This window comes from Aureitalea sp. L0-47 (assembly GCF_026126405.1).
Taxonomy (GTDB): Bacteria; Bacteroidota; Bacteroidia; order Flavobacteriales; family Flavobacteriaceae; genus Pukyongia.
This window is the reverse complement of the sequence record NZ_JAFMTQ010000007.1, coordinates 57,672-115,342: the sequence shown is the minus strand read 5'-3', so window position 1 is coordinate 115,342 and position 57,671 is coordinate 57,672. Positions and strand designations below refer to the sequence as shown.

The 57,671-nt window shown below is 42.8% G+C and carries 52 protein-coding genes and 1 tRNA gene (2 of these 53 cut by a window edge); 14 read left to right on the top strand and 39 right to left on the bottom strand.

Going from position 1 to position 57,671, the window contains the following annotated elements; translation table 11 throughout:
* The 16 genes from J1N09_RS08935 to J1N09_RS08860 form a co-directional block, all read right to left on the bottom strand.
* Nucleotides 1–301, bottom strand: the start of a protein-coding gene (locus J1N09_RS08935; RefSeq protein ID WP_265199808.1) for an O-antigen ligase family protein. It extends 923 nt beyond the left edge of the window; 301 of the gene's 1,224 nt are visible here — the first part of the coding sequence; it begins with the start codon at nt 299–301; the stop codon falls past the left edge of the window.
* A gap of 125 nt (nt 302–426) precedes the next feature.
* On the bottom strand, nt 427–1,650 hold the full coding sequence (locus tag J1N09_RS08930) for an O-antigen ligase family protein (RefSeq protein ID WP_265199807.1): 1,224 nt from the start codon (nt 1,648–1,650) through the stop codon (nt 427–429).
* Nucleotides 1,634–2,737, bottom strand: a complete 1,104-nt coding sequence (locus J1N09_RS08925) for a DUF1972 domain-containing protein (RefSeq protein ID WP_265199806.1) — start codon at nt 2,735–2,737, stop codon at nt 1,634–1,636. Before J1N09_RS08925 ends, J1N09_RS08930 begins: the two co-directional genes overlap by 17 nt.
* Entirely contained in the window at nt 2,697–3,962 is a 1,266-nt protein-coding gene (locus J1N09_RS08920; protein ID WP_265199805.1) for a hypothetical protein, read from the bottom strand. Before J1N09_RS08920 ends, J1N09_RS08925 begins: the two co-directional genes overlap by 41 nt.
* On the bottom strand, nt 3,962–5,140 hold the full coding sequence (locus J1N09_RS08915) for a glycosyltransferase family 4 protein (protein WP_265199804.1): 1,179 nt from the start codon (nt 5,138–5,140) through the stop codon (nt 3,962–3,964). Before J1N09_RS08915 ends, J1N09_RS08920 begins: the two co-directional genes overlap by 1 nt.
* Nucleotides 5,130–5,819 (bottom strand): sulfotransferase family protein, encoded by a 690-nt coding sequence (locus tag J1N09_RS08910; protein ID WP_265199803.1) that lies wholly within the window; start codon nt 5,817–5,819, stop codon nt 5,130–5,132. The genes J1N09_RS08915 and J1N09_RS08910 overlap by 11 nt, the downstream gene beginning before the upstream one ends.
* Nucleotides 5,816–6,730 (bottom strand): sulfotransferase family protein, encoded by a 915-nt coding sequence (locus J1N09_RS08905; protein ID WP_265199802.1) that lies wholly within the window; start codon nt 6,728–6,730, stop codon nt 5,816–5,818. The genes J1N09_RS08910 and J1N09_RS08905 overlap by 4 nt, the downstream gene beginning before the upstream one ends.
* On the bottom strand, nt 6,727–8,034 hold the full coding sequence (locus J1N09_RS08900) for a flippase (RefSeq protein WP_265199801.1): 1,308 nt from the start codon (nt 8,032–8,034) through the stop codon (nt 6,727–6,729). The genes J1N09_RS08905 and J1N09_RS08900 overlap by 4 nt, the downstream gene beginning before the upstream one ends.
* 106 nt (nt 8,035–8,140) lie before the next feature.
* Nucleotides 8,141–9,124: a hypothetical protein gene (locus J1N09_RS08895; RefSeq protein ID WP_265199800.1), complete on the bottom strand. Its 984-nt coding sequence runs from the start codon at nt 9,122–9,124 to the stop codon at nt 8,141–8,143.
* Between the two features lie 6 nt (nt 9,125–9,130).
* The gene (gene rfbD, locus J1N09_RS08890) at nt 9,131–9,994 is read right to left on the bottom strand and encodes a dTDP-4-dehydrorhamnose reductase (protein WP_265199799.1); all 864 of its coding nucleotides are present in this window, start codon (nt 9,992–9,994) and stop codon (nt 9,131–9,133) included.
* Nucleotides 9,991–10,536 (bottom strand): dTDP-4-dehydrorhamnose 3,5-epimerase, encoded by a 546-nt coding sequence (gene rfbC, locus J1N09_RS08885; RefSeq protein ID WP_265199798.1) that lies wholly within the window; start codon nt 10,534–10,536, stop codon nt 9,991–9,993. The genes rfbD and rfbC overlap by 4 nt, the downstream gene beginning before the upstream one ends.
* 1 nt (nt 10,537) lies before the next feature.
* Nucleotides 10,538–11,395 carry a glucose-1-phosphate thymidylyltransferase RfbA gene (gene rfbA, locus J1N09_RS08880; RefSeq protein ID WP_265199797.1) on the bottom strand — a complete coding sequence of 286 codons (858 nt, stop codon included), beginning with the start codon at nt 11,393–11,395 and terminating at the stop codon, nt 10,538–10,540.
* Nucleotide 11,396: 1 nt separating this feature from the next.
* Nucleotides 11,397–12,416 (bottom strand): dTDP-glucose 4,6-dehydratase, encoded by a 1,020-nt coding sequence (rfbB, locus tag J1N09_RS08875; RefSeq protein ID WP_265199796.1) that lies wholly within the window; start codon nt 12,414–12,416, stop codon nt 11,397–11,399.
* Between the two features lie 14 nt (nt 12,417–12,430).
* Nucleotides 12,431–14,101 carry a DUF6909 family protein gene (locus tag J1N09_RS08870; RefSeq protein WP_265199795.1) on the bottom strand — a complete coding sequence of 557 codons (1,671 nt, stop codon included), beginning with the start codon at nt 14,099–14,101 and terminating at the stop codon, nt 12,431–12,433.
* A 24-nt stretch (nt 14,102–14,125) separates the two neighbouring features.
* Nucleotides 14,126–15,622 (bottom strand): GH3 auxin-responsive promoter family protein, encoded by a 1,497-nt coding sequence (locus J1N09_RS08865; RefSeq protein ID WP_265199793.1) that lies wholly within the window; start codon nt 15,620–15,622, stop codon nt 14,126–14,128.
* A 2-nt stretch (nt 15,623–15,624) separates the two neighbouring features.
* Nucleotides 15,625–16,491: a M23 family metallopeptidase gene (locus tag J1N09_RS08860; protein WP_265199792.1), complete on the bottom strand. Its 867-nt coding sequence runs from the start codon at nt 16,489–16,491 to the stop codon at nt 15,625–15,627.
* A 118-nt stretch (nt 16,492–16,609) separates the two neighbouring features.
* Here J1N09_RS08860 and tatA point away from each other — a divergent pair, with 118 nt between their 5' ends.
* The gene (tatA, locus tag J1N09_RS08855; protein WP_265199789.1) at nt 16,610–16,792 is read left to right on the top strand and encodes a twin-arginine translocase TatA/TatE family subunit; all 183 of its coding nucleotides are present in this window, start codon (nt 16,610–16,612) and stop codon (nt 16,790–16,792) included.
* 53 nt (nt 16,793–16,845) lie between these two features.
* Here tatA and J1N09_RS08850 read toward each other — a convergent pair whose 3' ends face one another.
* From J1N09_RS08850 to J1N09_RS08840, 3 genes are all read right to left on the bottom strand, one after another.
* On the bottom strand, nt 16,846–17,820 hold the full coding sequence (locus J1N09_RS08850) for a DUF4837 family protein (protein WP_265199788.1): 975 nt from the start codon (nt 17,818–17,820) through the stop codon (nt 16,846–16,848).
* 19 nt (nt 17,821–17,839) lie between these two features.
* Nucleotides 17,840–19,414 carry a lytic transglycosylase domain-containing protein gene (locus J1N09_RS08845; protein ID WP_265199787.1) on the bottom strand — a complete coding sequence of 525 codons (1,575 nt, stop codon included), beginning with the start codon at nt 19,412–19,414 and terminating at the stop codon, nt 17,840–17,842.
* Nucleotides 19,415–19,523: 109 nt separating this feature from the next.
* Nucleotides 19,524–20,711, bottom strand: coding sequence for a phosphoglycerate kinase (locus J1N09_RS08840; protein WP_265199786.1), 1,188 nt, complete (start codon nt 20,709–20,711; stop codon nt 19,524–19,526).
* Nucleotides 20,712–20,785: 74 nt separating this feature from the next.
* On the opposite strand from J1N09_RS08840, the gene J1N09_RS08835 reads away from it, so the two are divergent.
* On the top strand, nt 20,786–21,940 hold the full coding sequence (locus tag J1N09_RS08835; RefSeq protein WP_265199784.1) for an ATP-binding protein: 1,155 nt from the start codon (nt 20,786–20,788) through the stop codon (nt 21,938–21,940).
* A 144-nt stretch (nt 21,941–22,084) separates the two neighbouring features.
* Here J1N09_RS08835 and J1N09_RS08830 read toward each other — a convergent pair whose 3' ends face one another.
* The 4 genes from J1N09_RS08830 to J1N09_RS08815 form a co-directional block, all read right to left on the bottom strand.
* Nucleotides 22,085–22,933, bottom strand: coding sequence for a class I SAM-dependent methyltransferase (locus tag J1N09_RS08830; protein WP_265199783.1), 849 nt, complete (start codon nt 22,931–22,933; stop codon nt 22,085–22,087).
* A gap of 35 nt (nt 22,934–22,968) precedes the next feature.
* The gene (mnmG, locus tag J1N09_RS08825; RefSeq protein WP_265199782.1) at nt 22,969–24,840 is read right to left on the bottom strand and encodes a tRNA uridine-5-carboxymethylaminomethyl(34) synthesis enzyme MnmG; all 1,872 of its coding nucleotides are present in this window, start codon (nt 24,838–24,840) and stop codon (nt 22,969–22,971) included.
* A 113-nt stretch (nt 24,841–24,953) separates the two neighbouring features.
* Nucleotides 24,954–25,370 (bottom strand): rRNA maturation RNase YbeY, encoded by a 417-nt coding sequence (gene ybeY / locus J1N09_RS08820; RefSeq protein WP_265199781.1) that lies wholly within the window; start codon nt 25,368–25,370, stop codon nt 24,954–24,956.
* Complete coding sequence (locus J1N09_RS08815; RefSeq protein ID WP_265199780.1) at nt 25,363–28,830, bottom strand: DUF4175 family protein; 3,468 nt, start codon at nt 28,828–28,830, stop codon at nt 25,363–25,365. The genes ybeY and J1N09_RS08815 overlap by 8 nt, the downstream gene beginning before the upstream one ends.
* Before the next feature lie 86 nt (nt 28,831–28,916).
* On the opposite strand from J1N09_RS08815, the gene J1N09_RS08810 reads away from it, so the two are divergent.
* Nucleotides 28,917–29,957 (top strand): alkane 1-monooxygenase, encoded by a 1,041-nt coding sequence (locus J1N09_RS08810; RefSeq protein ID WP_265199779.1) that lies wholly within the window; start codon nt 28,917–28,919, stop codon nt 29,955–29,957.
* Between the two features lie 33 nt (nt 29,958–29,990).
* Nucleotides 29,991–31,508 (top strand): glutamate--tRNA ligase, encoded by a 1,518-nt coding sequence (gene gltX / locus J1N09_RS08805; protein WP_265199778.1) that lies wholly within the window; start codon nt 29,991–29,993, stop codon nt 31,506–31,508.
* Here the strand turns inward: gltX and J1N09_RS08800 are convergent.
* Nucleotides 31,505–32,182, bottom strand: a complete 678-nt coding sequence (locus J1N09_RS08800; protein ID WP_265199777.1) for a hypothetical protein — start codon at nt 32,180–32,182, stop codon at nt 31,505–31,507. The genes gltX and J1N09_RS08800 overlap by 4 nt on opposite strands.
* 108 nt (nt 32,183–32,290) lie before the next feature.
* On the opposite strand from J1N09_RS08800, the gene J1N09_RS08795 reads away from it, so the two are divergent.
* Nucleotides 32,291–33,268 carry an SPFH domain-containing protein gene (locus J1N09_RS08795; protein WP_414826846.1) on the top strand — a complete coding sequence of 326 codons (978 nt, stop codon included), beginning with the start codon at nt 32,291–32,293 and terminating at the stop codon, nt 33,266–33,268.
* Between the two features lie 27 nt (nt 33,269–33,295).
* On the opposite strand, the gene J1N09_RS08790 is transcribed toward J1N09_RS08795, so the two are convergent.
* Together J1N09_RS08790 and J1N09_RS08785 are read right to left on the bottom strand one after the other, a co-directional pair.
* A complete protein-coding gene (locus J1N09_RS08790) occupies nt 33,296–34,780 on the bottom strand; it encodes a phosphoethanolamine transferase (RefSeq protein WP_265199775.1) in 1,485 nt (494 codons plus the stop codon).
* The gene (locus tag J1N09_RS08785; protein ID WP_265199774.1) at nt 34,758–35,825 is read right to left on the bottom strand and encodes an acyltransferase family protein; all 1,068 of its coding nucleotides are present in this window, start codon (nt 35,823–35,825) and stop codon (nt 34,758–34,760) included. The genes J1N09_RS08790 and J1N09_RS08785 overlap by 23 nt, the downstream gene beginning before the upstream one ends.
* Nucleotides 35,826–35,939: 114 nt before the next feature.
* On the opposite strand from J1N09_RS08785, the gene J1N09_RS08780 reads away from it, so the two are divergent.
* Nucleotides 35,940–36,419, top strand: a complete 480-nt coding sequence (locus tag J1N09_RS08780) for a hypothetical protein (RefSeq protein WP_265199772.1) — start codon at nt 35,940–35,942, stop codon at nt 36,417–36,419.
* Between the two features lie 21 nt (nt 36,420–36,440).
* Nucleotides 36,441–37,190, top strand: a complete 750-nt coding sequence (locus J1N09_RS08775; RefSeq protein WP_265199771.1) for a CPBP family intramembrane glutamic endopeptidase — start codon at nt 36,441–36,443, stop codon at nt 37,188–37,190.
* Here the strand turns inward: J1N09_RS08775 and J1N09_RS08770 are convergent.
* Nucleotides 37,173–38,864 carry a glutamine--tRNA ligase/YqeY domain fusion protein gene (locus J1N09_RS08770; protein WP_265199770.1) on the bottom strand — a complete coding sequence of 564 codons (1,692 nt, stop codon included), beginning with the start codon at nt 38,862–38,864 and terminating at the stop codon, nt 37,173–37,175. The genes J1N09_RS08775 and J1N09_RS08770 overlap by 18 nt on opposite strands.
* A gap of 127 nt (nt 38,865–38,991) precedes the next feature.
* Between J1N09_RS08770 and folB the strand changes: the two genes are divergently transcribed.
* Both folB and J1N09_RS08760 read left to right on the top strand, forming a co-directional pair.
* On the top strand, nt 38,992–39,348 hold the full coding sequence (folB, locus tag J1N09_RS08765; protein ID WP_265199769.1) for a dihydroneopterin aldolase: 357 nt from the start codon (nt 38,992–38,994) through the stop codon (nt 39,346–39,348).
* A gap of 56 nt (nt 39,349–39,404) precedes the next feature.
* A tRNA-Cys gene (locus J1N09_RS08760) sits at nt 39,405–39,475 on the top strand.
* A gap of 34 nt (nt 39,476–39,509) precedes the next feature.
* Here J1N09_RS08760 and J1N09_RS08755 read toward each other — a convergent pair.
* From J1N09_RS08755 to rnr, 3 genes are read right to left on the bottom strand one after another with little or no spacing between them, the layout of a single operon-like run.
* Nucleotides 39,510–40,202: a LysE family translocator gene (locus J1N09_RS08755; RefSeq protein ID WP_265199768.1), complete on the bottom strand. Its 693-nt coding sequence runs from the start codon at nt 40,200–40,202 to the stop codon at nt 39,510–39,512.
* Nucleotides 40,203–40,260: 58 nt separating this feature from the next.
* Nucleotides 40,261–40,935: a head GIN domain-containing protein gene (locus tag J1N09_RS08750; protein WP_265199767.1), complete on the bottom strand. Its 675-nt coding sequence runs from the start codon at nt 40,933–40,935 to the stop codon at nt 40,261–40,263.
* A gap of 51 nt (nt 40,936–40,986) precedes the next feature.
* Nucleotides 40,987–43,197: a ribonuclease R gene (gene rnr / locus J1N09_RS08745; protein ID WP_265199765.1), complete on the bottom strand. Its 2,211-nt coding sequence runs from the start codon at nt 43,195–43,197 to the stop codon at nt 40,987–40,989.
* A gap of 87 nt (nt 43,198–43,284) precedes the next feature.
* Here rnr and J1N09_RS08740 point away from each other — a divergent pair, with 87 nt between their 5' ends.
* The 5 genes from J1N09_RS08740 (at nt 43,285) to J1N09_RS08720 (ending at nt 47,269) form a co-directional block, all read left to right on the top strand.
* Nucleotides 43,285–43,524 carry a DUF2007 domain-containing protein gene (locus J1N09_RS08740; protein WP_265199764.1) on the top strand — a complete coding sequence of 80 codons (240 nt, stop codon included), beginning with the start codon at nt 43,285–43,287 and terminating at the stop codon, nt 43,522–43,524.
* Between the two features lie 515 nt (nt 43,525–44,039).
* On the top strand, nt 44,040–44,471 hold the full coding sequence (gene rpiB, locus J1N09_RS08735) for a ribose 5-phosphate isomerase B (protein ID WP_265199763.1): 432 nt from the start codon (nt 44,040–44,042) through the stop codon (nt 44,469–44,471).
* A gap of 8 nt (nt 44,472–44,479) precedes the next feature.
* Entirely contained in the window at nt 44,480–45,400 is a 921-nt protein-coding gene (locus tag J1N09_RS08730) for a cation diffusion facilitator family transporter (RefSeq protein WP_265199762.1), read from the top strand.
* A 3-nt stretch (nt 45,401–45,403) separates the two neighbouring features.
* Entirely contained in the window at nt 45,404–45,844 is a 441-nt protein-coding gene (locus J1N09_RS08725) for a GNAT family N-acetyltransferase (protein ID WP_265199761.1), read from the top strand.
* A 141-nt stretch (nt 45,845–45,985) separates the two neighbouring features.
* Nucleotides 45,986–47,269 (top strand): ammonium transporter, encoded by a 1,284-nt coding sequence (locus J1N09_RS08720; RefSeq protein ID WP_265199760.1) that lies wholly within the window; start codon nt 45,986–45,988, stop codon nt 47,267–47,269.
* Nucleotides 47,270–47,271: 2 nt separating this feature from the next.
* Here J1N09_RS08720 and J1N09_RS08715 read toward each other — a convergent pair whose 3' ends face one another.
* The 9 genes from J1N09_RS08715 to J1N09_RS08675 all read right to left on the bottom strand — a co-directional run.
* Entirely contained in the window at nt 47,272–47,643 is a 372-nt protein-coding gene (locus J1N09_RS08715) for a hypothetical protein (RefSeq protein WP_265199759.1), read from the bottom strand.
* A gap of 53 nt (nt 47,644–47,696) precedes the next feature.
* Nucleotides 47,697–48,518, bottom strand: coding sequence for a sterol desaturase family protein (locus J1N09_RS08710; protein WP_265199758.1), 822 nt, complete (start codon nt 48,516–48,518; stop codon nt 47,697–47,699).
* 4 nt (nt 48,519–48,522) lie between these two features.
* Nucleotides 48,523–50,145: a S41 family peptidase gene (locus J1N09_RS08705; protein ID WP_265199756.1), complete on the bottom strand. Its 1,623-nt coding sequence runs from the start codon at nt 50,143–50,145 to the stop codon at nt 48,523–48,525.
* A 43-nt stretch (nt 50,146–50,188) separates the two neighbouring features.
* A complete protein-coding gene (rnpA, locus tag J1N09_RS08700; protein ID WP_265199755.1) occupies nt 50,189–50,545 on the bottom strand; it encodes a ribonuclease P protein component in 357 nt (118 codons plus the stop codon).
* Nucleotides 50,546–50,638: 93 nt separating this feature from the next.
* Entirely contained in the window at nt 50,639–52,474 is a 1,836-nt protein-coding gene (locus J1N09_RS08695; RefSeq protein WP_265199754.1) for a M1 family metallopeptidase, read from the bottom strand.
* Nucleotides 52,471–54,150, bottom strand: a complete 1,680-nt coding sequence (locus J1N09_RS08690; RefSeq protein WP_265199753.1) for a S8 family peptidase — start codon at nt 54,148–54,150, stop codon at nt 52,471–52,473. The genes J1N09_RS08695 and J1N09_RS08690 overlap by 4 nt, the downstream gene beginning before the upstream one ends.
* A gap of 8 nt (nt 54,151–54,158) precedes the next feature.
* Nucleotides 54,159–55,019 carry an MBL fold metallo-hydrolase gene (locus tag J1N09_RS08685; protein WP_265199752.1) on the bottom strand — a complete coding sequence of 287 codons (861 nt, stop codon included), beginning with the start codon at nt 55,017–55,019 and terminating at the stop codon, nt 54,159–54,161.
* Nucleotides 55,020–55,085: 66 nt separating this feature from the next.
* Nucleotides 55,086–57,281 carry a SulP family inorganic anion transporter gene (locus J1N09_RS08680; RefSeq protein WP_265199751.1) on the bottom strand — a complete coding sequence of 732 codons (2,196 nt, stop codon included), beginning with the start codon at nt 57,279–57,281 and terminating at the stop codon, nt 55,086–55,088.
* Nucleotides 57,278–57,671, bottom strand: the end of a protein-coding gene (locus tag J1N09_RS08675) for a universal stress protein (RefSeq protein ID WP_265199750.1). Its footprint extends 455 nt past the window's final position; the window shows 394 of its 849 coding nt (coding positions 456–849); its start codon lies beyond the right edge, outside the window; it ends in the stop codon at nt 57,278–57,280. Before J1N09_RS08675 ends, J1N09_RS08680 begins: the two co-directional genes overlap by 4 nt.

The following is a 57,671-nucleotide window of genomic DNA, read 5'->3' as shown; positions in this document are numbered from 1 at the left end:
CAGGTATGTAGAGGATTGCCAGTCCGAATGCCAATGCGATCTTCTTTATTACTACTATGTCTTCTGCAATCCGCTCGAAAAAGAGTGAATTCAACAAGAGATATAATAGAAACAGGAGAAAAACAATGGCAGGTCCTTTGCGTATTTTAAATAGATCCTTTCTATTTAATACAAAGGGGAATAGTGCCAGTAGAGCAATCAATAATATGTTCGGAAGAGCTCTTACATAATTATCAAATGGTATTGTTAAAAACAATAGCATATAGATATAAGGGTAAATCGCTCGTAGTAGAACTCTCATTTCAGAATAAACACCAGATTAAAACCGCATAATTTGGTTGCAGTAAAGGTATCTCTTTTATTGTAAATGATGCTGATAAGAAGCTGAGGTTGCTCCAAAAAAGTTCTCATCTTTACAGAATGACTCTATTTTTTTTGGTTCTGAATTAGAGTGTCGGAATTAATTAACAAACAGTATAGAATTAAAAAATGATATAGTCCGCGCTGTCTCCAAATATACGTCTCTGTTAGAAAGATAACCGCCGCAATAAGAAAGAAACTCAATACGAGTATATCTCTTGTTTTGATGTATTCCTTGAGAAGCGCACCGAGTAATAAAATGACGAACAACAATCCGAAAATTCCTAATTCGGCGAATGCCTGGATATACTGGTTGTGAAAATTATACTCGTAATAGCCCTGCCATAGGTTATAGTATTTCTGTTTCTCAATGATCTTCTCCTTTGAATTGTTGATCCCGAATCCGGAAAGATAGGCGTCATGTTCGTCCATCATTTCCACAAAGATCCTGGCCTGGAAGAGACGGATGGTGGTCCCGGTCCAGTCGTACACCTTATTGAATCTTTCACATTCCATCACCTCCTTTACGTTGGAGACGCTGACCTCTCTTTCAAATCGATCCCGCACCGGGTTTGAAGTAGAGAACAACAACAATATTCCAACCACGAGAATTGAAAGCATTACAATGATTTTCTTTTTACTAAACGATCTTATGATCCCATAGGTAGTAATTAAGGCGGTGGTTACTATTATTATTTTCGAAGAAAGCAACACCAGGAATACTGCATGAACCAGTAATAGGCCTATCGTGATTAAGTTCTTGCGTTGGGTGAACAGCAGGAACAAACCGCTTAGCGACACCATAACCGAAACATAAATTGCATTCAGATCCATTGGCGACACCAGTGCGTGGTAGAAAAACCTGCTGAGGTTTCGGAATTGGAAGAAATGTATGGCCGCCAATGCAATGAGAAAAACGGCCATTACAGAAATTGCAACGGCGAATAAATATAGAATGCTGTTTCTCGACCTAGCAGTGATCGAAGGCATAAGCGCAAAAGCCAGGGGTATTAGCACCAGTGCGAGTTGTCGCTCCAATCCCCTCATAGAATTCGCTACATTATTTGTCCATAACAGGGAAACAATCATAAGAACGAACAATAAAACCGGGATGACGTACGCCTTTCGAAATCTTATTTTGTGATATCTCACCGAGCCCAGAGAAGCTGCCAACAGGACAATAAGCATGGCGGTGCTGAATCCATAGCGCAGCGGGATCGAGATTAAAAATGCCGCTAACAGGACTACAAAGGTCCGTTGTGAGTTGAATATATTAGTTAAATTCTGCAAACTTCTCTTCGAAATAATCCAGGTAGGATTTATTTATCAGGTCCCAGCTGAATTTCTCTTTTATTTTATTGGTGTTATTGGTGAGGAAGTGGGAGTATTCTTCTTTGTTTTTCACCTTTGTTATCACACCCGCCACTTCTTCTTTGCTCCTGAAATAAAGCCCGTCCTGCTCCAAAATAGTGGCGTTGAACCGATTGTTATGAGCCACGATCAGCGCATTACTTCCCATGGCCTCAAGAAGTGATGGGTTTGTGCCTCCCACAGTATGCCCATGGAAGTATAACTTTGAATAGTATCGGAGGTTGTTCAACTTCCCCAGGTCGTATATACCACCTAAAAAACGAATATTGGGATACGCTTTGAACTTGTCCTTGAGGTAAGCGCCAAACTTGTTCACATCGTGCTTCCCAACAACAAGGAAGGGCTCCTCTGTTCCGCTTTCAACATAGCCGTCCAATATCATTTCTATGCTGTTTTCCGGCTCCATCCGTGCAATGAGCATGTGGTATTTGTAGGGGTCAATATTGTATTCAGAGAGTGCTGTGCTGTCAGGATCTGTAAATACAGTAGATCCATATGGGATATACCTGGATTCTGCATCATAGGTCTCCTTCAGGTAATCCTGGATTCCCAGTGAGTCTGCAATAAGGTAATCACTCCCCTTCACGCCCAACGACTCTGCATACTTCAAGAACTTCTGAACTTTTTTCGAAAACTTCGTCCGTTTCCATTCCAGTCCGTCCATGTTGGTTACTATCATGGATCTTTTCGGCAAATATCGTCTCCATATCGAGCTGCTGGTATATCCCAATTGCAAAATGACATCGAAATTTCGTTTTCTGGCATCGTGTATACAATAGAAATCGTAGATGAATTGACCCACTGTACCGATCTTATCTTCAGGGTCCTTGCAATGAATCAGTTTTACCCCTTTGTATTCCTTCTCCTGGTACTCATGGTTCTTTGATGAATAGACATAAACATCATGTCCTTTCTGTTTCAAATACACCGAAAAGAACTCTGCGAATTGTTCAAATCCTCCGTAATTATTCGGTATGCCCCTGGTTCCCAGTATCCCTATCTTCACTTGATTCCAATTGTTTAAATGCAAATGCCCCTCCGATAAGTAACGCTGCCATATCGTAAGGCTTAAAAAGTCCTGTCACTACAAAAGTGGTAATAAGTATATAAAATGCGGTCATTACCAGTATGTTGTTCCCAATATCTGCTATTGTTCTCCGGCGTGGTGTATAGGAGAAGGTATAGAGGTATAGCACCGCTATCAAATAAACGATGAGGCCCAGTACACCGGTCTTCATATACAAATACGCAAAGCCATTATGCGTTAGTGATAAGTGTTGGGTTAGTTCGCCATCCAGCCGCGCTTCAAAACCAATATCGACAGTAGAACCAAATCCCTGCCCTACCAGCCAATATTTGCCTTTATCGGCTTCTTCATACACCTTCAGTGCTTCGTACGCCCGCCAGTGTTTCCACAAAGCCCGCCTGTCCAGATCCTGAACGTTGATATTTCCTACCGAAAAACTTTCGTCAACTGAGTTCTTAATTTTCAGAAGAAAACTATCTACTACACCCGGGTTTTCCGTCTTAGGATCGTAGTTGCTCAGAAACAAGGCAAACCCGGCACCTATCATAGCCATTACAACAAGTGCAATAGTCCCTCTCCTGTTCAATTTCAGGTAGCCGAAATAGGCCAGCGATCCCAGTACCAGGACCATGATCATCGTCCTGGAAAAATACAAGAGGAACGATAACACCAGGCAGGCAACCAAGGCCTGGTAAAATATCTTGTATCGTGTTTTTTTAATGGGCAGGCCTTTAACACAGATGATTATGAAAAGTGCCACGGTCTCCACGTGGTTATAGCGCCCGAAAATATTCCGAATTCCACTGGTATGACCCGGTATAATGTTGAAATAGATCACAAAACTCAGTAAGTGCATCACGGCGTAATAGAATCCCATAAGCACAAGGATGTTCAAGAAGGTCATTTTGCTTCTAAATCGCATGGTAAGGAAGTATCCCGCAGTGATTACCAGTATTGGCCGGGTGTAATAAATGAGATCTTTTATGAAATAATAATAGTCGTTCTCAGGATTGAAGACCGAAATCGAACCAATAATGACCAGCACAAACAGGATAAGGATCAGCAAAGCAGCCCGACTACTAAGCATCCTTCTAAAAGAAATGACTGTAACAAATGCAGCAACAGCAAAGGAAAGCTCAATATTGGCCTTCTGAAGGGACCAGATGAGTAAAACCAGGCATATGTTATAGATCCATTGCCCCATTACAGTTCATTATTATACATTTCTATAAACTTTCGACACATCCTTTCAGTGGTATATTCGCTCTCTGCTACACTAAGTGCTCTTTCCTCCAGTCTTTGTTTTAGCTGTACATCATCAAGCAATTTCTTAATAGCCTCCTTGTACGATTCTTTACTTTCAGGATCGAACAGCAATCCCGTATTATTATGATCTATGATAGTTGCTATTCCACCAATATCCGAACCTATCACGGCCTTTCCCGCCAGCATGGCCTCCACAACCACCAAACCAAAAGACTCCGCTTCCGTTGAAGGTACCACCGCAATATCCATAGATTCCAGCAATGGGAAAATATTTTCCTGGAAACCGATAATTCTCACTCGGTCTTCAAGGGCCATCCTCCGAATCTTGTCTTGTAAGTTAACCAAAAAGTGCTCTTGTCCGGGAGGTGGCGAACCCACAAATCGAACTTGCAGATGCGGATACTCCTTTGCGATCTCGCTAAACACATCCAGCGTGATCTCGTGTCCCTTCAAACGGTTAATCCGGCCAACCAAGCCCATCACGATGTCTTCGTTCTGTACTTTGAACAATTCCTTTCGAATAGAATTTCTTGTCTCTTCTGAAATAGCTTCACCTGTGCGGTCGACTCCGTTCACAATAGTTAGCGACTTTCTTTTTAATGAATGTGACAGGCCGTTGTAAAATTTCGCTGTTGCTTCAGAATTATACACTATACGATCTGCACTGTATTTCAATACTATCTTAAAGAAATGTGAGGCTGCCTTAGGACTGTCCATGATCTCATGAACATGAAGTATGTGTTTTGTTTTTCTGAACTTACAATAGATGGGGCCGAAAAGTGTAGCCAGGGTATTGGAGTGGACGCAATCTACCGTTATATCTCTGGTGGCCCTTCTGAAGATTCGCTTAGCCTTAAAATATTCTCCCATTAAGGCGAAGATTCCGAAGGATTTCAGCATGGAGCGCTTCAGTTTCACCACCGGCATTTCGATGATCTGTATTCCCGCTTCCTGTAATTTCTCACGCAGCGGCCCTTTTTCAGGAGGTAAACAGACGATAGGATTGTATTGAGAACTTTGTTGATTCATATGAAGCACAAGGGAGAGTAACACCTTGGACGACCCGTACAGGTCGCAGGAGATACTCACGAATATTATGTTCTTCTTAGCGCTCATATCCAAATTTTTCAAAGTCCTTCGGGTAGAACGAATAAACGAGCTCTTTCTCTGCTTCTGTTAGTGATTTCTTTTTCTTCCCAGAAAACAACCTAGTGAGTGAAAAACTCGACCACAATTTTGTGGATTTCAGTAGGGCTGCCATGCCACGCTTTAAGCCTTTTTCCGACTTATTCACATGTGGAATCTCGTGACTTTCGAGACCTGTTTTCGACAAGACGAACTTCATATCCTCCGCCAGATTCTCCAGTTTACCAACATAATCCACCAATAACTTCTCGCCGTCGAACAGGTAATCGTACTGGGTGGCGTAAAAGAAATCGCTTTCCTCCAGTCGGCTCTTCACCACCTTATTCATAAAAGCCGAAAACGAGATGATCTTGAAATAGCCCAGGTAATTGTACACAGACAATAGCCTGTTATACGGATTCCGAACGAAGGAAAATGTAAAATATGCATCATAAGTTTCCTGGTCTGTATATCCGAAGGAAACATATTCCTTTGCCTTTAGATGTGCCAATCTGTGTGGCCCTTTTTCGCCTGTTCTTTTCTTTCGCAGGAGTAATTCTTCTCGTGATTTCCAATTGAGTCCGAGGTCCTTCAAAAAGATGGTTTCTATACTTTGTCCCGCTACTTTCGGGATGTGAACAAAGATGGTATGGTGTTTCGGACTGATCATACCACCATTTCCTTTTTCCAGTATGCCTGCAGGTCAATTCCTGTTAGTTGAGCTGTCCTTTCAATATCCTCATTGAAATATTCCATAAGCCTGTTGTAGGTCTCCGGGGATATTTTCTCCTTTTCACCTTCCTTGTAAAACAATCGGTTTTTTAGTTTGTCTTTGGCCTTTTCCGGAAGTAGCCATTTGATAGACTTCTTGATCTTCTCGGCTCTTAACAGGTCCAGCAGTCCTTTGTTCTTTAATTGCTTTGAAGCATTGTGATTGGTGTTGTCTTCAAAAGTAATTTCTTCAAGACCCAGGAAATCGAATATCTCCGGAAGTGCATCTCCATTTCGCCTGGTCCAATCTTCAGAGATCAACACCTTGATGTTTTCAGAAGGAAAACGATCGAAATAAGGTTTGAGCTGATCGTAATACAGCCCCATTTCCAGGTACATATTTCCCCCTCCCCAAATCTCTTTCTTTGGCGCCTCGAGAGCATGCTCGAAAGTTATTGACTTATCATGGCCTGTCTGATAATTCATAAGGTAATGACTATGTGCCCTATTCGCGGGGTTGCGCAAACTTACCAGTATCTTTGCGTTCGGGTTATAGCTGTGAATCCTCTGGGCAGTTCGTTTATCCCAGAGATAGGAAGGGCTTACTTCTCCCATCAATTGACCCGGTTTGGCCGAATCGAACAAACTGCGATACACTATTTTATCACCAATGATCTTCATATGATATTCACGGCCCGGATCCGGTGTTTCGTATGCTTCTTTGTCCACGGAATCGACTTCCGAAAAGTAATTGCACTCCTTAACTCGTGGCAGAAAGATTTTCGGATGTTGCTGCAAATAATTGTACAGCGAGGTAGTGCCTCCGCGGGCAACACCTATGACGAAAAATTCTACCTTTCGCTGCATCATTTCAGAGTTAAAAACGTTATCATTCTATCTTTTCTGTAGATGTAGGCCGTGGTCACTATATTCCAGAAAACAGTCGAAATGGTAGTCGCAATCGCGGCTCCAAGAATATCGTAAATCGGAATAAGGATTATGTTCAGCACTACATTTATCACGAAGGCGGTGACCAATATCCTTTGGAAGATCACTTGTTTGCCGGTCATATTCATATAGGTGCCAACAGATCCGCAGAAAGCGTTAATTGCCTGGCCCATTAGTAATACGATCAATGCCCACTTCGCCTGGACATAATCGGGGCCGAAAAATCCAAGTATCATTTCAGAAAACAACAGCACCACCACTATGGCCGGAAAAGTGAAGAGGAAGATCAAGCGGGTGGATCGTCTTATCCCTGCTCTCAGGCTATTCATATCGTTCAGGTTGTACCACTCCGAAAAGGAGGGTGCATAGACGGTGTTCACCGAGGCTAATACTAGCGACAGAACTGTGGTTAATTTTATAGCAACCGCATAAAAAGCAACACGATCGAAACTACTGTATTTGCTTAAAAGGATCACGTCAACGCTTTGCATTAGTAAATAGGTTACTGCACTAATGGCCATGGGTCCACTGCGTTTTATGATCTGTTTATAGGTGATTACTTCGGAAGTGATCTGAGGTTCCATTTTCGTGAAATAGTAAAACAGGAGGGCTGTAGATAATAGTGCCAGCACAACAAAATTCAGCAGGAAAACCTGAACGAGAAATTCGGGGTTGCCGCTAAAATAAAGGTAGATCACGGCTCCGAAGAAAAGAGCATAGCGAAGAATGTTCCTGTAAAATTCAGAAACATATATCTTATTGATCGCCCGGAACACATCAATATTCAGCAGCGTAATTCCGTAGAAGAATAAAGCAAAAACCGAATAAGTAACCAGCCTGGAGACGGGCTTATCGAACAGGCTGTCAATAAATTCAGGTGAGATACCAACTATGGCGATAAAAAAAACAAGGGCGATCGCAAATACGATCACCACCATCTTCCTGTAAAGCCTACTGAGATAAGGCAGCGAATTTTTAGATTTCAGATAGCCGGAATAATAGATCACCGATTGGTGCATTCCGAAGACACAAAAACCACCGAGAAAAATGAGTAAAGCCCTGCTAAAATCGTATTGCCCAACCAATTCCGCATCGAAATTATTTGTGAGAACCAGTGTTAGCACAAAGAACAATAACATTCCGGCAACGCGTAAGCCCAGCACATTGATGCTTTTAAACACCATCTTATTGCTAAGCAATTCTCGAATGGACCGGACTAGTTTCATCTCTAATAATATATTTCCCCAACAATGGAAAAGTGCCGATAGATTCTAAAGCTTGGTTACCTCAAGGTTGAGATGCTTCAGAATAAGACTTCGTGCACTGGAGCAATTATTTGGCTTGATCCAGTTCTTCCGAATACTGTTTCCCCCTTAGGTAAACATTACGCGCGATGAAGAATCCAATGTAAAGGAAAACCAGTAATATAGGCAGCAAGGTCTTTTTCTTACTCAGGAATGAAGAAACACTGTAGAAATTTGGATCATTAACCAGTTTGACCACCTGGTCATATTTGACAAGCTCCGTTTTTAGCATTTCATTTTCTTCCATGAGCTCTTTTTTCTTCTCAATAAGCTGATGCAGGTTGTTATTTTCCTGGATCTTGAAATTCATCTCGCTGGCCATTTCCTTGGAAGCATTCTTACCTGAGTACTCATCAAAGATTGCATCAATGTTGGCAATACTCGTGTCATTTCGCTGGATTCGCAATTCCGTTTCTACTACTACAATTTCTTTTGTCTTGTTGTAGGTTTCGTTGCTGTTGAGGTAAGCCATTATCTTATCAATAATAGCCGTATCGCTCTTAAGCGAGCTAAGAGTGATCTTGTGATAAGTATATTCCGGGAAGTATATCTCTGAAAGCAATGGATCTTCTTCATGCCCAATTCGGCTAAGATAGGATTCCAGGTTTCGGTCATTAGTCTCCTGTCGCTCCAGTAATTCAACAATATTCACTATGGGTTCAATAACAAGATCCTCGATGTCCGGGTTTTCTGTATCAAATCCATACTGCTTAACAAACCGCGTATGCCCCTGCTTGTATTTTACATTCAGAAGCTCAACTGCATTGTACACATAATTTGAGCTGTCAAAATTATTTTGAACAATGAGAACTGCTTCCTTGGTGGGCGTAATCGTAGATTGCCACCAGCTTCCGAGGAAGTACCCTCCTACAATAAGTACTGTGAGTACGATCCAGTTCTTGAACACAAACCGGATGCCTTTGTAAATGCTAGCAAGGATTCCGTGATAGACCTTGTTAAGTCGCTTTAACAATACGAACAGATCTATTTCTTCCTGATTGTTCTGTGCCATTCTCTTTTATTTTTGGTTATTATGTTCTACAAACAGGGTTCTTAAGCTATCGCGCCAATGAACTGGAGTGACATTAAATTCCCTGTAGAGTTTACTGCTGTCTAAAATGCTGTACTTGGGTCTGTCTGCAAAAGTACGGTAATGGTCGGTTTTGGCAAGGTTTGTTGTGTCTAATTGTCCCGACTCTTCCAGTATAGCTTTGGCAAAATCGTACCAGGTTGCTTCGCCTTCATTGCTGAAGTGATAGACGCCATATGACTTCGAATCACCCTGTGCGATCTCAAGTAGAGCTGCGGCCAGGTCGTTTGCATTGGTGGGCGACCCCAGCTGTTCGGTGGTGATAGTGAGAGGGTTGCCGGCAGCAGCGTGTTTCAGTATGGTTTTAAAAAAGTTATGGCCAAACTGTGAATAGAGCCAGGAAGTGCGAACGATAAAATACTTAGAACAGAATTCCTGAACGAATTGCTCCCCGCCCAATTTTGATGCGCCATATACATTTATTGGACCCGTAGGGTCATCCACCCTATAAGGGCTGTTCTTGGATCCGTCAAAGACATAATCGGTTGAAACATGAATCAGTGTAATCTGGCGGACTGCACATTCCTTTGCCAAATGCTTCATTGCTTCGGAGTTGACGGCAAAGGCGAGATCCTTTTCGCTTTCCGCCTTATCAACGGCCGTATAGGCCGCTGTGTTGATACAAACATCAAATTCCGTAGCATTAAAATAGGATTGAACCCCATTCGCATCTGTAATATCAAGATCATCTATGGAGGCAAATTTAATTGCCAGATCGGGATACGCCGAAGCCGCCTTTTTGATGCATTCTGAAAGTTGTCCGTTTGCCCCTGTTACCAGTACGTTCTTCATGAAATTGCCTCCTCGAAACCGGGAAGTTGCAGGTCTTTATCTGAAATTATGAAATCTTTCTCTGGAAGATGCCAGTCCAGCGCTAAGGTTGCGTCATTATAGATGATTCCTCCTTCCGATTCACTGGAGTAATAATTATCACATTTATAACTAAATACAGCCTCCGGTGATAAAACAACAAATCCATGGGCGAAACCCCTTGGCACAAAGAGTTGAAGGTTGTTTTCATCATTGAGTTCCACTCCGTACGACTTTCCAAAGGTGGGAGAGTCTTTCCTGATGTCCACTACCACGTCGTAAACCCTGCCTTTAACCACTCTAACAAGTTTTGCTTGTGCCATCTCTCCTTTCTGAAAATGCAGCCCTCTAAGCACTCCATAGGACGAAAACGACTGGTTATCCTGAACGAAATCCACGTCGATCCCGGTAGTTTCTCCAAAGGTTCGCGCATTAAAGGTTTCACAGAAAGAACCACGCGAATCTTTAAAAACCCTGGGTTTTAGAATGAAGCAGTCTTTTAATGGTGTAGTTATTTTTTCCAATTTATTTTCGGTGTAGTAAGTGTTTTCCGTATCCGCTTTTCAACAAGGGGCCTGCCAGCGCCTTCAATTGGTTCTCATCAATATACCCCATATTATAGGCGGCTTCCTCGATTGCTCCGATTTTAAGCCCTTGTCGTTCTTCGATCACCTCAACAAACTGGGCTGCCTGCATTAGAGATGCAAATGTTCCCGTATCCAGCCATGCTGTTCCTTTGTCGAGAATACTCACGCTGAGCTTACCTGCTTTAAGATAGGCGTTGTTCACATCGGTGATCTCAAGTTCTCCTCGAGCACTGGGTTTAATTCCCGCGGCAATGTCAACTACGGAATTATCGTAAAAATAAATTCCTGGTACGGCATAATTGGATTTGGGGTTTTCCGGTTTTTCCTCAATACTCAGGGCTTTTCCGGAGTCGTCAAATTCCACTACCCCATAACGTTCCGGGTCGTGCACGTGATAGGCATAGATAACGCCGCCCTCAGGATCATTGTTGGAAAGCAGTAGCTCTTTCAGGCCTGTTCCGTAGAAAATATTATCTCCAAGGATCAACGCAACTTTATCGTCTCCTATAAAGTCCTTTCCAATAATGAATGCTTCTGCTAGGCCCTTTGGTTCTTCCTGAACAGCATAGTGAAATTCACATCCGTATTTAGAACCATCTCCCAATAGTTTTTTAAACAAGGGAAGGTCCTGCGGAGTGGAAATGATCAATATTTCACGGATCCCGGAATACATTAGCGTTGATAACGGATAATAGATCATGGGCTTGTCGTAAACCGGCATGAGTTGCTTGCTTATGGCAAGTGTAATTGGGTGAAGTCTTGTTCCGGATCCTCCGGCCAGTACTATTCCTTTCATATTAGTCTAATCTTTCTCTGTGCTGAAGGTACCACTCTATGGTTTTAGTAATTCCGGATTCGAAATTCTCATCCGCCTTCCAGCCAAGTTCGTTTTCTATTTTCGTGGCGTCAATAGCATATCTGAAATCATGCCCGGGCCGATCTGTTACAAAGGTAATTTGTTCTTTGTAAGCTGTATCTTTTGGTGCCATTTCGTCAAGAATATCACAAATTTTCTCGGCGATGTACAGGTTTTTTCTTTCATTTCGGCCTCCAATGTTGTACGTCTCTCCCAATTGACCTTTTTCTACAGCTAGTTTGATCCCTTTACAATGGTCCAGAACATAGAGCCAGTCCCTTACATTGGTGCCGTCACCGTAAATAGGGATAGACTCCCCAGCCAGGGCCTTGCGAATGATGGTAGGGATCAACTTCTCTTTATGCTGATTAGGGCCGTAGTTATTCGAACAGTTGGTAGTTACAACAGGTAACTGGTATGTGTGAAAGTAACTACGAACAATAAAGTCTGAAGACGCCTTAGACGCGCTATACGGACTGTTCGGGGCATATGCCGTGCTTTCGGTAAATAGCCCGGTCTCTCCCAGGGATCCGTAAACCTCATCGGTTGAAACATGCAGGAAGCGGGCGTGCCTGAACTCGTCTTTGAATTGTCCGGGGCCATTCATCCAGGTAGCGTAAGACGCCTGAAGCAGGTTAAAGGTCCCTACGATATTAGTTTCAATGAATGCCGAAGGTCCGCTTATGGAATTATCCACATGCGATTCTGCCGCAAAGTGAACAACCTGGTCGAATTCGTGCTTCCGGAACATTTCAGATACAAAATCCTTGTCGCAAATATCCCCCTGTATAAAATGGAAGTTCGTATGGTTGGAAACCGACTCCAAATTTCTCATATCACCGGCATAAGTAAGCTTGTCTAATACATAAACGATTGCTTCGGTCGATTCGAGCAAATGAATGACATAATTGGATCCTATGAATCCTGCACCCCCGGTAATCAGTATGTTAGTGTGTTTCAAAATATATTTTTAGATTAGGCTAAAATCTGTTTTAACATTTTTTCGGTTATCACGTAAGTGGGTTTTACCCCTGCGGTTCCGAGTCCGCCAGATGCTAAGGTGCTACCACTTTCCAATGGGTTATCCGAAGCATAATATGCGTATCTAACGGCGACTTTCGGACTTATACTCCCCCGAATTTTAGACGCCGACTGAATCGCTTTCTGATAGTGAGCTCCCTCCATCTCCAGTCCGATAACGTTCCAGGTAGAATTATGAAAGAACTTGAGAATCTCCCTGTTTTGCAGTGATGTTCCCAACACCGTGATCATGGTTCCCGAACAAACGTCGATATCCACGTCGTCAAAATGTGATTTTTTCAGCTTGTTCTTAAAAGGGTAATTATCGGCAGTCCCTTCAAATACGTGTGCACTGGGAATCATGATGTCGCCTTTCTTGCCACTCAAAATACCCGCTTTTCCCATAATTGAAATGGATTCAACGTGCATAAGCTCACGCTTACCGTTGATAATATAGGGTTTTAGTAGTTCATCCATGGTTTCATAGGCCTGTTCTCCAAAGGCATAATCCATAACTATGATCACGGGCATATCTTCTTCCGGCATATCAACAGCCGGAACGTAGAAGTACTTGGAGTCGAATATCTGAACATTGATATTCGCCCCGGAATCGTCTTCGATATAGGTCATTCCGTTGGCCAAACCATATTTCTTAACCTTTTGCTGCAGTTTCAGGCTCTTAGGATCGCTGAGTTTCTCGAAAATAACCATTGGGTCCGAATCTTTGAATTCAGAGGTGAGTGCTTTGGCGGCGAAGAGGCTATTCAAAACGCTGTGCATATTCGCGCTGATCACATGCAGAGGCCTGCGCAACAGGCCTTTATCATCAAGGACTCTCTTAATATTCAACGCCCATTGCTCTCCGTGGATATGATGACCCAGGCGTTCTCGCAGGACAGGGCTAAACGTAATGAGTCGCTTAGTGCCTGTCATTTCCTCCTCCATGGCCCTTTTCCCAAGATAGTAGATGATGTTTAGAAACCTGTTATTGATCTCAGGACATTCGAACAACGGGTAAATTGCATTTACTTCCTCGAAGGTTCTTCCAAGGAAATTGGCGGTATGGGTTAGGGCTATCTCCTTGTCTTTCTGCGAAAGTTCTTTGTTCACCTTCACAGCCTCTTCCAGTTTATGCCAGTCGCGGATCAGATCGCCTGCTTCATTGATCATAACCTGTTTCATGATCTTATGCGACTCGATATACAGAAACGTAAGGTGAGTTAGTATGTCATATATCTCCGAACGCCCTCTTGTAATCTCAATGTTCATCTGCTCCTCGTCAATGCGATAACAGTTTCGGCGGCGTTTGGCCGGGATTATAGGTTTGAAATGTGAGTTCTTGTAACCCTCATCGGATGTAAGGTTAATGAAGCGACATTCCTCGATACCATAAGGCAAACGGTCTATTACGTAAAGCAAGCCTTCCAGTTCAATTTTCTCTTCAGTTATTGTACCGTATATTTCCGGACTTAGAATCAATAGTGATTCGCGAAGGGTTTCTCCAGAAATTCCCATAGGCTTATAAAAACCCCTGTTGAACAAATGCCGCATAGTAATGTACATTCGTTCAATAGCTCCAGAACTCTCCTGAGCTCGCGTTCTTTTATGGGCTGTCAATGGGCTCATTTGCCTGCAAAGATAGTACTAATTTTACGGTTGTAGATCGTATAACCCGTCTGCAATTTTACGGTCATTCGATAGTCTCGGCACCTTGTTTTGTCCTCCTAATTTACCCTGTTGTTTCATCAATAAATTGAAGCTGTCTTTTTTCAGGGATTTAATTCGAAGCGGCTGTAATATCTTGCCCGAGATCAAGTCGAAATAGTAGCTGTTCTGATCCTGCATGTGCTTGTCGATAGTCTCGGCAATAGCACTCAGGTCTTCAGGGGAGCTATCGAACTCGATCAACCATTCGTGGTAAGGAAGTCCTTTGTCATCGGGGTTTGTTTGCGGCGCCACGGTAAATTCAGTAATACTAAAACCGTGATCCTGCATTGCGAGTTGCATTGCCTGTTCTACTTCCTTGCCAATTACATGCTCCCCGAATGCCGAAATAAAATGCTTGATCCTTCCGGAAACGATCACCCTGTACGGATTTGTAGAAGTAAACTGTATCGTGTCACCAATGTTATATCCCCATAGTCCGGCGTTGGTAGAAATGATCATCACGTAATTAACTCCTGTTTTTACTTCTGAAATCATTACCCTCTTTGGGTTTTCATCGAAGAAATGCTCCGCTTCGATAAACTCATAGAACATACCTGAATTCAGCAAAAGCAACATGCCGCGTTCGCCCTGTTTGTCCTGGTAAGCGAAAAATCCTTCGCTGGCCGGATACAGCTCGATACTGTCTACCTTCCTCCCGATAAGCGCCTCAAATTTCGCCCGATACGGTTCGTAATTCACGCCTCCGTAGATAAACAAATTGAAGTTGCTGAATAGCTCTCCCACCTTCTTTCCGGATGTCTCGATAAGTCGTTCGAAATACATCTGCACCCAGGAAGGTATTCCGCTAATAACCGTCATGTTCTCCTTCTTCGTCTCCTCAACAATAGCGTCAACCTTGGCCTCCCAATCGTCTATACAATTTGTCTCCCAGCTGGGTAGGCGGTTTCGTTGAAGGTATCCCGGGACATAATGAGCCACTATTCCCGACAATCTGCCCAGTTTAATCCCATTTTCTTCTTTCAGGATTGGATTTCCTTGAAGAAAGATCATCTTTCCCGACACAAAATCCGAATTCCCTGTTTCATGAATATAAGAGAGGATGGCATCCCGGGCTGCGCGAATATGGGTTGGCATGGACGCCTTGGTAAGCGGTATGAACTTGGCACCGGAAGTGGTTCCTGAGGTCTTGGCAAAGTACAATGGTTTACCGGGCCAGAGAATATCGGGCTCACCGGCAACCATTTTGTCTACATAAGGCCTCAGACCTTCGTAATCCCGAACGGGCACGCGTTTGGTGAAATCCTCGTAGGTTTCGATCTCGCTGAATCCATGATCTTTTCCAAATTGGGTATTTGCAGCTTGTTTTAGGAGGGACCGGAAGACTTTTTGCTGTGTTTTCAGTGGTTTCGAAATCCACTTCTTGTTGCGTCTGGCAACCCGGGCAGCGAAGATCTTGGCAGCTAAAGCTTTAAACTTCATAGTTAGTCGAAATCTATAAAATTAGCAGGATCAATTGGGTAGCCTTCACTCCAGATCTCAAAATGCAGGTGGGGTCCCGTAGAAAGTTCCCCGGTATTCCCGGCCGCAGCAATTACCTCTCCTGCTTTCACAAGCTCACCTTGTTCTTTTGCCAGGGAAGCATTGTGTTTGTATACTGAAATAAGACCATTCTTGTGTTCCAGGATGATAACATAGCCTGTTTCTGCCGTCCACTCTGCAAAAATTACGGTTCCGTCTGCCGTAGCTTTTACCGGGGCATCCTTGGCGGTTACTATGTCGACAGCATAATGTTTTTCCTCGGGATTATACCCTTCAGAAACCGTTCCTTTAACAGGTGGGAAGAGTACGATAGTAACGACTTCCGGATCTACTAGTGGGTTATATTTGTCTTCCTGAAACACTTTTTCGCGCAGCAATGAATCCTCCCGGGAAGGCGAAAAGTCAACTTCCGAAGGATTCTGACTCGCAAGTTCCAAAACCGAATCTTTATTGAATTCCACCGTTTTTACATCTCCTGAAAGTACTTTTCGTATGGAGGCGAGGTAGCTTTCGTTGATATTTATCACCTGTTGCAGTGAGTCGGTTTTGAAGGTAAGGTCCGTGGCCTTCTGCTTTAAGGCAGTGGAGGAATATCCCGGAATGTATTCCCGAAGTGGTGTAAATGCTATCAGCAGGGTAGTCAAAGCAATTAGGAAAACTGCGAATATGGTGCTGAACACGAAAACGTTCAATCGGTTCAGTTTAAAAGAAAACCGCTCCTCGAAAGTATCTTCATTCAATACCACCAGTCTATACTTGTGCAGTAGCTTTCTTTTGATCCTTCCCTTACTTTTTTTCTTTGCCGTCATTTAATCCTTGTTCCTGGTTTGCAAATATAATTAAACCCCTTCCGAGTATGCTAAACTTACCCTGAAAACGTTGTATCTAAGGAATTCTTGTTACCTTTGTCTTATAAATTTCTTAAAGATGACTGCATTACTTTTACCCCTTGCAATCGGCCCATGGCAAATTGTACTTATTGTTGTGATTGTATTATTACTCTTTGGTGGAAGAAAAATACCTGAATTGATGCGAGGCCTGGGAAGTGGGATCAAAGAATTCAAAGAAGCGTCAAAAGAGGATAATAGCGACAAAAAAATAGAGGAATAACTTCCTGATAAGGATAAATATAGAAGCCGGGTAGTGGGAACTACCCGGTTTTTTTATTGAAATTTCGCGGACCGAAGTATTGCTTCCAACTCGAATTGTAAATCCCGCTTACTGGTAGCCGGCGCATACACAAACCCTTCCAGGATCACATACCTGTTATTCACCGAATCCTTTACGGCATAGTTCAGAAATGGCCCTCCCATAAATTGGGTTTTAACCTCCCAAATTCCCTTGGTTTCGTAGGCTGGCAGGCCGTCTATCTTGGTTTTAAAGATATAAGGCGCGTAATATGCCTCGGTGATAAATCGGCCACCTTCCTCCACAGGAACCAGGTTTCCTCCTATCGAATCCCTGATTTTAATAATATCGGCTACACTAGTGCTGTCACTGCGTATGAGATCCATTGGTACTTCGTAAACTACGATGTTCGTCTCGCCCGATTTTAATGCCTTTCGGTACCAAATGAAATCTTTATTCTCCGCCGCGAATCGATAGGCAGAAGGTATTTTCATATTGATTCCGAAGAATTTTTTCAGTGAATCTGTTTTCTTGAGAGATATTTTTATTCGTCGTTGTTTTTCTTTTATTTCTGAAGCTTTAAACGCCGCTATGATCTGCTGATAATTCTTCTCAAGCAGCCTTTTAATATCCGCTATATCCTTTCCTACGATAAATGCGCCCGTCTGTGGTTTGGCGTATGGGTTATTCTTAATCGCTACGCCTGCTGTATCCCCAATGGAAACGTGAAGAAAGGTTCTGTATTTCCTGGCAAAGTCCGTGTAAGTAGATGGCGGCATCTGGTTCATGGAAAACAGCGGCTCGTCCTGTGGAAGCCCGTCTACCGGAGCCGCAAAATAACCTCGGATCTCTTCTCCAACCTCGCCATTCCACAAGTCGTTTTCTATGATTACCTGAAGGGTGTTGATATTACCCAGAGACTTGAGTAAGTATTTGTTTCCTTCACCTGTTTTTTCGCAAGAAGTAAAAATAAATATGAGCCCTAAGAGGGCCAATCGTGCTAGTTTCATCCGTTAAAATTTAATGGGACTATCCCTTCTGGATCTTTAATTTCATCCCCGGTTTCAACTTATTACCGCTAATATCGTTCCATTTTCTGATATTTTCCACGGATACTCCCGGAAATTTTTGAGAAATGCTCCAGAGGGAATCTCCGCTCTTCACAGTATAAGTTCTCGCACCATTTTCGGAGGTTGTAGTAGTGGTGGCTGTTGAGCTCGACGTCGATTTTTTCGGGGCATTGCGCCTGGGGTGTATGGTAAGTCTTTGTCCTATCCTTAACCTGTTGCTTCTCAAGCCATTCCATCGTTTGATCTGGCTTACGGTCACACCGTACCTGTTCGCGATCTTGCCGAGATAATCCCCACTACGCACACGATATCGAATGCGATCCGATTGCTCAAAAAACTGTGGAAGCGGTTTCTCTCTTTGGTTAAATTCTGCCTGAGCATAGGCGTATACCGCCTCCTCATTTGCCACAAATTTTCCCATGGCGTCAACAGGTAGCCGAAGCACATAATCCTCGTCCTTAATCACCGGTATAATCCCGTGAATATAGGAGGGATTGAGGAAGCTAAGCTCCTCCATATCCAGGTTGGTCACTTTAGCAACATGTTCGAGTGCGATCTTATTCTTCACCCGCACAGTGTCGGTTGCGATATATGGATATTTCGGGCCATTGCTCTTAAACCCGTGTTCTTCGGCAAACTCAAAAATATACATAGTAGCCAGGAAAGCAGGAACATATCCAGCCGTCTCACGTGGAAGGTTATGACGAATATTCCAGTAATTGGTACGTCCGCCGGATCGTCTTATGGCCTTGGACACATTACCCGGCCCAGAATTATATGCTGCTAGTGCCAGGTCCCAGTCACCCAGACTCTGCTCGAGGCTTTTAAGGTACTGACAGGCGGCATCGGTAGCCATAAAAGGGTCTGAGCGCTCATCAACATAGGAATTTACTTCCAGCCCGAAAATCTTTCCTGTGCTGTACATAAACTGCCACAGTCCTGTCGCTCCAACCCTGGATTTTGCCCTGGGGTCCAACGCGGATTCAACAATGGCGAGATATTTCATTTCCAGTGGAAGCCCGTGTTTGTCCAGGTGTTCTTCGAACATAGGAAAGTAGTAATCACTCAATGCCATGAGTCTTGCCATGGTCTTCCTTCGGTTTTTGAGATAGCCCTTTATCACACTCTCGAGTGAAGGGTTGTATTCTACATTGAAAGGTGTTCGGGCATTGAGTTCTTCAAGTCGCTGTTTAAGCACTTCGGTAGGAAGTTCTTCGTATTCTATCGGCTCGTAATCTTCATTCAGAATGGCACCGTACATCTCCTCAAAACGGCCGGTGGCATATAACTCACTCAGCCATAGACTATCGATCTTTCGCGTTGATTCCATGTCCTCAAGGGCAAAAACCACCGTGTCCTTCACATTAGTCACAAGGGTATTCTGAACAAGATCCCCAACCTTCACTGGAATTGTAATAGAGTCTGTTACCTGTACTGTTTTGGTTTGAAGATCCCCGGTATTCTCTTCCTCCTGGGCAATGCCAGTTAGAATTCCGAAGAAGAAAACTATTAAAAGAAGATATGCAGGTTTCATGATATGAACAGATTGGGCTGAATTAAAAATCGCTTAAAAATACACAAACAAGCGCATTGGACAAATTTTTAACATCCTCGTAACAGGACTAACGCCCATGCCCAGCTGTTTATTTTAACAATGCCTCGATTCCCGGAAGAGTTTTTCCTTCGAGCATCTCCAGCATGGCACCTCCCCCTGTAGATACATAACTCACTTTATCGTCTAATTGAAACTTCTTCGCGGCAGCAACGGAGTCGCCCCCGCCTACCAGTGAGAATGCGCCATTTTCGGTTGCCTCGGCGATGGCTAGCCCAAGTTTAATGGTTCCCTGGGCGAAATTGTCCATTTCGAATACACCCACCGGACCATTCCATAAGATAGTCTTGGAATGAGAGATCACCTCCGCAAAGGCAGTGTTGGTTTCAGGACCGGCATCAAGCCCCATCCATCCGTCTGGAATACTATTAATCGGCGAGATGTTTGTTTCCGCCTCATTACTGAAGCTATCCGCAATTATAGAATCCGTGGGCAGGTGAACTTTTACATTTTTGGATTCAGCAAGCTTTAATATTTCCAGAGCTGTGTCCATTTTATCTTCTTCCACAAGTGAACTTCCAATAGCTCCTCCCTGGGCTTTCACGAAGGTGAAGGCCATTCCGCCACCTATGATGAGGTGGTCGATCTTATCCAGGATATTCTCTATCACCGTGATCTTTGAAGAAACTTTCGCTCCACCAATAATAGCAGTTACAGGAGATTCGCCTGTGGTAAGAACCCTGTTCAGGTTTTCAACTTCGGAAGCGAGCAGAAGTCCGAAGCATTTGTTTTCAGGAAAGAATTCGGCGATAACTGCAGTAGAAGCATGCGCCCTGTGTGCGGTTCCGAAGGCATCATTTACATAGTAATCTCCATGGGCCGCCAACTTTTCAGCGAATGCCCTGTCTCCCTGTTTCTCCTCGGGATAGTAGCGCAGGTTTTCCAACAGGAGAATCTCACAGGGTTGTAATTGGGCTACGGCCTCATCAACTGTCTCCCCAATGCAATCATCTACAAACTTCACCTGTACACCTAGCACTTCCGTTGCTTTTTTCACTATATGTCGCAGTGAAAACTCGTCTTCCCTGTTCTTCGGTCGGCCTAAGTGCGACATCAGAATACAACTTCCTTCATCCTCTAAAATATTAATGATGGTTGGTTTTGCAGCTCGAATGCGTGTGTCATCCGTGACTTCTAACGCATCGTTCAGGGGAACGTTGAAATCCACCCTGATCAGCACTTTTTTATCCTCGAAATTTATATCCTTAACTGTTTTCATTCATGTCATTTTAAGTGACAAATATAGTTCTTTAGCCGTTTATTTTCAGTAGTAAAAAAAACGTAGTTTTGTGTATGGATTTCAGCGATGTAATCGGGCAGAAACACCTCAAAGCATTTTTCAAAAAAACTGTAGAAAACGGAAGGATTCCTCATGCCCAATTGTTCGTTGGTAGAACGGGGAGCGGTCTTTTGCCAATGGCCATTGCCTATTCCCGCGCCCTTCTTTGTTCTCAGCATACTGAAGATTCCCCCGAATATACTTCCTGCGGGATGAAAGTTGATAAGTTGGTTCATCCGGACCTCCACTTTGTGTTCCCAGTGAATACTACCAGTTCGGTTAAAAAACACCCCGTTAGCAATCAGTTCCTTGAAGAATGGAGGGAATTTGTATCAGCCAATCCTTACGGTTCCTTGTTTGAGTGGCTGCAACAGCTGGGAATAGAAAACAAACAAGGAAGTATTAATGTTGACGAGGCCACGGAAATAGCAAAGGCTTTGGCGCTTAAATCTTTCGAGGGAGGATATAAGATCATGATCATCTGGATGGCCGAAAAAATGAATACAGCCTGTGCAAACAAGATCCTAAAGATCGTTGAGGAACCTCCCCAGAAAACGGTTCTTTTATTGTTGGCAGAAAACGAAGAGGCAATGTTAACCACCATCCATTCCCGCTGTCAGAAATTGTATTTTCCCTTGCTTTCGGAAGAAGATATTGCGTCGCAACTATCTGACAGTAAAGATGTTGAGGCGAATTTAGCTCGGCGAATCGCTCATAGGTCGGCTGGAGATTATAACAATGCACTTCATATATTAGATCAAAATGCAGACGATCTTGAATTCGAAAAATGGTTTGTGGACTGGGTCCGTATGGCCTTTCGCGCTAAAGGAAACAAAGCTGCTATTAGTGAATTACTGAAATGGAGTGAGAACCTGGCCGGTCAGGGTCGTGAAACACAAAAGAAATTTCTTTCCTTTTGTATTGAAGTGTTCAGACAGGCCATGCTTAAGAATTATACTGCAGATTCACTTCTCTACTTCGAAGCGGAGGATCCGTCTTTCGACATCACAAAATTTTCACCCTTCGTTCATCAGAATAATATTTTCGATATTCTCAATGAACTTGAAGATGGCATCTATCACATCGAGCGAAACGGAAATGCCAAAATCATTTTCAGTGATCTTTCTATTCGATTAACCCGACTAATTCACCGAAAAGAGCTGGCATAAGTCAAATTTATCGCTGTTGTTCCTGTTAATTTGTTTTCTCTATTAAAAACCGGTGCTTTTTAAGCGCTCTGGAGCGTTTTTATTTTTCTGTAAGGCAAATCCCTGTTTTTCTGGCGAAACAGACTTAAAACACACAAAACCGGCCTAATGGTGTCTTTTGAAGATGTAAATGTGAGAAGAGTACTCTTTTGAAACCAAACCCTTGAGATTAGATATAAATCCAATCCAAATAGCTTTTAGAGAGAATCTGTTTCCCGATTTGTATTTTTCTGAAAGTAATGAGACATAAAAAGAATCGAAAAGCATGGGTTTGGTTTTTACATGATCGAAATCTTTCGAGAATAATTTCCTGACAGATGTTTTTGAAAAATGCCAAAGGTGCCTGGGAACATCATAAGCTGCCCAATACGTATTATAAAAACGAGCATCGTAGGATCTGAAATTGGGTACTGCCACAATTAAAGTTCCTCCGGGTCTTACAATCGAAGCAAGATCATGAACTGTTCTTTCCAGGTCCGGCATATGTTCCAGCACGTGCCAAAGTGTAACTGCATCATAGTTGGATTCCGGGAGCGAATCAATCGAAGAAACTAAATCAACACTCCTATCGTCAGCAACCTCCCTAGCCCTCTCACTGGGTTCTACTCCTTTGACGTCCCAGCCTTTTTTTGAGGCCGCCTCCAGAAATGCCCCGGTTCCGGCGCCTATGTCCAAAAGTGTTCCGGCGCCTTTATTATGTCTCGCAATAAGTTTGACCTTTTTGCGTAAAGCATACCCTTTCACTTTTTGATACAGATACGCCATGATCCCTTTTTCGGAATCTGTGTGAGATATATAGGCGTCACTATCGTAATATTTCGGTAGATATTCCTCTGAAGGAACAGGAGATGTGCAAAGCATATCTAGTTCTTCGTCGTGAATCAAATCAAATGTTTCTCCGGAAACCAGGTAATCTTTGGTGGTTAAATATGGGGTTTTGGTTGCTTCGGACACTTTAGAATTTATCAAATTGTTTCACGTGGAACATTTTACCTGCCCATATATACAAGCAATACTGAAATGTCGTTTGGCGACACTCCACTTATCCTGCTTGCCTGAGATACGGTGGCCGGCTGTATTGCTTTAAGCTTTTCCATGGCTTCGAAGGACAAGGATTTGAGCTTTGTATAATCGAAATTGGTCGGGATCTTAATTCCTTCCAATCGATTTAGTTTGTCGGCATTGTTCTTTTCTTTTTCTATATAGCCCGCATATTTAATCTGTATTTCGGCTTGCTGCAGCACCTCCTGGTCGAGATCGTGCTCCTCAATGTAGGCAGAAACGGATTCCACCTTCATCATATCCTCCATGGTTATTTCCGGTCTGGAAAACATTTTGAACATCTTGTCGCTCTGCTTTACCGGGGCCGATTTCTTTTCCTCGAGAATTGCATTTGCTTCCTCCGGGGCAATACTTGTTTCTCTAAAAAAGCTGACAAAGGCGTCTGAAGATTCTTTTTTTCGCTCCATAGTTTTCAACCGTTCTTCGCTAGCCAAGCCAAGTTCAAACGACTTTGGAGTTAATCTGAAATCCGCATTGTCTTGTCTTAGTAATGTTCTGTACTCTGCCCTGGAAGTAAACATACGATAGGGTTCCTCCGTGCCTTTGGTAATAAGATCGTCGATTAAGACTCCAATGTAGGCTTCGTTTCGTTTCAGAATAAACGGCTCCTTTTCATTTACTTTCAGATGTGCATTCATTCCGGCCATTAGTCCCTGGGAAGCCGCTTCCTCATATCCGGTGGTACCGTTGATCTGTCCGGCAAAATAGAGTCCATCTACAAGTTTTGTCTCGAGGGTGTGCATTAATTGAGTAGGTGGAAAATAATCGTATTCTATTGCATAGCCAGGACGGAAGAATTTTACATTTTCAAACCCATCACATTCCTTCAGTGCTTTAAACTGTACATCTTCCGGTAAGGAAGTGGAAAAGCCATTCACGTAATACTCCACTGTATTCCAGCCCTCCGGTTCTACAAACAGCTGATGTCTGTCCTTATCTGCAAATCGATGAATCTTATCCTCTATTGATGGGCAGTATCTAGGTCCTATGCTTTTAATCCTTCCATTGAACATAGGCGACCTGTCGAAACCTTCCCGAAGCAAATCGTGTACTTCCGAAGAAGTATAAGACATATGACAAGCGAGCTGTTCTTTGAGGGGTTGTGTGCTGTCCAAATATGAAAATTTCTGTGGGTCCTCATCGCCCGGTTGAATGATCATTTTAGAAAAATCCAATGACCTTCCATCCACCCTTGGCGGTGTTCCGGTTTTCATTCTACCAGAATCAAACCCAAGATCCACCAGGTCCTTCGTTATTCCCGTAGCAGCCTTTTCACCGGCTCTTCCTCCTCCGAATTGCTTTTCCCCTATATGTATCAGGCCATTTAGGAAAGTCCCATTCGTGAGCACAACCGACTTAGCTCTGATCTCCAGGCCGAGGGATGTTGTAACGCCAACTACGTGATCACCTTCTACTATGATTCCCGTAACCATTTCCTGGTAAAAGTCGAGGTTTGGAGTTTGCTCCAGCATTAACCTCCACATTTCTGAAAAGCGCATTCGATCACTTTGAACCCTTGGGCTCCACATGGCCGGTCCTTTGGATTTATTCAGCATCTTAAATTGTATCGCTGTCTTGTCGGAAATAATTCCACTATAGCCTCCTAAAGCATCAATTTCACGCACGATCTGGCCCTTTGCAATACCACCCATTGCAGGATTGCAGGACATCTGACCAATATTCTGCAGGTTCATTGTTACAAGTAGGGTTTTAGAACCCATATTTGCTGCTGCAGCTGCCGCCTCGGAACCAGCATGTCCGGCACCTACCACTATTACATCATATTCATTCTCAAACATAGCGTCTTTATTTGTTCCACGTGGAACACCAATAGTGAAATTTTAGTGCGCAAAGATACGTAAAAGTCTATTAATCAGAGTGTTATGCGTATAAATAATTGAATATCAACACTCTAGACAAACTTACGGGCAGCAAGAGCCTCATTTTCCTTAGCCCGCATTACAGATTTTTCATTTTCGGTGCTATCTCCATAACCGCATAGATGAAATATTCCGTGTATCATTACCCGGTGAAGTTCATCGGCAAACGTAACTTTGAATACTTCAGCATTATCGCTTACCCTTTCTGTAGAAATATATATTTCCGAATTCACCTGTTTCCCTAAGTTGTAATTGAAGGTGATTATGTCGGTATAGGTATCATGGTTAAGGAAGTCCTGGTTGATCTTCAGAAGAAATTCATCATCACAGAAAACATAACTAAGTTCTCCAGGTTCGTAACCTTCAGCAACAATAATTTTCTCAATCCACTGCTCCAACTCATCCTCATGAGTTAGTTCAAAATCATTTTCAGAATAAAAATTAACCATTGTCCTTCTTAAAGTAGGATTGCACCTTTTCTTTAAACTCAGGTTTTAGCGGAAGCGCCTCTCTGTTCAGTATTTCAGTAGTATTAAAATACTTTTTCACATCTTCTGGAGTAAGTCGCAAGGTATTTTGGAATTTATCACGATTAGTCTGTGATTCTCTCCTGCTCTCTTGCCCCTGTTCAAAGTCGGCTTTGTCCAACTTCAACAACTCATAATTAAGATTTAGCATATCCTGCAAAGTGCGCTCATTAAAACCTTTGTCCAGTAATTGTTGTTCTACAGCTTCCATTCTTTTTAATATGTCACCTCCTTTACCGCTAAGCCCCTCCTTGCTGAGCTTATCCTCTAACTGATTTCTTAGCTGTTGTTGTTGCTTATAAATTTCATATAAGAGACCATTCATGTCCTCACTGTCTCCATCTCCATTATTTTCGGAATCTCCATTTCCACTTCCGCCATTTCCTCCGCTTCCGCCGTCACCTTCACCGCCTTCTCCACCTTCACCACCTTTTTCTCCTTTTCCTTTCTCTCCTTCTCTTCCGTTCTCTCCTTCTTCGCCACTACCTTCTCCTCCATTTTGTCCTTCCTGGCCCTCACCCGGTTTCTTACCCATTCCTTCTCCCATCTTTTCGCTGAGACTTTTCTGCTTTTTAATAATATCCGGTAACTGGAAACCTTCTCCTCCTCCACCTTCGCCCTGGCCTTGTCCCTGTCCCTGTCCTTTGCCAGATCCAGACATCATCATTTGATTCTGCATATTCCCTAACAGGTCACTTAGGAGAATTGCCAACTCGTTGGCGCCCGTAACACTGTATTGCTGATTGGATATCCCCTGGCGCATCTGGTTTTCGGCTAGCCGTTCCAGGGCCTTGTCTATGTTGTATTGAACCTCAGTTATCGATTCATTGATAGGTTCACTGATCATCGGCTGCCTGAGTGATAGTGCAAAAAGACTGTCGTCAATGTGCCGGAAGTTTTGTTTAAGATCGTTCTGAACGTTCAGCTTTCTTCCAAATACCGGATTGCCGTAATCGGTAAGTTTGAATTCCTCCATCAATTCCTCCTGTTCAAAGGAAAAAACCACAAGGTTGTCCAGGATCTGTCTAAGCATATCCACATCTTCCTGTATTGTCTCCATCTGACCCTGCATCATCATGGACTGCATCTGCTCGCCCATTTGCTTCATCTTTTGGCCAGCCTTTTTCTGGTTCTTCTTGGCTCCGCTTTGATTTTGTTGCTGAAGGTTGTCCGTTGCCTTCTGCTGTTCTTCATCTACCTCGGATTCTCCTTGTTTGTCCTGAGGAATTTCCATGGGTGACTTGAGGCCTTCATTCTCTTTCTGAAGATCCTCCATTTCCTTTTTATATTCCTCGAACTTATCGTTTAGCTCCTCCTGAGCTTCTTTAGTATTCTTATCTTCAGGTTCATCGGCTAGTTTTTCCTGCTCTTCTCCCAACTTATAGATCTCCTCGGCTAATTTCTCAGCTTTTTTGGAAACATAATAGCGCTTTGTAAGCTCTAGTAATTGTTCCAGGTTTTTCTCCTGATTCTTATTTTGTTTAGCAAGCCGCTCCAGCTTCTCGGTCAGCTCTTCCTTCTCTATTTTATCCTGAAGTCGCTCAAGTTCTTCAAGTAATTCTTCATTTTCTTCAAGCCTTTCTTCGTTTTCATCAAGGCGCTTCTCAAGCTGTTCCTTGAATGGGTCGCTCTCCTCCTTTTCGGGTTGAAAATTCTGAAGGTTTTCCTTCATCTCTTTAGAAAAATTCTTCATCATTTCTTCCTGCTGCTTTTGACGCTTAAGGAAGTTCTCAAGTTTTTTCTTGTCGTTCCAGTTAAGCTCCTTTTTTTCCTTCTGAAGCTTACTGAGCTCTTCCAGGGTTTTGTCCTGTTTCTTCAGTTCATCCAGGGTTTTGTCAAGATCTTTTATGGTGTTCTCCTGGTTCTGAAGCTGTTCGTTTTCCAGCTCGTCTTTTGTAAGTTTTCTGAAGGTGAACACACCCGATTTGCTCGACTTGAAATTGTGGATAGCGTCGTTGTCGAATATTTCGAAATAATATTCATAGGCAACTCCCTCTTCCAGTTGTAGCTCTCCTGGAAATGTATAAACAAACTGGTCCACCGTAGTTTTATTTACCGGCAATAAAGCTTCAGAGGCGTTTGTTTCATCCCCAATAGGATAATACACCAGCCGCAACTTTGAAAGGCCGTAGTCATCACTTACACGACCCAGGAAATACACAATTTGTGCGTTGGTACTGTCCTGTTTGGATTCAACATCGATCTCAGGATATTCGTCTTTTATCACCCCCAGGGTAAACGACAAGTTCTCATATTCAAATAAGTCGTCGTTGGAGGTGGTTATGGCATAATCGAGCTTTCTGTAGACCCGTTTGTCGAACTCAAAGTCCCTTTTTATCTCGGGCGAAGTGTTTTCTGCCAGCTCCTTAAAACTATAGGTGGAATCCTTGGTCTTCAAACCCACCTGAGTGGTGTTAAGAGCCTCCACCTTCCAGGAAACCAAGGTCCCTTCCGGAATTGTCGCGCTACCACTGCTTTTCAGCACCTCATCTTTCTTTCCGGTATATGCAGGATAGTCCAGCAACATCTCAAAATCTCTCATGGATGGTGTCTTCACAACACCAACAGTGTATTCCCTTGAAACAACGTCATTTGCCTGAAGTTCAAACCGGATTTGCTCAGTGGGTTGAAGAAAAGTATATTCAAAGATACCGGGTGCTTTTTGTTCTAAATAATATACCTCTTCATTATACCGTATGCTGGCGTTCTCAGGGATTAACTCTCCTTCTGTTCTAACTTCCAGCGTGAACGGCCTGTTCTCGATAGCCGTAAGCTCCTCGTTTAGCACAAAAAATGAAAAAGGTGCCGGCGGCTCATAAGCTGTATCGTAATTGACCACCCTTTCATAACTGCTTGAAAATATTTCTTGTTTGCCTAATACAATTACCAGGAGTATCACCAAAACTGGCAATGCCGCATATTTCAAATATTTAACGTTCTTCTTGAAATCTACAGCTCGTTTAAAGGGTATAGGCTGTAATTGAGACGCCTTTTGGTCTATGCTCGCCATAAGCAGCTCTGATTCCCGAAGATTCTGGTTGAGCTGAATAACATTAAGCAGTTTGTCATTTACCTGCGGAAAGTGACTGCCAATGATCCTGGCTGCCTCGTCATGAGAAATCCCCTGCTGAAGATTAAACAGCTTGGCAAGAGGAAAGGCAATAAACCTAATGAACAGCGCTGTTTCAACTCCAACAAACAACCAGAAAAGAAGGGTCCTTCCTCCGGTGTCCAGCCATAAGAAGTATTCTACAAAAAGTGTGATTATGAAATAAAGAAGGCCAATAGCAAAAAAAAGTATCGCACCCTTGATCAATTCATTGGTGTAATATTTTTTTATAAATTGTTCCAGCTTCTGCTGAATGACACTAAAGGTGCTCATATTGTGGACTTCCTAGATTCAGAAACTTCTAAAATACGATTTTATTTCTTAAGGAAATCTCAAAAATCAGTCCAAAAAAGAGCAAAATGAAAGACCTGAAATATCTCGCCGCCTATTCCATTCCTGTTGTTGCTGTAATAGGGTTGATCTATCGAGACATCTGGTCCTTCTTAACTCCGGTCTATGCGTTTGGACTCATCCCCATCATGGAGGTAATTCTTGCCGAAGATCCGAGTAACTTAACAGAAACAGAGGTCTCCAGCAAAAAGAACAATCTTCTTTTCGATTTACTATTATATCTCAACCTTCCTCTGGTCTATGGGATCATCCTGTACTTCCTTTACAGCCTGTCCTGGGCGAATTACACTACCGCGGAACTCATCGGGCTATCATTTTCGGTGGGGATCGTACTAGGAGGGAATGGTATAAATGTAGCGCACGAGCTTGGTCACAGGAGAAGAAAATGGGAGAACATCCTCGGAAAATTACTGCTCCTGCCCGCTTTGTACATGCATTTCTACATAGAGCACAATTTCGGCCATCACAAGAATGCGGCAACCGCTGAAGATCCAGCCAGTGCGAGATACAATCAATCGGTATACGCTTTCTGGGTTCGATCCATGTTCTACCAGTATTTAAATGCATGGAGAATTCAGAATAAACTACTGAAGCGAAACAAAGATGGCTTCTTCAGTATAAAGAACGATATGCTGTGGTACACCATATTCCAGTTGGGATACCTTGTTGCTGTTTATTTAATCTTCGGGAAGATCGCCCTGTTTGTGGCCATCTCAATTGCAGTGACCGCTGCAGTATTATTAGAGACCATTAATTATATCGAACACTATGGGTTGAGTAGGAAAAAACTTGAGAGCGGTCGATATGAGCGTGTTCAGAAGATACACTCCTGGAACTCCAACCACGTTTTGGGCCGCATTATGCTGTACGAGCTCACAAGGCACAGCGATCATCACTATAAAGCATCGAAAAAGTACCAATTGCTGGATTGTCATGAGGAGAGTCCGCAAATGCCATACGGCTATCCAACCTCTATGATGCTCTCGTTGATCCCCCCTCTGTGGTTTAGGATCATGAATAAGCGAATTCCTGTGGAAATGCGCCTGTAGGTTGTATCTTTGCAGCCAAATTCAGAAAGAGAAATGGCTCAAAAAGTACGCGTACGCTTTGCTCCCAGTCCAACCGGACCCCTTCACATTGGTGGAGTCCGAACGGCTTTGTTCAACTACCTTTTCGCAAAAAAGCACAAGGGTGATTTTGTCCTTAGGATCGAGGACACTGATCAAAACCGCTATGTGAAAGGTGCAGAAGAATATATCGTTGAATCCCTCAATTGGCTCAATATTCCTTTCGATGAAGGGCCGGGAAAAGACGGTGGTTATGGGCCCTACCGACAAAGCGAACGCAAAGGGCTCTATCATAAATACGCCGACGAGTTATTAGCTTCAGGAAATGCATATATTGCCTTCGACACCTCGGAAGAGCTGGACGCTCACAGAAAGGAGCACGAGGCCAACGGGAAAACCTTTATCTATAACTGGCACAATAGGGAGAAGCTCAAAAATTCCCTGGTACTTTCCGAGGAAGAAACAAAGTCTCGAATGGCCAATGGAGATCCTTATGTGATCCGGTTCAAGTCTCCTCAGGACGAAACCATCCTGCTCAACGATATCATACGCGGCACAATTTCCATTGATTCAAATACATTGGACGATAAGGTGCTGTTCAAAAGCGACGGCATGCCTACCTACCACCTGGCGAACATTGTGGATGATCACCTTATGGAAATTTCACATGTGATCCGTGGAGAAGAGTGGTTGCCCTCACTCGCCCTACACAAGATGCTATACGATGCCTTTGGCTGGAACACTCCCGAGTTTGCACACTTGCCTCTCATTATGAAGCCGGTTGGAAAGGGTAAACTGAGTAAGCGCGACGGTCAAAAACTTGGCTTCCCTGTGTTTCCTTTGGAATGGAATACTGAAGGGGGGGAATCTTATTCGGGTTATCGGGAAGATGGTTATTTACCCGAAGCGGTGGTGAATATGCTAGCATTCCTGGGATGGAACCCGGGCACAGAACAAGAGATCTTTAGCATTGATGAGTTGGTAGAATCCTTCGATTTGAACAAGGTGCATAAGGGCGGAGCTAAGTTTGACCCTGAAAAGACCAATTGGTTTCAGCACCACTACCTTCAACAAGTTTCTGATGAAACTATCACAGAACACTTCAAAACCGAGGTCCTCCATCCTCGTGGGATTAATTTTGCAGAAATGGATGTTAAGAGAATTGTTTCTGCGATCAAAGAGCGCGCGACCTTTGTTACCGACCTATGGGATCAGGGGAGTTTCTTCTTTGTTGCTCCTTCGGAATACGACGAAAAAGCTTCAAAGAAAGCGTTTAAAGAAGACACTGCGGGTATCCTTGGTACAGTGGTGAAGCTCCTTTCGGAAGTTGACAGTTTTTCTTCAGAAGTAATTTCAGAAAAAATCAAGGGCTGGATCACTTCTCAGGAAATGGGTTTTGGAAAGGTAATGATGCCACTTCGGCTTGCGCTTGTTGGCGAAATGAAAGGTCCTGATGTATTTGAGATTGCCTCAATATTAGGAAAGGACGAAGCCATTAAGCGTCTCCAAGCTGCGATTCGCTATATTTCTTAGAAATAGACAACAGCTCCGAAGATAAGAGTGCTGCTGTTTCCCTCAAAATCGTTCTTAGCAAGTTCCTTGTCATTGAGGTTTTTCAGCATATTGGTCACTCCATACTGATACTGGGCCCACACGCGGAAATTCTCAAGTCCGGCAGTCAATCCGCCCATCACCCTGAAGTTTACTTTGGAAATATCCTGGATCTCGTTGGCGCGTATGATGGCGTCATCTACAGCTAAAATGTACTGTCCGAAATTGTCTTCATTCTTCATTTTAAGCCTTCCGTTAACGTTCAGGACGGGTCCGAATTCAAGGCTAAAATGGTGTCTAACCACGTTAAAACTACCGAGAAAATTGATCTGAACTGCCTGTATACTATAGTCTATATATTCCTCAACGTTCCGGTTGCTTGCATCCCCCGTATTTATTGCCAGTACTTCAAGTTCGTTTCCGAAGAAATTAATGCCGTAGATAAGGTCGAAGGATCCGCGAAAGGATCCGCGGGTAGTGAATCCACCCATAAACCCGGTTCCCTGTCGCGTGGTAAGGTCGGCAGTGTTGATGTCAAACAAGGTCATTCCTGCCTGAAGACCGAGTCGGTTATAGCCTTCAAAATTTCGTTGAGCTTGTGTGTTGAATGTGAATAAAAGAAGAAAAGTAACGAACGTGAGGTTTCGAAGACACATAAAGTTAGATATCAAATTTGGGCACTAAAAGTAGCGCTAATTTCGTATCTTAAACGATGTTTTTAATTTAATATTTCAATTATCATGGGTGGTGGTTTTCTTCTATGGATGATTCCTTTGGGTCTCTTCCTTTTTTTCGTTCTTTTCGGTGTTTTTTTTACTGTTAAACAACAGACTTCTGCAATTATAGAAACCTTCGGGAGGTATAGCAGTATTCGTAATTCGGGTCTGCAAATGAAGATTCCTCTTGTTCAGCGCATTGCCGGGCGTATAAATCTTAAAATTCAACAGCTGGATGTTTTAGTAGAAACCAAGACCAAGGACGATGTGTTCGTCCGCTTAAAGATCTCGGTTCAGTTCCAGGTGGTGAAAGACAAGGTGTACGATGCTTTCTATAAACTTCAGAGTCCTCAGGATCAAATTACATCTTATGTGTTTGATGTGGTGAGAGCAGAAGTGCCAAAAATGAAGCTGGACGATGTGTTCGAGCGCAAAGACGACATCGCGATTGCAGTGAAAAGTGAATTGAACGATGCGATGATCGACTATGGATACGACATCATTAAGACTCTAGTAACGGATATAGATCCGGACGTCCAGGTAAAAGAGGCAATGAACCGGATTAACGCTGCCGAGCGTGAAAAGGTAGCCGCCGAATACGAGGCAGAGGCAGAACGCATTAAGATCGTTGCCAAGGCCAGGGCAGAGGCAGAGAGCAAAAGGTTGCAGGGGCAAGGTATCGCGGATCAGCGCAGGGAAATCGCTCGCGGACTCGAAGAAAGCGTGGATGTACTGAACAATGTAGGTATCAATTCCCAGGAAGCTTCAGCGCTGATTGTGGTGACACAGCATTACGACACACTACAGTCGATAGGAGAGGAGACCAATACCAACCTTATCTTACTTCCCAATTCGCCCCAGGCGGGCAGCAATATGCTGAACGATATGATCGCGTCTTTTGTGGCAAGCAATCAAATAGGGGAGGAGATGCGCAAGCAAAATAAGTCCAACCCGCGAATGGGTAGCGGAGGGTCTAAGCGGAAACGAACCCCGCCCCCAACCGATGATCCGGATGTGACCTTCTAAAAACAGACCCCGAGAAATCGGGGTTTTTTATTGGGGTGTGTTTACTTCAATGTCCAAAAGATCCAGCATGGTTGGATAAAGTAAATCCATGCTGATCGGTTGGTCATGTAATACTTCCAGGGCACGCACCTTTTGAGGATAATTTATTCTGAATGATTCTGAAAACCACAAAATATAGCCAGGATTCTTTAAAGCGTCATCTTCCTGAGCATGCAGCCATTTACCGCCTTCTCCCAGAAGTTCGCCGTGATCTGAAGCGTAAATCATAAAACTGGGAACGCTTTCGGATTCAAGCCTTGTTATGATGTTGTGAAGGAACTCGTCCAGGTACACTATGGTATTATCGTAGGAGTTTATGATTTGTTCTTCGGAAAGAGAAGGAATGTACTTGCTGTCAATCACAGGCTTGAAAAATCGGTGCTTATCTTCATAACGGTTTTCATACCACCAGTGACTTCCTATCATGTGCAGTGTGATCAACTGTTTGTTACTCAGTTTTAACAAGGAGTCCATTGGCTTGAGCATTACCCCGTCAAGTTCTTTATCGAAACTAAATACAGACCTGTACTTATCCACCAGGATGAGATCGTCGTTGGTTTCGGCTATTGGCAAGTAGGAAGTCTCCATGGTCTGGTTTCCGATCCATGTGGTTTTGAACCCTCCAATATTAGCCACGGTATACAGTGAGGTAAAAGGCCGAATGGTATCCTCAAGGTTTTGGTCGGTGAGCATTTGAGGTACGCTGGTGGCAGTTATGGTTTTAGATGTAAACAGATCGGGGTAACTAATCACATCATCTCTTTTAGAAAGAAATGGTGTTGTGTTTCGGAAATAGCCGTTGAGATGAAGATGATCAGCTCGCAACGTTTCACCGAGAACAAATACAGCCTTAATGGAATCCGAACTTGAAACAATCCCTTTTGGGTTCATGTTCAGCTCAAGGTTTGGTTTCTCGAAGTATTCCTCAACCGCTACGGCAACATTATATGGTAATCTGAATTTGAAGATGCCGTATTGCCTTCTTTCCATCAGGTAGAACATGACCATTAACGCCAGGGCTGGCACTATCATGATCTTGAGTCCTCTTTGCCTGTCCAGGTTGCTGTGCCATTTCAGAATGAATATCAGGGCGGCCACAGCCATAACATAGAATACAAAGTAAGGCACAGTTATGAGGTCAATTGCGATGTCAGGCTTGGTTTCCAATACGCCCTGTATGAGAGATGGGGTGATGGATATGTCTTGGGAATAGGCCCAAAACGAAAACCCTGAATATGCGAGAAACAATATTGGAAAAATGATTCTGAAGGGCCATTTAAATAGGCTCAACACATATAAAAATCCGGCCACTGTTGCCTGAAGTGCGCATAGGTGCAAAAAATATATAATACGGTCCTTGAATCCTTCCAGGGGTACGTGATAATAGGAGGCTCCTGTAATGAACAAAACGATGATGATGTTCATTACGAGGTGGAAGTAGATTATTGGTTTAAGTCTTTTTAACCTTTCCATCAAGAATGGGTGCGTATTTGTTTACCAGCCAAATCACAGGAATGACCATTACGACTTGTGCTACAGACAGAATTAGTTTCTCAAGTTCTGAAAAATTGAAAACTGTGACCCCAAAAATAAAGAATGCTACGATCTTTATAAGGGTTAACATCCTAATATGTGTTGCTAAAAGAACGACGGTGTGGCGCCCTAAGTATGAAAGAAAGCTAAAAATGGGAATTATTTTAAAGAATAATATCACTGCCAGGGATCCTCCAAGTCCACTTGCGAAGAACATAAGTTCATTTCCGTAAATCGATCTGTACATATCCACTTTTTCTGGGTTGAGATAAAACCCATTCAGGTTTATCAGAAGCCAACAGACAAGCAGCAAAACAGTCTTGGTTGTTGAAAGATTCACAAGGTATGGTTTCAATAGCTCTCCCAAAGCATAGAATCCAAGGGCAACCATTGCCACGTCAAGACTCCAGGGTAGTGAGAAGTCGAAGTAGATGGGCCAAAGAAATCCAAGCACTACCAGTACAGACACCCCAAAAGCCTGCAAATATTTGTTCTTTAGTTTTTGTGTTAAGGCTCGCAATACGTACACCAGGAATATACACGGCAGGAACCACAGTGGAATTCCCCAGTCCATATATTCACCACCACCTTGCGCATAGAGTATTCCAATTAAGTTCTTTATCGGTGAGGCGTCCATGGTGGCGCTGTCGCCATAATTCCTGCCCAAAAAGAACCAAAACAAGTATAACGCACTCGCCCAGATGAAGTAGGGGGCCAGTATCATTTTCGCTCGTCTCTTTATGGCCGATAAATCAATCTTTTTTGGATGAAACATGCCTGATATAAAGAAGAATAAAGGGACATGAAACGAATAGATATATGGTTCGTTGGCGGGAAAATTATGGCCGTAGACCACTAAAAAGATCGAAAGTCCTCTGGCCTGGTCTATCCAATTATATCGTTTTTGCATGTTTCTTTTCGGGTTCTGAAACAGAAAGTCCTTGTCGATAAAGATATAGTTTTTTAGTAATTGCCGTGTTTTCATGAAATCAGATTAAGAGGGTGCTGATCAGCCTTGTGTGGTTCAATATTAATTTTAACTTCACAATCTGCGTCGTAGGTATGTCAGTTTCTAGCCCCCCGCTAATTAACATTTGACATGAAAAATTTCAGACACTTTATCCCAATCGTATTTGGGTTATTATTAATGATGAGCGTACGGGCTAGCAACAATACGAATATAGGTTGCTCACCCATGTGCGTAGAAGAATGTTCCTCAGATCCCATTGTGCTTAGCCCAGGAAAAGAATACGATTTCTCCTATTTAAAACCTGGTGAAACCGCAGAGTTAGCTTATGAAGACGACAAGGGCAATCCCATCCGATACCGCGTTACGCGCACTTCTGGTGGTCTTGATGTCGCAGTATATACAAGTTCGCTTCAGAAAGCCGACCCCAATACGGTAATTGCATTTAAGGGCCCTAAGGGTGTGGTAAGTTCATCCACTGTTGGCGAAATCGTTTCTCAGCGATGCGGCTGGCTATGTGTTATCGCACATGTTTTCTGTGTGAAGGTTCATCTTGGGCCTCCCGGAAATACCTGGGAGTGGGACTGCAGCGGGAGCACGAATGAGAATTAAACAAATAGCAGCAAGCTAACTATGTCTCTGATCAGAAAAATAAAGGAAAGTATAATTACAAAATGGATCGTTTTGTATTATACTTTCTTTTTTATACTTGGGTCGTATCTGCTCCTTCAGCTAATCTTCACGGTTTTACAGTTTTTCTTTTTTGGAGATCCCCAGCAATCAATCACCCTACAAGGGTTCAGCGTTGTGATAGACGGCGTGGACCATCAGATCTGGGACCTCCCTCAATTTCACATATCTGTAATTCTAAGCTCCCTTATCGTTATTGGGCTCACATGGCTTACTATGAAATTTGTAATGAAAGGAAGGCCGTTTCACAACCTTGGGTTTCTGCCTGTGCTTCGCGAACATAGGGTTTGGTTCCTGTATAGCGCAATCGTATTGCTCAGCGGCATACTCATGAGAGAGTATGTAATTGGTTCAACTGAAATCGCTATAAGCGCCGGGAACAATATTGAAAAGGTCCTGATAATTCTTGGTTTAGCGGTGTTTGGCCCCGTTTTGGAAGAGGTGCTATTCCGGGGATATTTACAAGCCCGTATGGATGCAATACTCAAAAACAAATTTCCCTGGATATCCATATTTATAACCGCGGCCCTCTTTTCTGTTTTCCACTTTCAATATGCGCCATTGGAAATGCTCTATATCTTTGGGGTAGGAGTCTTTCTCTCTCTAATGAAACACAAAACCAGATCACTTTGGTTTCCAATTATTTTTCACACAGCAGGAAACCTGTACGCTGTGCTAATGATTCTGCTGTGAGTCGGCCAGTTTTGCCCAGGAATCTCTCAAAGGAACCGTTCTATTAAACACTTGGATTTTCTCGGTTGAGTCTCGATCTACGGTAAAATATCCTATCCGTTGAAACTGAACTTTGTCCTCAACTTTAAAGTCGGCTAAACTGGGTTCTCCGTAGGCAGTTATCGTCTTTAACGAATCCGGGTTAAGAAACTCCAAAAAGTCCCTGTCCTTATGGCTGTCAGGTGCAGGCTCCGTGAACAATCGGTCGTACAGGCGCACCTCAATGGGAAGTGCGTGAGGTACGGAAACCCAATGCAGGGTGCCCTTCACCTTCCTCATGGAAGCTTCGGTCCCGCTACCGCTCCTGCTGTCCGGATCGTAAGTACAATGAATTTCAGTAATATTCCCCTCTTCGTCTTTAACAACGCTCTCTGCTTTGATTATGTAAGCGCTCTTCAATCGAACCTCTTTACCTAGCTTGAGGCGGAAAAACTTACGGTTTGCCTCTTCCCTGAAATCTTCCTTTTCTATATAAAGCTCCCTTGAAAAAGGAATTTTGCGTAATCCGGCATTTTCGTCTTCCGGATTATTTTCGGTTTCCAACCATTCTTCTTTTCCTTCAGGGTAATTGGTAATCACCACTTTTACCGGGTCCAGGACAGCCATGACCCGTGTCGCTTTCTTGTTCAGGTCTTCCCGCACATTGTATTCAAGACGCGAAACATCAATCAGGTTTTCGCGCTTTCCAACCCCTATCCTGTTGGCAAAATTGCGTATGGATTCAGGCGTATACCCTCTTCTTCTTAATCCCGAGATGGTTGGCATTCTAGGGTCGTCCCATCCGGAGACAACTCCTTCTTCCACCAGGCGCGCTAGTTTGCGCTTGCTAACAACTGTATGACTAAGGTTTCTTCTAGCAAATTCTCGCTGTTTAGGCCTCATTTTTTCCGAACTGTATACCTGGTCTAAGAACCAGTCGTATAGCTCGCGGTGAGGAAGGAATTCAAGCGTACAAAAAGAATGTGATATCTGTTCTATATAATCGCTTTCCCCGTGGGTCCAGTCGTACATTGGAAATATCTTCCAATCCGTTCCGGTCCTGTGGTGGTGCTTGTGTAACACGCGGTACATTACCGGGTCGCGCATGAGCATATTTGGTGAGGACATGTCGATCTTTGCTCTAAGAACAAGTTCTCCTTCTCTCACCTCGCCGTTTTTCATTTTCTCGAAAAGCGCCAGGCTTTCCTCAACAGGCCTGTTCCTGTAAGGGCTTTCTTTTCCTGGTTCGTTCGGCGTCCCTTTTTGTTGTGCGATTTCCTCAGAAGTTTGCGAGTCAACATAGGCCTTTCCGTCTTTTATGAATTGAACGGCCCAGTCGTAGAGCTGCTGAAAATAATCCGATGCGTAAAGTTCTTCGGTCCATTCATAACCCAGCCATTCTATGTCCCTTTTGATGGCATCCACATATTCCTGTTCCTCCTTGGTTGGGTTGGTATCATCAAAGCGCAGGTTAACCGGAGCGTTGTACTTCTCACCCAATCCAAAATTCAGACAAATAGCCGAAGCATGGCCAATGTGTAAGTAGCCGTTAGGCTCCGGGGGGAAACGAAATCTCAGCTCCGATTGTCCATATCCGGATTCAAGATCTTTCTCTATGATTTGTTCAAGAAAATTTAATGACTCTTCTTTTGACATATTCTTTCTGTGTTGGTTTCCGAATTAAGCCCGGAAACATAGCAATCGCTTACAATTATTCCCAATATCATTGTTGGTAAACGACTGTCAAAGGTAAAAAAAGTATCTTTGCCGAAAGCACAATTCGATGAGTAGAATTCGATTAAAAAACATCCGCATATTCACCAATCACGGTTGTTTGTCGGAAGAAGAAAAAATTGGCAGTGATTACCTGGTTAACCTCTCGGTTGATGCAGATCTTTCGGAAGCTGCCAGGACAGACCAGCTCAAGGATACCGTGGATTACGTACATCTCAACCGAATAGTGAAGGAGCAAATGGCTCAGCGCTCCAAGCTACTTGAACATGTAGGACAACGGATTATAGATGCTGTTTTTGAAGAGGTGGCTGTTGTGAATTCTGTAGAAGTAACTGTTTCAAAAGTAAACCCTCCAATTGGCGGGGATGTAGCCGAAGTAAGTGTTACAATGTCTTCGAGCCGGTAAATTCCGATTTAGCCCGGTTTTTTAAAGTTTATATTTTATATTTGCCATCTGTATAAGGCATCGTGGCCGAGTGGCTAGGCAGAGGTCTGCAAAACCTTGTACAGCGGTTCGAATCCGCTCGATGCCTCAGGAAGCCCCTCCAAAATAGGAGGGGTTTATTTTTACATGCTGTTCTCAATTGGATTTTTTACAGATGGAATACGATCCAGTCCTTTTTTAACTTCATCCGGAAAAATACCTTCGACAAGAAGCAAGACCCCAAACCCAATAATTAGAATGCTGACCCACTTCTTGGTGCGAAATACGAATCTCGGAGTAAGCCTGCTTTTAAGTTTTTTTGCAAGAGAAATCTTCATAAGGTCCGTTAGGAAAAAGGTGACCAGAACTGTGGTCATAAACAGTAAGACGCCATTTTCGGAGGAGGTAAGTGCGTTCGCCATAATAATAGTTCCAATCCAGCCGGCCAGTACACCAAAGTTCACAAAATTCAGCAGAAAGCCTTTCAGGAACAATCCGCCGAGGTCTTTTTTTACCTTAACCGCATAGTGTTCGCGAACGATCTTAATGAACGATTTTGCTGTTCGTATATAAGAAATAACCCCATAAGCAATCAGAACTACGCCTCCAAGGATAAGTAAGCCAGGATCGTCCCTAACTTTCTCAAGAATCTTACTCGTTCCATAGAGCGCGATAATAATAAAGATTATATCTGCCGTAATAGCTCCGAGGTCAAAAAACAGACCGGCTTTAAAACCTTTAGTGATGCTGGTTTCAATAAGCGTAAAGAATACGGGGCCCACCATAAAAGCAAGAATCACTCCGTAGAGAGCCGCATATAAAATACCGTCGAACATAGGGTAAAAATACAAATTTGTTTACTCTTGTCCGACGGGAATAATTAGTAATTCTATTTTAATTCACAACTCGGATTCGGCCACCGGCAAAACTCTTTTTATCGACTTTCTGTGGATTTCCGTAGATATTCACATCGCCGCCCGCTGTCACTCTTACTTTTACTTTATTGCTTGCATAAACATCGGCCTCTCCTGCTGCAGTAACACCAATTTCAGTATCCTCGGTTAGTAGTTCGCGGCCTTCAAAGATTCCGCCTGTGTTCAAGGTGATTTCCTGGCTTGTTGAAGTTCCGGCAGCTTCAATGATCCCGCCGGTAACAGCACGTATTTTAGTGTGGTTGGTGTTGAGCCCAACTTTAATCCTACCGCCTTCCTGTGCTCGAAGTTCTATGGTGTTTTGCTCAATGGTTTCGTTGGAAACTATGTAGGCGCCTTCATTTGCGTCTATCACATCGATATTGGTAAAAAACACCTCTACAAAGGTTTCGTTCCCGTTAAATCGCTGTTCCAGCTCCATGCGGAGCTTAAGGACTCCATTGTCATTCATCACCTTGAGGTACTCCCCCCTCTCTCCTTTGATCACAACCTTATTTTCTTCGCCCTGAATAAGATTCACTTCTATCAGGTCAAAGACTTTTAGTTTGTGGAAATCTCCCACATCCTTTTGAATCATAGGTTGTGCGAATATCGAAACGGTAAAGAATGAAATTAATAGTAATACGTAATTTTTCATCGTGACTTTATATTTTACTATAAAGATAGGGAGGGAGGAATATTGTTACAGTTATTCCTCAATTTCATTACGGTGTCCCAACATATGGAAGTCAAGATGTTTTTTAACCAGGTCGGCATTCTTCACTTTTATATAAACTTCATCACCTAATCGGTACATGTTCTTCGTCTGGTCGCCAATGACAGCAAATTCGTCTCGATCGAAACGATAGTGATCATCTTTCAAATCATTTAAACGAACCATTCCTTCGCATTTATTTGAAATAATTTCTACATATATTCCCCATTCGGTAACTCCGGAAATCACTCCAAGAAATTCCTGATCCTGGTGATTCATCATGTATTTAACCTGCATATATTTTATGCTATCCCTTTCCGCGGTAGATGCAAGGATTTCCATGTCGGTGGAATGGCCACAACGCTCTTCATATACTTCCTCCTTAGCAGATCCTTTCCTGTCCAGGTATTGCTGGAGCAATCTGTGCACCATCACATCCGGGTAACGGCGGATAGGGGAGGTGAAGTGAGTATAGTAATCGAATGCCAGTCCATAATGTCCAATATTGTTGGTGGTATAAACCGCCTTACTCATACTGCGTATGGCTAGTGTGTCTACCATATTCTGCTCCTTCTTGCCCTGAACATCTTTCAGTAGTTTATTCAGAGATGATGCCGTGCTCTTTTTATCCCTTGTGTTTAGTTTATAACCAAATCGCTTTATGATGTTTTCTAGTTGAGCGATCTTCTCATCATCAGGTTCATCATGCACTCTATAAACAAAAGCCTTTTTCTCTTTTTGCTTTCCAATAAATTCAGCAACACTGCGATTCGCCAGGAGCATAAATTCTTCAATAAGCTTGTTTGCGTCTTTACTTTCCTTGAAATAGACGCCTTCAGGTTCGTTGTGTTCGTCGAGTTTGAACTTCACCTCAACCTTATCGAAAGAGATGGCTCCCTGGCGCATTCTTTTCTTTCTTAGGATCTTTGCCAGCCTATCCATTTCAAGAATTGCTTGAGCAAGATCCTTTTGAACTTCATATTTCTTAGCTGTCAATGAAATATTTGAAGGAATTATAAAAGGTTGTTGTTCCGGGTTTTCGATAATATGTTGGGCTTCTTCATAGGCAAAACGGGCATCACTATATGTTACGGTGCGGCCGAACCATTTATTAATAACCTCTGCGTCTTTGCTTATTTCGAAAATTGAAGAGAACGTATATTTCTCTTCATTCGGACGTAGTGAACAAGCATTATTAGAAAGAATTTCCGGTAACATAGGTACAACTCGATCTACGAGGTATACCGAAGTTGCTCTCTCATAGGCTTCAACATCCAGGATGGTCCCAGGCTTAACGTAATGCGAAACATCCGCAATATGAATACCTATTTCGTAATTTCCATTTTCAAGGACTTTAAATGAAAGAGCATCATCAAAATCTTTAGCGTCTTTAGGGTCTATGGTGAAAGTTAGAATATCACGCATATCCCTTCGATTTTTTATTTCTGAATCCTTTATTGAGGTATCAATAGAATTCGCATATTCCTCTACTTCTGAAGGAAATTCATAAGGAAGACCGTACTGTGCTAGGATAGCATGAATTTCTGTATGATGTTCACCAGGTTTACCTAAAACTTTAATAACCGAACCTACCGGTGATTCCGAATGCGCCTCCCAGCCTTCGATCTTTACCAAAACCTTATCTCCATTTTGGGATTTTCCAACTTTTGATTTTGGAATAAAGATATCCGTATACATGTTGTAGCCCGTAGTCTCAACAAAAGCAAACTTCTCTGAAATCTGTATAGTGCCTACGAACTCAGTGCGTTTTCTTTGGATAATTTTTGAAACCTCCCCTTCAAGTCTACCTCCCTTTCGTCTCTTAAAAACATAAACTTCAACAACGTCTTTATGTAATGCTTTATTTAGGTTTTTATGTCTAATGTATATATCATCATCCAGGTCTTCGACCACTACATATCCATCCCCTTTACTTGTGAGATCCATGATCCCTGTATAGTAATTTACTGATGAAGTGATGCTGTATTTTCCTCTTTCAATTTCCTGGATAGATCCTTTAACCTGAAGTTTTTTTAAGGTTTTAATTATCTGATTTCGACCACTGGGATCATCTACTCCTAACTTAGCTCCTATTTGTTTGTAATTGAAGGTTTGGGAGTGATTCTGACGCAGAATTTTGAGTATGGTTTCGGTAAGATTTTCAATACGCTGTTTATTCCTTCTTCTCTTCTTTCGCTTAGCCATTACATCTTTTATATTCCGCAAAAGTACGTTATAAATAAGAATAGCATTCAGAAATAAACAAAGATTTAATACATTAGTAATTGAACTATGAAGCACTTCGAAACCATAGCAATATTTACCTATCCAAGCGAGTATGCCGTACTTAGGCTACTTCTGGAACACCATGAGGTTCGCCACGTATTTCAAAATGAAACCATGATAGGTGTTCTTCCCTTTCACAGTAATGCCATAGGAGGGATCCGACTCAAAGTTCACAAAGAGGATATTCCAAAAGCAGAAGATATCATTGAAAATCTAAATAACACCTCTCATTTACGTATAGTTTAAACTTCTCAACAACTAAGACATCATTATTATTTTTTATTAAAATTTAAATTATAAAAATGGTTATGATTATAGTCTGTTAATATGTGGAATAAGTTTTTAAACATTTGTTTTGAATTCTTCTTGTAATTTTTTGTGAGTTAATTTTGAACAGCTCTTAAAGCGAAATAAACATTGTAAAACAGTAGATTAGAAATTCCTATTAACAATTGTGAATAAGCAATCTTAACAAGGTATTTTTAATAAAAAAATCTAAAACAATTGTTTGCAAAACTCAAAAAGCTATTAAAAACAAACCGATAAGATTCAATGAAAATATTTGGAATTAGAAAGAATAAATTGATATGGTAAACTTAAGCCGAACCAACAAATATTTTTCTATAAAACAAATGAACAACTATCAACATGTTTATTAACCGAAAATGGATTGTGTTTTCATAAATATTCTAATTAACATTATATAGAATTGAATTCGGTATGGAACCAATATTAGTATCTTTGTGTAAAACATCACTATCATGAAAATTGCTATTGGAAACGACCACGCAGGAACCGACTATAAAAACGCCATTATATCTTACCTTGAAGAATCTGGTCACCAGGTTACCAACTTTGGAACAAATACCGGCGATAGTGTGGATTACCCGGACTTTATCCATCCCGTGGCGGAAGCTGTTTCCAAAGAATCTGTCGATTTCGGAATTATTATATGTGGTAGTGGGAACGGTGCTTCTATGACGGCTAATAAACATCAAAAAGTTCGTTCGGCTCTGTGCTGGACAAAAGAGATCACAGCCCTGGCAAGGGAACACAACGACGCTAACATATTAAGCATTCCTGCAAGGTTTACAAGTGAACCACAAGCTATTGAAATGGTAAAAACTTTTCTGGAAACACCATTCGAAGGGGGCCGTCACAAAAGACGAGTGGACAAGATCGCCTGTGCATAAATAGTATTATGGGACATAATCATTCACATCATCACCATCATCACGATCACCGAGATGTGAAAGGACGAAACCTGCTTATTTCAATTTTCCTAAATATCCTTATCACGGTTGCCCAGGTGATAGGAGGAATCATCTCCGGAAGTTTATCCTTATTAAGTGATGCGCTGCATAATTTTAGTGATGTACTATCGCTTATCATAAGTTATGTTGCAAACAGGTTTGCCAAAAAGAAAGCCTCTTTTAAAAGAACATTTGGATACAAGCGCGCTGAAATAATTGCCGCTTTTGTCAACGCAGCTACCCTTTTAGTCGTTGCTGTTTACTTGGTATACGAAGCCATATTGCGATTCATTTCTCCCCAGGAGATCGAAACCGGACTTGTTATTTGGTTAGCCATCCTGGCTATACTGGCAAATGGATTCAGTGTTTTATTGCTTCGGAAGAGTTCCAGGGAAAACATGAACATGCGTTCAGCATATCTTCATTTGATTACAGATATGTCTGCGTCGGTAGCGGTATTGGTAGGCGGGTTGCTTATGAAATACTTTGGATGGTTTTGGGTTGATAGCCTGTTAACTATTCTCATCGCTGTTTATCTTATCATTATGGGAACAGGATTGTTGCGCAGCTCCTTCCGAGTACTGATGTTGTTTACTCCCGAAGATGTAGATCTAAAAGAGATACGAAATTCAATATCTACTCATTCCGAAATTAAGAACGTGCACCATATGCATATTTGGCAACTCAATGAGCAGGAAACACATTTGGAAGCTCATATTGATTTTCACAGGGACATTACACTTTCAGAGTTTGATGCTATTTTAAACGATGTAGAAACTATATTAAGTGATCAATATGGAATAAACCATGTGAATATTCAACCCGAATATCAGAAGGACGACCCAAAAGACATTATTGTACAGGACTAACGGATGACAATAAAGATCAAATCATTCCAGGAATTAACGATCGACGAATTACACGATCTTATGCAGCTGCGCAGCGAAGTCTTTGTGGTGGAGCAGGATTGCGTGTATCAGGATATTGACGGAAAGGACCGTAAAGCACTTCACATACTTGGATTTTATGAAGGTGAACTGTCAGCTTATAGCCGTTGTTTTCAACCAGGCGATTATTTTGAAGAAGCGGCGATAGGCCGGATAGTAGTAGATAAAAGAGTCCGGGATAAGGGTTTGGGGCATCAAATAGTAGACGCATCGATCGAGGCTGTTCAGAAAACCTATAACACATCACAAATAAAACTTTCTGCCCAAACCTATCTAATAGATTTCTATACCTCTCATGGATTTCAGACCACAGGTGAAGAGTACCTGGAGGATGGCATTCCACATATCGCAATGATAAAAAAGTAGAGCTTAAATTATCAAATATCTAATAAAAAGCTTCTCTTTTATGAATTCCTCAATTGTTAATAATATTGGATAAAAAACAACGGAAACTGTATTTATAATTTGATAAGTTTATTTCCTTAACTAGCAAAAAAATAAAGGGTTATGGGAAGAAGACTTAATTTTATTGTACTAACATTACTGGTTGTTGTTAGTTTGGTTTGCAGTGCTGAATATCAGTATATAGAAGGCAGCGGGGATATAGATCCGGGGGACACCGCATGGATGATCGTAGCTAGCGCCTTTGTTCTTTTAATGACCCCGGGATTGGCGTTCTTTTATGGAGGAATGGTTTCTAAAAAAAGTGTGATCTCAACCATGCTTCAAAGTTTTGTTGCCTTAGGTGTGATAAGTGTGTTATGGGTGATTGTTGGATTTAGTCTCGCGTTTGGCGACAGTGTTGGTGGAATTATTGGCAATCCAACAACCTTCTTTAATTTCAAGGACGTAACGCTTTCTCCTAATGCGGATTTTTCAGAAACTATACCTTTTCTTCTTTTTGCCCTGTTCCAATTAAAATTTGCGATTATTACACCGGCGCTGATCACAGGAAGTTTTGCCGAACGTATTCGTTTTCGAAGCTATATTCTTTTTATGGTGTTGTTTTCAATATTCATATACTCTCCGCTGGCTCATATGACATGGCATCCGGACGGGTTGCTTCGAAATTGGGGGGTGTTGGATTTTGCCGGAGGGACGGTAGTGCATATGTCGGCCGGAATCGCGGCATTAGCCGGAGCCATATACCTGGGAAAAAGAAAAGATAGAATAGAAAGGCCCGCGAATATTCCTTATGTCATTCTGGGAACAGGATTGCTTTGGTTCGGATGGTTCGGATTTAATTCCGGCTCTGCGCTTGGTGCAAATACGGACGCGGTAGCTGCTTTTGCCAACACCAACCTGGCCTCTGCAACCAGCATGATCACATGGATTTTCCTGGATCGTTTTCAGAATAGAAAAATGTCTTCCCTGGGAGCTTGTATAGGCGCAATTGTAGGCCTGGTCGCCATTACGCCAGCTGCTGGCTTTGTATCACTTGGCCAGAGTATATTCATAGGGTTTGTAGCTGCGATTGCAAGCAACTTTGCCATTCGATTAAATAAGAAATCTGAAATCGACGATACGCTGGACGTTTTTCCAAGCCACGGGGTTGGAGGCATCGTGGGAATGATACTTACCGGTATTCTTGCAAAGGATGTGGGACTGATACACGGTGAAACTACTACATTTCTTTACCATATGCTTGCGCTGGTACTTGTAGCCATTTTCACTTTTGGTGGCAGCTGGATACTTTACAAAGTTACGGACGTTCTCTTGTCCATGCGCGTGCGTGAAGATCAGGAATATAGAGGCTTAGACGCGTCCCAACACGGAGAAAACATTCACTAAAATCAGATCCGGATCAGTTTTTTATTCAAATTGAGGTCTTTCAGTATTTCATTGGTAAATCTGAAATGTCCGTGGTAAGTAATTACCTTAAATCGATGTTCTTTCATGCTGCTTAGCACATCAAGAAAACGCCACTTGGACTTAAGGAGGTTTTTTTGTTCGCTCTTTAAGCCTACTTCGATATAGTGTTTTATTCCGGCTCGTTCAGCCACTATATCCGGAGTAATGAGCTCATTAGTACTTTTCTTTAAATAACTTTTTGGTTTTTCATACCCGTCGAGATCGGCTTTAATATTCTCAAAACCTTTGTTTTCTAGATAGGCGATTGATTCTTGCAGCTTGTCCTTGTTTTCTTCTTTTTCTGAATATATCATAACTCATAATATAAGGATTCTCGTAAGATCTCGCAAATTTCATATTAGAAGCACTATTGTCTTGTCCTGCGAACCGACCTGTCGAAAGGAATACCAAGCTGTATCCCGATATTCTCATCGTCGCGATGGTCTGCAATATCAACTCCGTATTGAATGTCTTCCAGCTTACCATAAACAAAAGTCCCGAAGATGCGGTCCCAAACAGACAGCATATTTCCATAGTTGCTATCCGTCCAGGGCACCTGATAATGATGGTGGAATTTGTGCATATTCGGCGTGACAATTACATAACTTAACCCTTTGTCCAACCAAAGAGGAAGTGCCATGTTTGCATGAGTGAAGTACGTGAATAGCACGCTGATAATTCGGTAGAAAAAATAAAAAGCAATTGGCATTCCCATAATTACAACCGCACCCAGGGCAAATAATTCCCTTATAATAAAATCAATTGGGTGATGACGTGTTCCTGTGGTAACATCCACATGCTTGTCGCTGTGGTGCACAATATGAAGACGCCACATAGCAGGCACCTTGTGAAGCAAGAAATGAACGGTATACTGTGCGATGAGGTCGAGTACAAGTATGGATAATAGAAGCTCAACCCAAATAGGTGCTTCGAGGAGGTTCAGCAATCCGAAATTAGATTCGGCCAACCACACAAAAACTCCGGTAGTCGCTATCCCAAAGACGGCATTAATGACCATAACAAAGAACAGCAAAACCAAATTAACTTTCGCGTGCTTCCATTTTTTGTATTTAAGGCTGAACTGACTGTAATTACCTTCCAGCATCCAGAATATTGCCAAAACAAAAAAGATCCAGCCCGCTTTCATCCATATGGGCATTGTTTCGAAGAAATCCAGGAATGCTTGCATACGTCTATTTTAGAATTCGGGCATATCGGTTGGTATCGTTTAACACAGCGATTGCCTCAAGGATCTCCGTGTTATTTTTCACCTGGTGATTATATAGCCCATCCCTGTAAAAATATCGTTTTAAAATCTCATCGCTCAACAGCGACATGATCTCCGCTTTCTTATCTTCAAGGGCTTTCGTCTTTGCCCTTCCGATGGAAGACATGAGCTGCTTGTAACTTGCCTCAATTTCTTTCTTGAGGTCCTCATCTTCCGAACGCCGTAAAGCTTCAGCGAATTCTTTTTCCGTTTCTGTTTCGTAATCAAAATCATTCTGCTTCAGAAAACGAAGAAAATCCTGGAAGTCCTCTTCAGTAAAACGAAATGAAGACGGATCTTCCATGCTGTTTTTGTAGTAATACCTCGTTGCATAATCGAAGATCGCATTGTCTTTTAAGAGTGCGGTTGTAATGGAACTGAATTTCGCAGTTTCTACCTCTATATCAGGTAGAATTCCACCTCCGTCATACACCGTGCGGCCTCCTTTGGTCTTGAAAGCGTTATATTCTTTAGGGTCCAGACGGATGGGATCACCATTTTCATCCCTGTTCCAATAATCCAGAGCTTGAATGCAACGACCACTTGGGGTGTAATATCTGGAAATTGTCACTTTCAGCTGGGTACCGTAGGTGAGTTTCTTCGGCCGTTGAACCAGGCCTTTTCCGAAACTTCGTGCACCAACCACAACAGCGCGGTCCAGATCCTGCAAACCACCGCTAACGATCTCACTTGCTGAGGCGCTTCGGCCATTTATTAGCACAACCAGGGGTATTTCAGTGTCCACAGGCTCGTTTCTTGTAGTGTACGATCTGTTGTATTTCTCGATCACCGATTTCGTGGTGGTGATCACCTCTCCCTTCGGAACAAATAAGTTCACGACACTTATGGCTTCGTTTAGCAATCCTCCCGGGTTTCCGCGCAGGTCCAGAATGATCTTGGTAGCTCCATCTGCCTTAAGTGCCTCAAGGGCTGCTTTAGTTTCTCGTGTCGTAGTTCGGTTGAATTTCGTTAAAACAATATACCCGATATTATCTTCTAGAAGTTTATAAAACGGAACTGCTTTCACAGCGACTTTCTTACGCGTTAACGTTGTCGTTTCTTGTTTACCCTGGCGCAGATATGTGAGTTCAACAGTTGTGCCTGTTGCACCTTTCAACAACTCACCGGCATCATCGTCAAAATCAGAAAGATCGGTGTTTCCTATACGAATGATCTCGTCTCCCGCCTTTAATCCTGCTTCATCGGCAGGATAGTCTTTGTAGGGTTCAACAACAATTATTTTGTCTTTTAGCGTTCGGACTGAGGCTCCGATTCCAGTATACGTTCCGGAATTTTTTATTCGGGCATCTTCTACCTCCTGTTCATTCCAGTAGACCGTATAAGGATCAAGGTCTTCCAGCATTCCTTTAATTGCTCTATCCATAAGAGTAGCTGGTGTAACCTCATCCACGTAGTTCATGTTCAACTCCTTGAACATGGTGGTGAAGATTTCTATTTGTTTAGCGATTTCAAAAAAATCACTTTTGAAGCTAACTGTAGTTACAAAAACAGTAAGCGCCAGCGCTGATATAATTATCCGTTTCTTCATGATTTTAAATTTGAAGTAATGCTCCCGAATCTGCTTTGGTAGATCATTCAGGGAGTTTGTCGAGGAGGACGGTCATCGCCTTTTCAATCTCACTGAAATCGCACTCCTTCCTGCCAATATACAAAAACAACAACGCAAAATTATCTCCATTATTAGGCTTTAACTTGTTTTTATGTAAACGATATGCTTCACGCATTAATCGCTTGATTCGGTTTCTGCTTACGGCCAGCTTAAAATTCCGTTTAGGCACGGAAAAGCCCGCTTTAATCGATTCCTGGCCTTCTATGTGTAGATAGATCATTCTCAAAGGGAATTTATTGATTCCTTTTCCTTCTGAAAATAACGCCCCGATCGTTTTTCGGGATTTTAGTTTTTCGTGTTTCTGAAACGTGAACCGCATGGCGTAAATGTAGCTTATTTACTAAAACTTAAGCACGGTCGAAAAAAAAATCCCGCCTTTGGCGGGACTAAAATTATAGTAGCCGCTGCCGTTTTAATTTGTACTAAATACGTTATTTTCCTTGTTGATATCGGCCATAAGCCCCGTTGGATCTATGGAAACTTTTGAAATCTTCCGGTCGCCGCCTATCATAAGTTTATATTCCGGGTTCGCCCAGGACCAGTCCGGCATAACCGTCCATGAAATATCTGTTTCCCTTGGTTTTTCGGCACGCGCCATTTGAAGCGGAATATGGAAGAATTCTTTATAGCCATCTTCATATTCAACAAACAGATCGATTGGCATAGGCATGAGCCCGATACGCTCCAGGAACACATAGCTGCCTTCTTCGTCCTGCTGAACATTCCTGACTGCGTAATCGATGGTGTTGGTCGTTTGTGTCCAGTCCGTAAGGTACCAGTCCAGCTCAAAACCACTTACTTTCTCTGCTACACGGATAAAATCGTTGGGTGTTGGGTGTTTGAAAGACCAGTCTTTGTAGTATTGCTTCAGCGTTTTGTCAAGATTGTCCTGTCCTATCACATATCCCAGCTGGGCCATGAACACAGCGCCTTTGCTGTAAGCAGCGATCCCATATCCTCGATTGGATGCATACCTGTCTGCATGCGTAGACATGGGTTGCTCTGCGCCGCTTTTAGCTATGAAAGCATACCCGCGATAGGAGCCACTCCACTTATTTACTTTGGGCTCATTGTTGTTCACCTTAGCCATCGCTCGTGAAGAAATGTAAGAGGTGAAACCCTCATCCATCCATTCGTGTTTACTCTCGTTAGTTGCAAGAACGAATTGGAACCAGCTATGCGCCAGTTCATGGGATGTAGTTCCCAGAAGACCCCTGTATCGCTGGCCGCCACTTATAAGTGTACACATACCGTATTCCATTCCTCCATCACCACCATGGATGACGGAGTATTGTTTATACGGATAAGGGCCAACATTTTCATCGAAGAATTCCATAAGCTCCGCCGTTTTCGGCTGGATCTTCTTCCAGTTTTCAATGATCTCAGGATCATTCTTGTAAAGAAAGTGCAACATAACACCGTTCGGCCCCTCCAGTTTATCATGAATGTATTCATCATCGGCAGCCCAGGTAAAATCGTGAACCTTTGGCGCTTTAAAGTGCCACGTATACTTGCCTTTCTTCGGTTTCATTGGCTTAAGCCCCTCAGGACCGTAACCGTGGCCAACCTCTTCAGCATTCTGAAGATAGCCTGTTCCTCCAATAGTGTAGTCGGCATCAATGGTGATCTTGACATCGAAATCGCCCCATACTCCGTGAAACTCACGCGAAATGTATGGATCGGCATGCCAACCCTGGAAATCGTATTCAGCGATCTTAGGATACCATTGTGTCATTGAAAGTGCTACACCGTCGCGGTTGTTTCGGCCGCTTCTTCTAATTTGTAAGGGCACCTGAGCGTCCCATTCCATATAAAAAGCAGTGCTATGCCCTGGCTGAATAGGAATGTTCAATTCCACTTCCAAAACAGTACCCACAACTTCATATTTGAGGGCTTTACCATCCTGCGTAAGCAAAGTAGGTTTGATATAGCCAATTTCAGAAGGAGATAATTTTGAAATCCTGTCACCCACACGAGAATCCGGATCACCAATAGTTCGAGACCGAATGTCCATATCGCTTCCCGGCTGAAAGGCATTAAAATGCAGATGGTAAAACACCCGATTTAAAACATCGGGTGAATTATTGGTGTAAATTGCTGTTTGTTTTCCTTCATACTGAAAGGACTCGACATCCATGTCGATCTCCATAGTGTAGTCAACATGTTGCTGCCAATAGCTAGTATTGTTCTGCGCGAGGCCGGAAAAAACAATCAGCAACAGCGAGATGGTGCTGATTACTTGCTTCATTTCCTCGACATTTTATCCGCAAGAATAAGCGCATTATACATGTTTACCATTTTTCCAGACTTAGAAATATCTCCGAAATTTTCCTGGTTGGATGAATCTCCGCCCAGAACCACAGGACTTTTTGAAGTCAAACCACTATTCATGATCACTTCTTTAACCTGAGCAGCACTAAGATTTGGATAGTACGATCGAATTGTAGCCGCAACCCCTGCAACAGCTGGTGCCGCCATTGAGGTTCCCTGCAGATATTCGTACTCGTTGAGAGGGGTAGTGGACCAAATCCTCACACCCGGAGCGAATACATCCACATTGGATTTTCCGTAGTTTGAAAAAGTTGCGATCATTTCACCTCCGTACTTGTAGTTTAATGCACCAACGGTAAGAACATTGTTCGCGATTTCCGGACCGGATAAAGACTGGTCGTTTGGATACACTTCTATGGTATCAAGATTGAAGGCCTCATTTCCTGCCGCGTTAACAATAAGCACGTCTTTTGAAGCGGCGTACTTAATGGCATCTCGCACCCACTCTGGATGCGGTGAGAAATATTTTCCGAAGCTGGTGTTGATTACCTTTGCTCCGTTATCAACGGCATAACGAATAGCCAGTGCCACATCTTTGTCGTACTCATCTCCATCAGGAATGGTGCGGATCACCATGATCTCGGCATTGTTGGCCACCCCGTTCATTCCAACTCCGTTGTTCCTTTTGGCAGCAATTATACCAGCAACGTGTGTACCGTGAGTAGCATCTTCTTCTTTTGGGTCCGGCCCATCTACATCATTGTCTCCGTATATTTTCGTAGAAAAATCATCAGGGTCGTTGTTCAATGCCGTTCGGAATTCTTTATCCAAATTGAAATGAGTTTCCAATCGACCGCCGAAGTAGTCTATACCGCCGTTAAGCTGCTTAATAACTTCCGGAACAGACTCGCCGTAGCTCAACATCTGAGTCAGCATTCCTATTTGCTGCTGCTCGGCCGGGGAGGGATTCGCAATACCCGAAAGGTCTTCTGCGTTGTAATCCTCTTTTCCTAATTTCTTTGAAATTGCGCTGTGTGCGGGTTCTAACTGACTCAGAATTTGCTCGTAACGATCGTTATTTGCTTTAACGTCTTTGTACTCTTTGTCATATTCTGCCTTTGCCTTCGTGTAGATTGCATAATCAGCTCGATCCGCTGCGCTAACAGAGCTTTCCGATTTCCCTTCGAATTTTGGCCCCAACTTTCTTATATAGCGAGTATACTCCATGTTTTCGCCAACGATATCTCCAAGGAAATTCCATCCGTGAACATCATCAACAAATCCGTTGTTGTCGTCATCCTTGCCGTTTCCGGGAATCTCATCTTCGTTTACCCAGATCACGTCTTTCAGGTCTTCGTGTTCGATATCAACACCGCTGTCGATAACGCCAACAATCACCTTTTGTCCTTTTCTTTTTGTGTTGTTAAGGATCTCTGCATAGGCTTTGTCAACACTCATACCGGGGATGGTGTCGGTAAGCAGGTCTGCAGCACCCCAGGACTTGGTTTCGTCGTCGCTTAAAGGTGATGTTTTAAGAGGTAGCGAATCGATATTTTCGATAGGCGTTGATACTATTGGCGCTATGCTATTCCCGCAACTCGCCAATAAAATGGCCGAAATAAAGGCCAGTGTGAAAAGTTTAGTCAATTTCATTTTTCAGTCTAATTAAATAATTCATCAAATGTGAAAGTTTGGTCCAGCCGGACCCCTTTCTCGGTATGTTTAACAGTTATAATTTCGTTGTGAGCGTCATGCTCAAGAAACAAATAATACTCATTATCAGCGGCCGCATTCAGAAACTTCTCTTTTTCGGGAAGTGTCAATAATGGCCGAGTGTCATATCCCATCACGTATGGGAGGGGCAAATGCCCTGCGGTTGGTAAAAGGTCTGCAACAAAAACAATGATCTTGCCTTTGTATTCGATGTGTGGCAGCATTTGTTTTTCGGTATGCCCGTCTGCAAAGAAAATGCCGAAATCCAGCTCATCTGCATCCGAATAATCACTTGTGGGGTCCTTTACAAACTTCAGCTGTCCACTTTCCTCCATAGGAAGAATATTTTCCTTCAGAAATGATGCTTTTTCTCTTCTGTTAGGATTTACAGCCCAGTCCCAGTGACGTGCGTTGCTCCAGAAAGTAGCATTCTTAAACGCCGGTTCGTAGCCGGTTCGGTCTTTATTCCACTGCACACTTCCCCCACAATGATCGAAATGAAGATGCGTCATAAAAACATCGGTAATATCGTCCGGATGAAAACCATGTTTTTTCAGGGAACCTTCAAGTGTGTGATCTCCCCAGCGAAAATAGTACCCAAAGAATTTCTCGCTTTGTTTCTCGCCCATTCCGGTGTCGATAAGCGTAAGCCGATCTCCATTCTCAATTAGCAGGCAACGAGCGGCCATATCGATCATATTGTTGTTGTCTGCGGGATTCGTTCTGGACCAAAGAGATTTGGGAACGACGCCGAACATAGCACCTCCGTCGAGCTTGAAATTTCCGGATTCAATGGGGAATAATTTCATTGGAGCCGCAAATTAATAAAAGTAAGGGGATTGAGCGATATTGTTAAGGGATAATTAAGATTCGTTTCAATGTGTTACGATTTCCTTTAGTCTTTTTCCAAAATCGAGAAGGGCTTTAATCTCTTTGACGCCCGCCACTCGTTCCTTTCCGAAGAGAAGTAACGAATGCCCGTTAGACTCGATGTGATAGTATGGATTGCTTTCGAAGAAATGAACCAAATCGTCATCGAAGAAGCTTTTAATTGCCTCTTCGTCTTCACCTAGCAGATAAAACCGTCGTGAAAAATCGCTGTGGTTTTCAATAGGAATATCCCTGAACCCGGCAAAGGCGTAAATTTTCTCCAGGAAACCCTCCCTGTCTAGGGTAAACACGGGGATATCTTTCTCCAATTCGATATGCAGCATAGTGGTTCGAACCACTTCACGGGCAATGAAAGCACCTTCGGAAAAGGTAAGATCGAATATCCTAAAGCTACTAATATCGTTCAGGAGTTGATTGTATATTCTTTGAATTTGTTTTGTTCTGAAAAAGATAAAATCTTCAAGAAAACGAACTTCCGAAACACTATCCGGCACATAGTTAAGCTCATAATCTTCAGCGATATCACTTAGGGTGGATTGCCTTCGAGTAAGATTTTTTTCAATAAACTGAAACCCTGGAAGTAATCTCCGGAGCGCAAAAGGGTGTTCGGATTCCGCATCGTGCAGATCCAGTCCAATGATTTCAAAACTTCCGTTGCTTTTCTGAAATACGTTTTGGTAGTCGCTCAAACTATCCATAACCGTGTGATCAACGAACTCACAAAGGCTAAAATCAACTACCACATCTGAGTTCGATGGTATCATTTCCAAATTTTGTTTTAGCCGGTAAAAATTCAGAAATGATGAAAAATGCTTCACGCTCACATAGTATCCACCGGAATCAATTTCCTTGTACATCAACACATTTGGTTTTTGTACGTTTCGCACGAATAATAAAATGCTTTTGGACACAAAAAGATGAATAATAAAGGTTACGACCACCCCTGCGATGATTCCGACGATCAGGTTCACAAATAGTGTAAACAAAAGTGTGGTGAAGAAGATGATCAATTGTTCTTTTCCAATGTTGAAAATTTTACGCACCATAGAAGGAGAGGCCAGTTTATAGCCTGTGAAAACTAAAATTGCCATCAGTGCCGGAAGTGGGATTCTAAATAACTGAGAACTAAAAAGCAGTATAAAAAGGGTTAGAAAGATCGCATGAAAGAAATTGGACGACCTGTTGGAACCACCGTTGTTCACATTCACCGAACTTCGGGCGATCACTGTGACAACGTTAATGCCTCCTAAAAAACCACTTCCCACTGTAGCTAGTCCCAACGCCTTGAGATCTTTGTTCACATTACTACGTCTTCGACCGGGGTCCAGTTTATCCACAGCTTTGATACTTAGCAACGATTCTATACTGGCTATTAAAGTGAGTGAGATCACGCTCAACCAGAAGGGGAAACCGGCGGCTTGGGAAAAATTGGGCGACGGGATCTGAGAGACGATTTCATTGGGCTTCGGAATACCAGACAGCATGTATTCCGGGTGAATAGGATTAGGTGCCTGGATGATATATTCCATAAAATAACTGAAACCGATGGAAAGAAGCACTATCCACATTGGTGCAGGGATAAGCTGGAGAAACCTGTTTCGAAGCTTAGGGTAATACGCCATTATGAACAAACTTAATATACCGGCGATAGCCGCATATACCAGGCTCATGCTGTCCTGCCGAAAGATCATAATAACAGACTCCGGGATTTCGACCAGGTAGTCGATGCTGCGTTCTCGACTGATCTTGTTTCCCACCATTACATGGAATTGTTTTCCAAGAATGATTAGTCCAATTGCCGCCAGCATTCCCTGAATAGCAGAGGACGGAAAAAAATCGGCCAACTTACCCATCCGAAAAACACCAAGGAGCAGGAGCAGCCCACCGGAACAAATCACGGCAGCATAAGTAGCTTCTATCCCCAGAGCCGTTATGGCAACGAGAAGTACGCCTACCAGGCCATTTCCAGGCCCTGTAATGGTTACATGACTACCGCCGAGGATGGATACCACCACGCCCCCTACGATTGCGGCAATGATGCCAGCAATAGGCGGGGCTTCACTAGCCATTGCCAGTCCAAGACCCAGGGGGAGAGCAATAAGGCTTACTACGAATCCCGAAAAGATGTTTTTTGGAAGCGATTTCAGAAAAATTGATATGCTGTTTTTTTTCGTTGTCATTGAAGGATAAGAACATCGGTTGGCAGCTCTTTTAATATATGTTCGTTATCATGGGGAAAGAGCCGGTCTTTCAAACCACTTTTCCCCTGGGCGTTTATAATGAGCAGGTCTGCGCGCACTACTTCTGCGTAGTGACCAATGGAATATCCTCTTTTACCGAAGATGGGTTGAGAAGTAACAGCAATGCCCGTTTTGTAAGCTTCAGGGATAGTATCCACGATATTTTTTACCCGGGTATCTTCGCGAAGACGGAGCCTTTCCCTTATAGCGGTTGCCTTTTCTAACGACTCGTCATCTTCTACTTTAACGGCAACTTCATCTTGTCCGATCTCTTCCACAATCGTAATTCTCTCACTCCCCAATTTATGACCAACATAGAAAGCAGAAGCT

Bases quoted from the DNA above. Each gene is read 5' to 3' on its own strand.
- J1N09_RS08780 (WP_265199772.1), top strand. From the start codon at position 35,940: ATGAAAAATTTCAGACACTTTATCCCAATCGTATTTGGGTTATTATTA.
- J1N09_RS08715 (WP_265199759.1), bottom strand. From the start codon at position 47,643: ATGATATATTCAGAAAAAGAAGAAAACAAGGACAAGCTGCAAGAATCA.
- J1N09_RS08755 (WP_265199768.1), bottom strand. From the start codon at position 40,202: ATGTTCGACGGTATTTTATATGCGGCTCTCTACGGAGTGATTCTTGCT.
- J1N09_RS08710 (WP_265199758.1), bottom strand. From the start codon at position 48,518: ATGCAAGCATTCCTGGATTTCTTCGAAACAATGCCCATATGGATGAAA.
- J1N09_RS08815 (WP_265199780.1), bottom strand. From the start codon at position 28,830: ATGAGCACCTTTAGTGTCATTCAGCAGAAGCTGGAACAATTTATAAAA.
- J1N09_RS08720 (WP_265199760.1), top strand. From the start codon at position 45,986: ATGGGAAGAAGACTTAATTTTATTGTACTAACATTACTGGTTGTTGTT.
- J1N09_RS08730 (WP_265199762.1), top strand. From the start codon at position 44,480: ATGGGACATAATCATTCACATCATCACCATCATCACGATCACCGAGAT.
- J1N09_RS08690 (WP_265199753.1), bottom strand. From the start codon at position 54,150: ATGAAATTGACTAAACTTTTCACACTGGCCTTTATTTCGGCCATTTTA.
- J1N09_RS08795 (WP_414826846.1), top strand. From the start codon at position 32,291: ATGATTCCTTTGGGTCTCTTCCTTTTTTTCGTTCTTTTCGGTGTTTTT.
- folB (WP_265199769.1), top strand. From the start codon at position 38,992: ATGAGTAGAATTCGATTAAAAAACATCCGCATATTCACCAATCACGGT.
- J1N09_RS08725 (WP_265199761.1), top strand. From the start codon at position 45,404: ATGACAATAAAGATCAAATCATTCCAGGAATTAACGATCGACGAATTA.
- J1N09_RS08680 (WP_265199751.1), bottom strand. From the start codon at position 57,281: ATGACAACGAAAAAAAACAGCATATCAATTTTTCTGAAATCGCTTCCA.
- J1N09_RS08910 (WP_265199803.1), bottom strand. From the start codon at position 5,819: ATGATCAGTCCGAAACACCATACCATCTTTGTTCACATCCCGAAAGTA.
- J1N09_RS08685 (WP_265199752.1), bottom strand. From the start codon at position 55,019: ATGAAATTATTCCCCATTGAATCCGGAAATTTCAAGCTCGACGGAGGT.
- rpiB (WP_265199763.1), top strand. From the start codon at position 44,040: ATGAAAATTGCTATTGGAAACGACCACGCAGGAACCGACTATAAAAAC.
- J1N09_RS08800 (WP_265199777.1), bottom strand. From the start codon at position 32,182: ATGTGTCTTCGAAACCTCACGTTCGTTACTTTTCTTCTTTTATTCACA.
- J1N09_RS08770 (WP_265199770.1), bottom strand. From the start codon at position 38,864: ATGTCAAAAGAAGAGTCATTAAATTTTCTTGAACAAATCATAGAGAAA.
- J1N09_RS08740 (WP_265199764.1), top strand. From the start codon at position 43,285: ATGAAGCACTTCGAAACCATAGCAATATTTACCTATCCAAGCGAGTAT.
- J1N09_RS08790 (WP_265199775.1), bottom strand. From the start codon at position 34,780: ATGGAAAGGTTAAAAAGACTTAAACCAATAATCTACTTCCACCTCGTA.
- J1N09_RS08695 (WP_265199754.1), bottom strand. From the start codon at position 52,474: ATGAAGCAAGTAATCAGCACCATCTCGCTGTTGCTGATTGTTTTTTCC.
- J1N09_RS08845 (WP_265199787.1), bottom strand. From the start codon at position 19,414: ATGAAACCTGCATATCTTCTTTTAATAGTTTTCTTCTTCGGAATTCTA.
- J1N09_RS08895 (WP_265199800.1), bottom strand. From the start codon at position 9,124: ATGGCACAGAACAATCAGGAAGAAATAGATCTGTTCGTATTGTTAAAG.
- J1N09_RS08915 (WP_265199804.1), bottom strand. From the start codon at position 5,140: ATGAGCGCTAAGAAGAACATAATATTCGTGAGTATCTCCTGCGACCTG.
- rnr (WP_265199765.1), bottom strand. From the start codon at position 43,197: ATGGCTAAGCGAAAGAAGAGAAGAAGGAATAAACAGCGTATTGAAAAT.
- rfbD (WP_265199799.1), bottom strand. From the start codon at position 9,994: ATGAAGAACGTACTGGTAACAGGGGCAAACGGACAACTTTCAGAATGC.
- J1N09_RS08785 (WP_265199774.1), bottom strand. From the start codon at position 35,825: ATGAAAACACGGCAATTACTAAAAAACTATATCTTTATCGACAAGGAC.
- J1N09_RS08860 (WP_265199792.1), bottom strand. From the start codon at position 16,491: ATGACGGCAAAGAAAAAAAGTAAGGGAAGGATCAAAAGAAAGCTACTG.
- J1N09_RS08920 (WP_265199805.1), bottom strand. From the start codon at position 3,962: ATGGGGCAATGGATCTATAACATATGCCTGGTTTTACTCATCTGGTCC.
- rfbA (WP_265199797.1), bottom strand. From the start codon at position 11,395: ATGAAAGGAATAGTACTGGCCGGAGGATCCGGAACAAGACTTCACCCA.
- J1N09_RS08870 (WP_265199795.1), bottom strand. From the start codon at position 14,101: ATGAGCCCATTGACAGCCCATAAAAGAACGCGAGCTCAGGAGAGTTCT.
- J1N09_RS08705 (WP_265199756.1), bottom strand. From the start codon at position 50,145: ATGAAGAAACGGATAATTATATCAGCGCTGGCGCTTACTGTTTTTGTA.
- J1N09_RS08905 (WP_265199802.1), bottom strand. From the start codon at position 6,730: ATGATGCAGCGAAAGGTAGAATTTTTCGTCATAGGTGTTGCCCGCGGA.
- mnmG (WP_265199782.1), bottom strand. From the start codon at position 24,840: ATGTTTGAGAATGAATATGATGTAATAGTGGTAGGTGCCGGACATGCT.
- J1N09_RS08775 (WP_265199771.1), top strand. From the start codon at position 36,441: ATGTCTCTGATCAGAAAAATAAAGGAAAGTATAATTACAAAATGGATC.
- J1N09_RS08840 (WP_265199786.1), bottom strand. From the start codon at position 20,711: ATGAAAACAGTTAAGGATATAAATTTCGAGGATAAAAAAGTGCTGATC.
- J1N09_RS08835 (WP_265199784.1), top strand. From the start codon at position 20,786: ATGGATTTCAGCGATGTAATCGGGCAGAAACACCTCAAAGCATTTTTC.
- J1N09_RS08810 (WP_265199779.1), top strand. From the start codon at position 28,917: ATGAAAGACCTGAAATATCTCGCCGCCTATTCCATTCCTGTTGTTGCT.
- rnpA (WP_265199755.1), bottom strand. From the start codon at position 50,545: ATGCGGTTCACGTTTCAGAAACACGAAAAACTAAAATCCCGAAAAACG.
- J1N09_RS08850 (WP_265199788.1), bottom strand. From the start codon at position 17,820: ATGAAACTAGCACGATTGGCCCTCTTAGGGCTCATATTTATTTTTACT.
- J1N09_RS08865 (WP_265199793.1), bottom strand. From the start codon at position 15,622: ATGAAGTTTAAAGCTTTAGCTGCCAAGATCTTCGCTGCCCGGGTTGCC.
- J1N09_RS08900 (WP_265199801.1), bottom strand. From the start codon at position 8,034: ATGAAACTAGTCCGGTCCATTCGAGAATTGCTTAGCAATAAGATGGTG.
- tatA (WP_265199789.1), top strand. From the start codon at position 16,610: ATGACTGCATTACTTTTACCCCTTGCAATCGGCCCATGGCAAATTGTA.
- J1N09_RS08750 (WP_265199767.1), bottom strand. From the start codon at position 40,935: ATGAAAAATTACGTATTACTATTAATTTCATTCTTTACCGTTTCGATA.
- gltX (WP_265199778.1), top strand. From the start codon at position 29,991: ATGGCTCAAAAAGTACGCGTACGCTTTGCTCCCAGTCCAACCGGACCC.
- ybeY (WP_265199781.1), bottom strand. From the start codon at position 25,370: ATGGTTAATTTTTATTCTGAAAATGATTTTGAACTAACTCATGAGGAT.